A 57,671-nucleotide genomic window follows, 5' to 3' on the forward strand; every position below is an offset into this window, starting at 1 on the left:
ATATCGAAGGCCAGCTCCAGACGCGCAAATACACCGACAAGGATGGCGTCGAGAAATATTCGACCGAAATCGTGCTGCAGGGCTTCAACAGCGTGCTCACCATGATCGGTGGCCGTGGTGGCGCGGGCGAGGGGGCGGGCGGCGGCTACGGCGGCGGCGACGAATTCGGGCAGTCTGGCCCGATGGACCGTCCGCGCGGCGGCGCTGGCGGAAAGGCTGCGGTTCCTGCCCGCGACCTTGACGACGAAGTGCCGTTCTGAGGCGCCTCCCGGGGGTTGGAAACCGGCCTTTCCGGAGCCGCGCAAGAGCGGCTGTCAGGCCTGAAAAACAACAGCTTTTCATTGTGCCGGAGGGTCGCAACTCCTAAACTGGGGAGACTTCCGAATCGTTGCCTGGCCGGCTTCGGTTCGGAGCTTTTTCCCAGGGCCAGCTTGCAGGTTTTACGTGGCCGACAACAACGACGAGAAGGGCGCGCCCCCGCCCTCCAATCCTTCCGAGATCGCCCCCATTTCCATCGAAGAGGAGATGCGCAAGAGCTATCTCGATTACGCGATGAGCGTCATCGTCAGCCGCGCTCTACCTGACGTGCGCGATGGGTTGAAGCCGGTGCACCGGCGCATTCTCTACACCATGGATGAGAATGGCTTCTCGCCCGACAAGCCATACAAGAAGTCGGCCCGTGTGGTCGGTGACGTGATGGGCAAGTATCACCCCCACGGCAACATCGCGATTTACGATGCGCTTGTGCGCATGGCGCAGAGCTTTTCGCTGCGGCTCCCGCTCATCGACGGCCAGGGGAATTTCGGCTCGGTTGACGGCGACCCGCCGGCGGCGGACCGTTACACGGAGGCCCGCCTTGCGAAGGCCGCCGTTCCGCTGCTTGACGACCTGGACAAGGACACGGTGGATTTCCAGCTAAACTATTCGAATGAATTCCGCGAGCCCACCGTTCTTCCCGCCAAGTACCCCAATCTGCTGGTCAACGGTTCCGGCGGCATCGCCGTCGGCATGGCCACCAATATGGCCCCGCATAATCTGGGCGAGGCGATCGACGCCTGCATCGCGGTGATCGACAATCCGGGGATCGGCATCGACGAACTGATCGACATCATTCCCGGCCCCGATTTTCCGACGGGTGGCCTGATCCTCGGCCGGGCCGGCATCAAGTCCGCCGCTCACACCGGGCGCGGTTCCGTTGTGATGCGGGCCCGGGTCGAGGTGGAGGAAATCCGCAAGGAGCGCGAGGCGCTGATCGTCACCGAGATCCCCTATCAGGTGAACAAGGCGCTGATGATCGAGCGCATCGCGGAACTGGTGCGCGAGAAAAAGCTCGAGGGCATTTCCGACATCCGCGACGAGTCCGACCGCCAGGGCATGCGCGTCGTCATCGAGCTGAAGCGCGATGCGATGGCGGAGATCGTGCTGAACCAGCTCTATCGCTTCACGCCGCTGCAATCGACCTTCGGCATCAACAACGTCTGCCTGACCGGCGGCCGGCCCGAGCAGCTGAACCTCAAGGATCTGCTGGAGGCCTTCGTGGCCTTCCGCGAGGAAGTGGTCACCCGCCGCACCAAGTTCCTGCTCAACAAGGCGCGCGACCGCGCGCATGTTCTGGTGGGCCTCGCCATCGCGGTCGCGAACATTGACGAGGTGATCCACCTCATCCGCACCTCGAAAGACGCGGCGGAGGCCCGCGAGGCCCTGATGGCGCGCGACTGGCCGGCCAGGGACATGGCGCCCCTCGTCGCGCTCATTGCCGATCCGCGCCATGCGCTCACGGCGGAGGGCGCCTATCGTCTTTCGGAGGAGCAGGCCCGCGCCATACTCGACCTGCGCCTGCAGCGCCTCACCGCGCTTGGCCGCGACGAGATCGGGGAGGAGCTGCACACGCTCGCGGAGGAGATCAGGGACTATCTCGAGATCCTGCGCTCGCGCGCCCGCGTGCTCGGCATCATCAAGGACGAGCTCGCCGGAATTCGAAGCGGGTTCGCCACGCCGCGCCGCACCGAGATTGTGGAGAACGAAGGCGAGGTCGAGGACGAGGACCTGATCCAGCGCGAGGACATGGTCGTCACCGTGAGCCACGCGGGCTATGTGAAGCGCGTGCCGCTCTCGACCTACCGTGCGCAGCGCCGCGGCGGCAAGGGCCGCGAGGCGGGCGGTACGCGCGAGGAGGATTTCGTGACGAAGCTGTTCGTCGCCTCGACCCACACGCCGATCCTGTTCTTCTCCTCCGCCGGCATGGTCTATCGCCTCAAGGTGTGGCGCCTGCCGCTGGGCACGCCGCAATCGCGCGGCAAGGCGCTGATCAACCTGCTGCCGCTGGAGCGGGACGAGCGCATCACCACGATCCTGCCCATGCCGGAAACGGCGGCGGAGGCCGATGGCCAGTTCCTGATGTTCGCCACGCGCTCCGGCACGGTCAGGCGGAACGAGATCTCGGATTTCGAGCAGATCAACCGCGCTGGCAAGATCGCCATGAAGCTGGACGAAGGCGACATGATCGCCGGCGTCGGGATATGCACCGAGAACGACGACGTGCTGCTCACGACGGCGCAGGGCCAGTGCATCCGCTTCCCCGTCGGCGAGGTCCGCGTGTTCAAGGGCCGCGACTCCACGGGCGTGCGCGGCATCCGGCTCGAGGGCGACGATCGCCTGATCTCCATGTCGATCCTCAGGCACGCCGATGCCTCACCCGATGAGCGCGCGGCCTTCATCAAGATGTCCCGCGCCGTGGCCGGTGAGGAGCCGGAGACCACTGGCGGCGACGAGGAGGCCTCCTCCGAGACCACGCTCAGCCAGGAGCGCTTTGCCGGGATGAGCGCGGCAGAGCAGGTGATCCTGACGGTTTCCGCCAATGGCTATGGCAAGCGCACCTCGTCCTTCGAATACCGCATCACCGGCCGCGGCGGCAAAGGCATCGTGGCCATGGCGGTGAACGGGCGCAACGGCCCCCTGGTGGCGAGCTTCCCCGTGGAGGAGACCAGCCAGATCATGCTGGTGACGGACGGCGGACAGCTGATCCGCACCCCCGTCAACGGCATCCGCAAGGCGGGGCGTTCGACCCAGGGCGTCATCATCATCAATGCGGCGGATGACGAGCGCGTGGTCTCCGTCGAGCACATCACCGAGGAGGAAGGCGGGGAGGCGGAGGGCTGAGCCTTTCCCACCTTCGTCCTCTCCCCGCGGCGCGGGAGAGGAGGGGGCCCCGGCGCAGCCGGGGTAGGTGAGGGGAAGCAAGTCGCGGGGTCTTGCGCCTAATCCTGGCTTCCCCTCATCTCCCCGTTGCGTCCCGCAACGGGTCCCTTCTTCTCCCGCTGGAGAAGCGGGAGAAGACATATTAGGATTGCCGGGATGGAGACTCCACCATGACCCTCGAATCCTACCTCGCCTTCACAGCCGCCGCGGCGGCGCTGGCCTTCGTGCCGGGACCCACCGTCACGGTCATCATCGCCAACAGCCTGCGCCATGGCCACCGGGCCGGGCTCATGAACGTTGCGGGCACGCAGGCGGGCTTCGTCATCTGGCTGGCGATCGCCGCGCTGGGACTGGGGGCTGCCATCAAGGTGATGGGCGTGTGGTTCGACCTGCTGCGCTGGGCGGGCGCGCTCTATCTCGTCTGGCTGGCGGTCAGGCTGTTCCGCTCCAGCGGCGATCTTGCGGTGGCGGTGGACCGGGCGCGGCCCGGGGGCAGTTTCTTTCTGCAGGGTTTTATCGTCATCATGTCCAACCCCAAGATGCTGGTGCTGTTCGGCGCGCTGATCCCGCCCTTCATCACGCCCGGCGCAAATGCCATGCAGCAGATCCTGATCCTCGGCGGCACTTTCATGGCGATCGCCGGCTGCGGCGACGTGGTCTATGCCATGATGGCGGGCAAGGCCGGCAGCTTCCTGTCGCGCTCGCGCATAAGGGCGCTGGAAATCGTCAGCGGCTGCTTCCTGATGGGCGGCGGCATCTGGATGGCGCTGAGAGGACGCTGACATGACGCGCACCGGTTTCTACCCAGGCTCCTTCGACCCCGTCACCTATGGCCACCTCGATATCATCGCCCGGGCGGCGCGGATCGTCGACAAGCTGGTGCTGGGCGTGGGCGTGCACCACGGCAAGCAGGCGCTGATCCCGGCCGCCACCCGGATCGCGCTGCTCGAACAGGTGACCAGGCCCATTGCCGGGCACACCGGCCTCAGGATCGCGGTCACCACCTTCGATGGGCTGGCGGTCGATGCGGCGCGCAAGTCCCATGCGGGCGTCATCATCCGCGGCCTCAGGGACGCAACCGACTTCGACTATGAGGTTCAGATGGGCCAGATGAACGCGGCCATGGCGCCTGACATCGAGACCGTCTTCCTCGCCGCCTCGCCCGCCACCCGCATGATCGCCTCCTCGCTGGTCAAGCAGATCGCCCGGATGGGAGGGGACATCGCGCCGTTCATCCCGAAGGAGGCGCGGGAGGCGATGGCCGGGGCGCTCAAGCCTGCGCATTGACATTTGGTTTCTGTCCCCTCAGGAACGGCATCGACAACAAATGGAGAGACCATGATCCGGAAACTGGCACTGGCCGCAATTGCCGCGGGCCTCATCGCGACTCCGGCGCTCGCCGCGGAGAAGCTTAAGGTGGAGACCAGCAAGGGCTGCTCCTTCGAGATCGCGCTCCGGCCTGACCTGGCGCCCAGGCATGTGGCGCAGATCACCCAGCTGGCGAAGGAGGGCTTTTACAACGGCATCGTCTTCCATCGCGTGATCGAGGGTTTCATGGCCCAGACGGGCGACCCCACGGGCACCGGCATGGGCGGCTCCAAGCTTCCGGACATCAAGGCCGAATTCACCCAGGAGCCGTTCAAGCGCGGCACCGTGGGCATGGCCCGCTCGAGCGACCCCGATTCCGGCAACAGCCAGTTCTTCATCATGTTTGCTCCCGGCGACTTCCTGAACGGCCAGTACACCGTCTGGGGCCAGGTCGACGGGAAGGGCATGGAATGCGTCGACAAGATCGAGCGCGGCGAGCCGCCGCCGAACCCTGACAAGATGGTCAAGGTCACGGTGGAGTAAGATCATGGCCGAACCCGAAAACACCCTCTATCTCGACGTGGCCAATGCCAGGGGCGAGCCCAGGGGACGCGTCACCATCGAGCTGCGCCCGGATCTCGCCCCCAACCACGTCGCCCGCATCAAGGAACTGGCGCGCGAGGGCGCATATGATGGCGTGGTCTTCCACCGCGTCATTGATGGCTTTATGGCCCAGGGCGGCGACGTGCAGTACGGCAACACCAATTCCCCGGGCTTCAGCCCCGGCAGCGCGGGCACGGGCGGCTCCAGGAAGCCGGACCTGAAGCAGGAATTCTCCAAGGAACCGCATGTCCGCGGCGTCTGTTCCATGGCGCGCTCGCAGAACCCGGATTCGGCCAACAGCCAGTTCTTCATCTGCTTCGATGACGCCACCTTCCTCGACCGCCAGTACACGGTGTGGGGCAAGGTGACGGACGGCATGGACATCGTCGACGGCATCAAGCGCGGCGAACCCGTGCGCGAGCCGGACAAGATCGCCCGGATGCAGGTCGCGGCCGACGCGAATTGACGGACACGAAGCCGTCACCCCGGCGAAAGCCGGGGCCCCGCTTTCCGCACGTGTGGTCCCCAAAGCGGGGTCCCGGCTTTCGCCGGGATGACGGGTTGAGGGGGTGGTGCCTGGAGGACCACGCCGATGCGCGTTGCCGACTTCGACTTCGATTTGCCGCCGGAACGCATCGCGCTCCGGCCCGCGTCCCCGCGCGACTCATCCAAGCTGCTGGTGGTCCGTCAGGATGTGCTGGAGGACCATGTCTTCCGCGAGCTCCCCGATCTCCTCCGCGCCGGGGACGTGCTGGTCTTCAACAACACGCGCGTGATCCCCGCAGCCCTGTCGGGTCACCGCATGGGACGGTCGGGCACCACGCCCAAGATCGAGGCGCTGCTCCACATGCGGCTTGACGGAAGCCGCTGGAAGGCCTTCGTGAAGCCCGCCAGGAAGCTGGTGACGGGCGATCGCGTGCGCTTTTGCGATGAAAAAACATCATTACGTGTCAATAGCTTGGATGCAACTGTTGAGGAGAAAGGCGAAGCGGGTGAGGTGACCCTTGCCTTCGACCTTCATGGGCCGGCCCTCGATGAAGCCATAGCCGCCGTGGGTGAGATGCCGCTGCCGCCCTATATCTCCGGCAAGCGCGGCACGGACCAGCAGGACAAAGCGGACTATCAGACGATCTATGCCGAGAAGCAGGGTGCGGTGGCCGCGCCGACCGCCGGCCTGCACTTTACGCCGCAGGTGATGGAACGGCTGCAAGCGGCTGGCATATCACAGGAATTTGTGACCCTCCATGTCGGCGCCGGAACCTTCCTGCCGGTGAAGGCGGAGGATACCAGGGACCACAGGATGCACGCCGAGTGGGGTGAGGTGACGGCCGCTGCCTGTGTGCGCCTCAAGGCGGCACGCGCCGCCGACGGCCGGATCGTGGCGGTTGGCACCACCTCTCTCCGCCTTCTCGAAAGTTCGGGCCTTGAACCGTTCTCCGGCACAACGGAAATCTTCATCACGCCGGGCTACAGGTTCCGGGCCACGGACCTGCTGGTCACCAATTTCCATTTGCCCAAATCGACGCTGTTCATGCTGGTCTCGGCCTTTGCCGGGCTGGAGCGGATGCGCCAGGCCTATGCCCATGCCATCGCGAATGACTATCGGTTCTATTCCTATGGCGATTCCAGCCTGCTATTCCCCGCGCCATGACACCTGAATTCGGCTTCACGCTCCATGGCGCCGACGGCACTGCGCGCCTCGGCACTGTCCACACGCTGCATGGTGACATCCGCACCCCCGCCTTCATGCCGGTTGGCACCGTCGGCACGGTGAAGGGCCTCTATCTCGACCAGGTGGAGGGCACGGGGGCGGACATCATCCTCGGCAACACCTACCATTTGATGCTGCGCCCGGGGGCGGAGGAGGTGGCGAAGCTGGGGGGCCTGCACCACTTCATCGGCTGGAAGCGCCCGATCCTCACGGATTCCGGCGGGTTCCAGATCATGTCGCTTTCAAAGATCCGCAAGATCACCGAGCAGGCCGCCATGTTCCAGTCCCACATCGACGGGCGGAAATACGAGCTCTCGCCCGAGCGGGCCATGGAGATCCAGCGCCTGCTGGGCTCCGACATCCAGATGCAGCTCGACCAGTGCATCGAATACCCGCACACCGAACAGGAGGCCGAAAAGGCCATGCAACTGTCGCTGCGCTGGGCCGAACGCTCGCGCCGCGCCTTCGGACGCCAGCCGGGCCGCGGCAATTTCGGCATCGTGCAGGGCGGCATCGACGCCAGGCTCCGCAAGGAGAGTGCCGAAGGGCTGAAGTCCATCGGCTTCGAGGGCTATGCCATCGGTGGCCTGGCGGTGGGCGAGGGGCATGAGCTGATGCTGCGGGCGATCGAGCACACCATTCCGCACCTGCCTGAGGACCGGCCGCGCTACCTCATGGGGGTGGGGACGCCCGGGGACATTCTGGAATCGGCCGCCCGCGGCATCGACATGTTCGACTGCGTGCTGCCCACCCGCTCGGGCCGGCACGGCCAGGCTTTCACCCGCTTCGGCAAGATCAATCTGCGGAATGCGAGGCATGCGGATGATCCGCGGCCGCTGGACCCGGAACATCCGTGCCCGGCCCTGTCGCGGTATTCCAGGGCCTATCTGCATCACCTGATCCGCGCGGGGGAGCTTCTCGGCATGATGCTCTTGTCCTGGGCCAACATCGCCTATTATCAGTCGCTCATGCAGGGCATCCGGGCGGCGATTTCCGAAAACCGCTTCGAAGACTTCCGGCTTGCGACCAAGGAACAGTGGAAACGCGGCGATAACGCGTCATAATCGCCCGAAAACCTGGGAGGACAAAATGAAGCTTTCGGACGAGGTGATCATTCCCGTGCCGCGCCAGAAGGTGTGGGAAGCGCTCAATGACCCTGAGGTGCTGCGCCAGGCGATCCCCGGCTGCGAGGAGATCGTCAGGAAATCCGACACCGAGATGGAGGCCAGGGTGACGGTGAAGCTCGGTCCGGTGAAGGCGAGCTTCAAGGGGGCCGTCACCCTGTCCGATCTCGACCCGCCCAATGGCTACCGCATTCAGGGCGAGGGCAAGTCCATGATGGGCGGCGCCATCGGCGGCGCCAATGTCCGCCTTGAGGAAGCGCCCGAGGGCACCAGGCTGATCTATGACGTCGATGCCCAGGTGACCGGCAAGATCGCCAGCCTCGCCCAGCGTTTCATCGAGCCGACCGCGAGGCAGCTTTCCGCCCAGTTTTTCGAGAATTTCGCCAGGCTCGCGCTCAACGAGCCGGCTTGATCACTTCCCCGCGCCGCCCGTGTGTTCGCCCTCGCGCGTCAGGTAATAGGCGGCGAGGATGGGCAGGAAGGTGACCGCGATGACGATGAGCGCCACCACATTGGTGACCGGGCGCTGGCGCGGGCGGATCAGCTCGTTCAGCATCCAGATCGGCAGCGTGGCCTGCTGGCCCGCCGTGAAGGTGGTGACGATCACCTCGTCGAAGGAGAGCGCGAAGGCCAGCATGCCGCCCGCCAGCAGGGCGGAGCCGATCTGCGGGAGGATCACATAACGGAACGTCTGCGCGCCGCTGGCGCCCAGATCCATAGAGGCCTCGATCATGCCGGGCGACAGGCGGCGGAAGCGGGCGAGCGCATTGTTGTAGACCACCACGATGCAGAAGGTGGCGTGGCCCAGAACGATGGTCCAGGTCGAGAACGGGACCGACATGATGTCAAAGGCGGAGCGCAGCGCAATGCCCGTGATGATGCCGGGCAGGGCGATCGGCAGGATGAACAGCAGCGACAGCGAATCCTTGCCGAAGAACCGTGCCCGCCACAGGGCGGCGGCGGCGAGCGTTCCCAGCACCAGCGCGATCAGCGTGGCCAGCAAAGCCACCTGAAGCGACAGCCACAGCGGCCCCCAGATGTCCGGCCGGTCGAACCAGGCGGCCCCGAACCAGCGCAGTGTGAGGCCCGGCGGCGGAAACTGGAAGCTCTTCTCCTCCGTGGTGAAAGCGTAGAGAACGATCAGCGCCAGCGGAATGTGCAGGAACAGCAGGCCGCCGATGGCGGCGGCCTTGAGCGGGAGCGTGGCGCCGGCCTCAGAGCGCATCGAAGGCCCCCAGCCGCCGGGCGATGATGAGGTAGACGCCCATGATGACGACGGGAACGACGGTGAAGGCGGCGGCCAGCGGAATATCGCCCGCCGTGCCCTGCAGCGCATAGACCGTGGTGCCGATGAAGGGCCGCGAATTGCCGACGATCTGCGGAATGATGTAGTCGCCCAGCGTCAGCGAGAAGGTGAAGATCGAACCCGCGACGACGCCCGGAAGGCTGAGCGGCAGGATCACCGTCCGGAAGGTCTGGCTGGGCGAGGCGCCGAGGTCTGCCGCGGCTTCGACGAAGTCCTTCGGCACACGCTCGAGCGCTGCCTGGGTGGGCAGGATCATATAGGGAAGCCAGATATAGACGAAGACGATGAAGGTGCCGATGTAGCTGAAGGACAGCGACGGCCCGCCGATAACGGGAAGACTCAATAGTCCGTCGATCACCCAGCCCAGATGCAGCTTCTCCGCCACCCAGCTGATGATCCCCTCCTTGGCCAGGATCAGCTTCCAGGCATAGACCTTCACCAGATAGCTGGACCACAGCGGCATCATGACCGCGAGATAAAACAGCGCCTTCCAGCCGCCCCGCGCATAGCGCGCCGCATAATAGGCGATGGGGAAGGCGATAAGGGCGCTGGCCACGGTGACGAGTGCCGCCATCACCGCCGTCCGCAGGATGATGGTCAGGTTTGTCGCGGTGAACAGGTGCCCGTAGGTGGTGAGGGTAAACTCGTGGACGACGGTTCCCGAAAATTCATCGAGCGAATAGAAGCTCTGCAGCAGCAGGGCAAGGAGCGAGCCGATGTATACAATGCCGATCCACAACAGCGGCGGCAGCAACAAAGCCAGCGTGAGCAGGCCCGGATTGCGGTGGAAGAAATCCGAAAGACCGCCGCGCGGGACCGGTGTCGCCGGAGACGCTGTCATGCATGCTCCACGGCGACCGGGTTTGGCGCATTCAGGGCAAGCGTCACCGCATCACCGCCCCGCAACCGGGTGGTTCTGGCAGGACAGTTTGCCTCGTTCAACATGTGAAGAAAACGCCAATACTGTTGGTCTTGCGAAGGACGGGACGTGGCCTCAAGGCGGTTCGAAAGAACCGGGCGGTCGATTTTGCCCATAAGGGTTTCCCTCCCCGCGAGGGGGAGGGGTGCCTGTGCAAGCTTACTGACTCATGACTTGGCGGAAGGCCTTGTCCCACTGCGAATAGGGCACGCAGCCGCCTTCCACGCCGCATTTCGCGGTGGGGGTGCGCCAGAACCAGATCTTGTCGAAGTTTTCGAAGCCGTTGGTGGCGCAGCCCGCATCCGTCAGCAGCTCGTTGCCTTTGCAGGCCGCGGGAACGGACGGCACGGAGCCGAACCAGGCGGCAAGGTCGCCCTGCAGTTTGGGCTGCAGCGAGTGGTTCAGCCACATATAGGCGCAGTTCGGATGCGGCGCATTCGCGTGCATCATGGTGGTGTCGGCCCAGCCGGTGGCGCCTTCCTCCGGAATGGTTGACGCAACGGGCTGCTTGTCGGCCTTGAGCAGGTTCACCTGGAAGGGCCAGGAGCCGGAGGCGACCACACCCTCGTTCTTGAAGTCGTCGATCTGCACCATGGCGTCATGCCAGTAACGGCCGACCAGCTGGCGCTGGTTCTTGAGCAGCGCGATGACGGCATCGAACTGCGCCTGGTTGAGCTCATAGGGGTTCTTGATGCCGAGCTCGGGCCTGGTCTTCATCAGGAAGAGCGCGCCATCGGCCACATAGATCGGGCCGTCAAAGGCCTGGACGCGGCCCTTGTTGGACTTGCCGTCGGGCAGCGTCTGCTCTTCGAACACCACGGACCAGCTCTTCGGCGTGTCCTTGAACACCCTGGTGTTATAGGCCAGCACGTTGGGACCCCACTGATAGGGAACGCCATAATGCACGCCATCCACCGTGTGCCAGGGCGCCTCCTTCAGGCGCTTGTCCAGCGTGTCCCAGTCCTTGATCAGCGCGATGTTGATCGGCTGAACCTTCCTGCCCGCCACCAGGCGCAGCGAGGCATCGCCCGATGCGGTGACGAGGTCGAAGCCTCCCTGGTTCATCAGGGTCACCATTTCGTCGGAGGTGGCCGCGGTCTTGACATTGACCTTGCAGCCCGTCTCCTTCTCGAAGCCGGTGACCCAGTCAAAATTCTTGTCGGTCTCGCCGCGCTCGATGTAGCCCGGCCATGCCACGATATCGACCTGGCCTTCTCCCGGGCCGATTTCCGTCCTGGCCTCCTGGGCCATGGCAATGCCGGCCGCGGCGGCGATGGCGGCCAGCGATGTGATCGCTGTCTTCGTGAACGTCATGATATCTGCTCCCTGTTGGGCCGTGTGTGGCGCGTCTTGGCGGCACCCCTCGGCCTGTGCCATGTATTGTGAACCGAAGTGGACCCAGAGTTCAACCCCGGCAAAGTTTTGGGCAAAACCATGCGCAGTGTCTGGATCGCCTCTCCGCTCGCCATTCTGGCGGATGCGCCCGGGGGAATTGTGCTGCGCGGCGGGCGGATTGCAGAGCTGCTGACACCGGGGCAAAGGCCGTCGCAGCCCGTTGAGGAAGTTTTCGATGCATCGCAGCACGTGGTGCTGCCGGGCCTCGTCAACACGCACCACCACTTCTACCAGACGCTGACGCGCGCCCACCCGGACGCCATCAACAAGAAGCTCTTCGACTGGCTGATGGCGCTTTACCCGGTGTGGGCGCGGCTGACGCCCGAAGCGATGCGGCTGGCCACCAGGCTGGCGCTGACAGAGCTGCTGATGTCGGGCGTCACCACCACATCGGACCATCACTATCTGTTTCCGGGCGGGCTTGACGATGCGATGGACATCCAGGTCGACGAGGCGCGCCGCCTCGGCATCCGCATGACGGTGACGCGCGGGTCGATGAACCTGTCGCTCAAGGACGGCGGCCTGCCGCCGGACTCCGTGGTGCAGGACGAAGACACCATCCTCGCCGACTGCGAGCGCGTCATCGGCGCATATCACGAGCGGGGCGAGGGCGCGACGATCCAGATCGCGCTCGCCCCGTGCTCGCCGTTCAGCGTCACCAAATCGCTGATGCGCGCCTGCGGCGCGCTGGCGGAGAAGCATGACTGCCGCCTCCATACCCATCTGGCGGAGACGCATGACGAGGACGCGTTCTGCAGAGCGATGTTCGGCATGAGTCCGCTCGACTATCTTGAGGATGTGGGCTGGCTGAATGACCGCACCTGGCTCGCCCATGGCATCCATTTTTCCGATGGCGACGTGACACGCCTCGGGCGGCATGGAGTGGGTGTGTGCCATTGTCCCACCTCGAACATGGTGCTCGCCTCGGGCCAGTGCCGCACCCGCGAGCTGGAGGCGGCCGGCGCGCCGGTTGGGCTCGGCGTCGACGGGTCCGCCTCGAACGACTCCTCCAACCTCATGGAGGGCGTGCGGCATGCGCTGATGATCAACCGCCTCACCTATGACGCCTCCGTTACCCATCTCGATGCGCTGCGCTGGGCGACGCAGGGCTCCGCCCGCTGTCTCGGGCGCGGCGATATCGGCGAGATCGCGGTGGGCAAGCAGGCTGACTTCGCGCTGTTCAAGCTCGACGAGTTGCGCTTCTCGGGTGCCGGAGATCCGCTGGCGGCCCTCGTGCTGTGCGGGGCGCACAGGGCTGACCGGGTGATGGTGGCGGGCCACTGGCGCGTTGTTGACGGGATGCCGGATGGCATCGACATCGCCCGGCTGCGGGCCGCTCACGGCGCCGCGGCGAAACGCTTCCTCTGAGGAGTTCGCGCCCGTGATGGACCTTGCCGCCGAGTACAACAACCGGGCACTCGTTCCCGATCACCCCGAGATCATCGCCCGCTGGCGCCGGGACGCGGCGGCCTACCGGGCTGCGCATGGTGGAGACCTCGACATTGCCTATGGCGCGCGGCCCCGCAACCGGGTGGACCTGTTTCCGGGCCATGGCGGGCAGGGGCAGGGGCCGCTCATCGTGTTCATCCATGGCGGTTACTGGCGGAGCTTCGACAAGTCGGCCTTCAGCCATGTGGCAGGACCGGCGAATGCGGCGGGCTTCGATGTGGCCGTGCCCGGCTACACGCTCTGCCCGGAGGTGACGGTGGCGGACATCATCGACGAGATGCGCCAGTGCTGCCTCCACCTCGGCCAGCGCTTCAACCGCCGGCTGGTGGTGACGGGGCATTCGGCCGGAGGCCATCTTGCCGCCGCCATGGCCGCGACCGAATGGCCGCTCTACGGCGCCAGAGCCGACCTCATTCAGGCCTGCCTGTCCATCAGCGGGCTGTTCGACCTCCGCCCGCTGTTGGCCACGCCTTATAATGACGATCTGCGGCTTTCCCCGGCCGGGGCGATGGCGGCCAGCCCGCTGTTCTGGCCGGCGCCCAGCCGCATTGCCTTCGAGAGCTGGGTGGGGGCGGAGGAGAGCTTCGAATTCCGCCGCCAGGCCCGGTCCTTGGCCGCCGCCTGGGAGGGGCTGGGGCTTTCCTGCCGTTATGAGGAAGTGGCGGGAGAGAACCATTTCAGCATCGGGGACCTGCTGGCGCGGCCCGGCCATCCGCTCACACGGCGTCTGCTGGAGCTTGCCGGGGCCTGACACCGCAGGGAAATCTTCCGGTTGGAGCGTGAACCGCAGCCTTTCCTCCGGCGATCTAAGTCCCCGGCGAAACCGAAGCCATCCGCCCTGCGTCACCGCTGACACGGAAGCGCCGGAATTTCGCCGCGAATACCCCCTCCACATTTGGGGCGAAGCGACTATATAATCGATCTCATGCCGAAGCCGCCCAACCGCAAAGACGACAATCAGACAGGGGTGATCACCCGAACCGAGGCGAAGACCAAGAAACCTTCGCTCTACAAGGTGCTGCTGCTGAATGACGACTACACGCCGATGGAATTCGTCGTGCATGTGCTGGAGCGGTTCTTCGGCAAGGGACGCGAGGAGGCCACCCGCATCATGCTGCATGTCCACCAGAAGGGCGTCGGCGTCTGCGGGGTTTACACATTCGAGGTGGCGGAGACCAAGGTGACCCAGGTCATGGATTTCGCCCGCAACCACCAGCATCCCCTGCAGTGCACGATGGAAAAGGAATAGGCCAATGCCGACATTCTCCCGCAGTCTCGAAAAGGCGCTGCACCGCGCCCTTGCACTGGCCAACGAACGCCGCCACGAATATGCGACGCTGGAACACTTGCTGCTCTCGCTCACCGAAGACAAGGACGCCGCCGCGGTCATGAAGGCCTGCAACGTCGATCTCGACGTGCTGCGCCGCAGCCTGACCAACTACATCGACAATGAGCTGGGCCAGATGATCGCGGCCGAGCGCGAGGACTCCAAGCCCACCGCGGGCTTCCAGCGCGTCATCCAGCGCGCGGTGATCCATGTTCAGTCATCGGGCCGCGAGGAAGTGACCGGCGCCAACGTGCTCGTGGCGATCTTCGCGGAGCGCGAGAGCCATGCCGCCTTCTTCCTGCAGGAGCAGGACATGACGCGCTATGACGCGGTCAACTATATATCCCACGGCATTGCCAAGCGTTCGGGCCTGTCGGAGACGCGGCCGGTGCGCGGCGTCGACCAGGACCAGCAGAGCGCCAGCCACAATGACGGCGAGGAGGGCGGCTCCAAGAAGAAGGGCGAGGGTGACGCGCTCGACGCCTATTGCATCAATCTCAACAAGAAGGCGGGCGAAGGCAAGATCGACCCGCTGATCGGCCGGGAGGCCGAGGTCCGCCGCACCATCCAGATCCTGTGCCGCCGCCAGAAGAACAACCCGCTCTTCGTGGGTGATCCCGGCGTGGGAAAGACGGCGATCGCCGAGGGTCTCGCCTGCAAGATCATCAACGGCGACGTGCCGGAAGTGTTGCTCAACTGCACCGTTTACCAGCTCGACATGGGCGCGCTGCTGGCCGGCACGCGGTATCGCGGCGACTTCGAGGAACGCCTGAAGGCGGTGGTGAAGGAAATCGAATCCCGCCCGGGTGCGATCATGTTCATCGACGAGATCCATACGGTGATCGGCGCCGGCGCGACATCGGGCGGCTCCATGGACGCCTCGAACCTGCTCAAGCCGGCGCTGGCGAATGGCGCGCTGCGCTGCATCGGGTCCACCACCTACAAGGAATACCGCCAGCACTTCGAGAAGGACCGCGCCCTGGTGCGCCGCTTCCAGAAGATCGACGTGAACGAGCCCTCGATCCCGGATGCGATCGAAATCCTCAAGGGCCTCAAGCCCTATTACGAGGAGTTCCACAAGGTCCGTTACACCGATGACGCCATCGAAACGGCGGTGCAGCTCTCGGCCCGCTATATGGCCGACCGCAAGCTGCCGGACAAGGCGATCGACGTGATCGACGAAACGGGCGCCTCGCAGATGCTGGTCGCCGAGGACAAGCGGCTTACGGTGATCGGCGTGCCGGAGATCGAGGCCACCATCGCCACCATGGCCCGTATTCCGGCCAAGACCGTGACGAAGGACGACGCCACGGTGCTGAAGAACCTCGACGCCGAGTTGAAGCGCATGGTGTTCGGCCAGGACAAGGCGATCGAGGCGCTGGCCGCCTCGATCAAGCTGGCGCGCGCCGGCCTGCGCGAGCCCGAAAAGCCCATCGGCTGCTATCTGTTCTCCGGCCCCACGGGCGTGGGCAAGACGGAAGTCGCCAAGCGGCTCGCCGAAGTGATGGGCGTCAACATGCTGCGCTTCGACATGTCGGAATATATGGAGCGTCACTCCGTCTCGCGTCTCATCGGCGCTCCACCCGGCTATGTGGGGTTCGACCAGGGCGGCTTGCTGACAGACGGCATCGACCAGCATCCCTATTCGGTGCTGCTGCTTGACGAGATCGAGAAGGCGCATCCGGACCTGTACAACATCCTGCTGCAGGTGATGGACCACGGCAAGCTGACGGACCACAACGGCAAGTCCGTCGATTTCCGCAACGTGATCCTGATCATGACCACGAATGCCGGCGCCCAGGACATGGCGCGCGAGGCCATCGGCTTCGGCAACAGCGTCCGCCAGGGTGACGACATGGAGGCCATCCAGCGCCTGTTCACGCCGGAGTTCCGCAACCGCCTGGATGCGGTCATTCCCTTCGGCCACCTCCCGCCGGAGGTGGTGCGCAAAGTGGTGGAGAAGTTCGTGCTTCAGCTTGAGGCGCAGCTGGCGGAGCGTCAGGTCAACATCGAGCTCTCGGCGGAAGCGGCGGACTGGCTCGCGAAGAAGGGCTATGACCAGCAGATGGGCGCGCGGCCCCTGTCGCGGGTCATTCAGGAGCACGTGAAGAAGCCACTGGCTGAAGAGGTGCTGTTCGGCAAGTTGTCGAAAGGCGGCACGGTGCGCATTCTGCTGAAGGGTGACCAGCTCCACTTCGACTATCTGGGACGCGACGAGGAAAAAGCGCTGCCCGGACGGCCGGAGCGAAAGGCCCTGCCGCGTGCCTCTACGGAAACTGACGATGAAGGTGACGACAAGGCCGGGAAGAAGGCGGCAAAGCGCAAGCCAAAGGCCAAATCCGAGTGACATGCCACGGCGAAACGACGGCGAAATGAGGGAAAACCGGCGTACTGCACAATTGCAGTCGCCGGTTTTCTTGTTATGGTGCGATTCAGAACAATAAGGGGTCCAGCGGGCCCCACGGGGAGGCAAGGCGTGGAAAACGCTGCAGCGGATGCCGATGGCCACCGCCCGGTTGCGGTGAAGGTGACGGACCTTCACAAGAAATTCGGCGAGCTTGAGGTGTTGAAGGGCGTGTCGCTGACGGCGCGCGAGGGCTCGGTCGTGTCGATGATCGGCGCTTCCGGTTCAGGAAAATCCACCTTCCTCCGCTGCATCAACTTCCTCGAGATGCCGACCCAGGGCGAAATCGAAGTCACAGGCGAGAGGGTTTCTCTCGCGCGGCACAAGGATGGCGACTTGCACCCGTCCGACCGCAGGCAGCTCGAACGCATCCGCACGCGGCTGGGCATGGTGTTCCAGAGTTTCAATCTCTGGCAGCACATGACGGTGCTGCAGAACGTGATCGAGGCGCCGGTGCATGTGCTGGGCGTGCCGAAAGCCGAGGCGGTCGAGCGCGCCGGGAAGCTGCTCCACAAGGTCGGCCTGTTCGAGAAGCGCGATCAGTATCCCGCGTTTCTTTCGGGCGGCCAGCAGCAGCGCGCCGCCATCGCGCGCGCGCTCTGCATGGAGCCCAAGGTCATGCTCTTCGACGAGCCCACGTCGGCGCTCGATCCGGAACTGGTGGGCGAAGTGCTGAAGGTCATCCGCGACCTCGCCGATGAAGGCCGCACCATGATCCTCGTGACCCACGAAATGAAATTTGCCCGCAGCGTCTCCAGCCACGTCATCTACCTCTACAAGGGTGTGATCGAGGAGGAGGGGCCGCCATCGCAGGTGTTCGGTTCGCCGCTGAGCGACCGGTGCCGCCAGTTCGTTTCCGGAATTCATTGAAATGTCCGGAGAGGAAAATAAATCCATAAAACAGGGAGGATGAAAATGAACTTCAGGAGACTACTGATCGCAGCCGCGGCCGCGTTGACGATCGGGGCAACGTCCGCCAGAGCGGACCTCGTTTTCGCAACCGACACCTCGGCCTACCCGCCCTTCACCTCAAAGAACGCCGCCGGCGAATGGGTGGGCTGGGAATATGAGTTCATGAACGCCCTCTGCGCCGAAATGAACGAGAAATGCACGATGACCGCGATCGCGTGGGATGGCATCATTCCCGCGCTGCTCGAAAAGAAGATGGACGGCATCCTCGGCTCGATGTCGATCACCAACAAGCGCAAGGAGGTGATCGATTTCTCCGACATGTACTATAATTCCGCCGCGGTCATCATCGGCGCCAGGAACGGCGACATGGACTTCTCGCCCGAGCATCTGTCCGGCAAGACGATCGGCGTTCAGGGCGCGACGATCCACCAGAATTACGTCGACAAGTACTATGTGCCGAAGGGCGCGGTTTCCAAGGCTTATCAGAAGCAGGATGAGGCGAACGCCGATCTTGCCGCGGGCCGTGTCGACTATCTGATGGCGGATGGCGTGGCTTTGCGCGATTATTTGATGTCGGACGAGGGCAAGGCCTGCTGCGAGCTGAAGGGCGCCGTGCCGGACGACAAGGAAGTGTTGGGCTACGGCGTCGGTGTCGGCCTCAGAAAGGAAGACACGGCCCTGCGCGACAAGATCAACGCGGCGATCAAGTCCCTCGCAGCCAGGGGTTACTTTGAGGAGCTCACGAAGAAATATGGTCTTGATGGCCTCATGAAGCTTCCTCCCAGGGGTTGATGACCCGCAACGGCCGCCCTCCGTGGCGGCCGTTGCCGATCCGGTGGGCGCAATGTTCCCTGAAATCCTGAGCTTTGGCGAGAAGGGCTTTGGAGATGAACTTCTCCGCGGCACGCAATACACGCTTCTGATCTCAGCCTTCGCCTATCTCCTGGGCGTTGCCCTGGGGCTGCTCGGCGCGTCGGCCAAGCTCTACGGCGGCCCCATGTCGCGGGGGATCGGCGGGATATACACCTCCATCGTCCGGTCGGTGCCGGAGCTGGTGCTTATTCTTATCCTTTACTTCGCCGGCACGCGCGGGCTCAACACGCTGCTCGGGTTTATTGGCGTGGGCCCGGTTGAGGTCAACGCGACGCTGGCCGCCATCGTGGTGCTCGGGGTGGTGCAGGGCGCTTACCACACGGAGGTTTTCCGCGCCGCCATCCTCGCCGTTCCTCCCGGGCAGATCGAGGCCGGCCGCGCCTTTGGCATGGGCCGGCTGCTTATCTTCCGGCGCATCATCGGACCGGCAATGCTGCCGAACGCAATTCCCGGCCTTTCGAACCTCTGGCTGATCGTGATCAAGGATACGGCGCTCGTCGCGGTGGTCGGGAATGTCGAGCTCCTGTCGATCACCGCATCCGCCGCGGCGTTCACCAAGAAATATATGCTGTTCTATCTTGCCACGGCGCTGATCTATCTGACCATCACACTGGTCTCGAGCTACCTCATCGGGCTTGTGGAGCGCCGCTATCGGCGCGGCCAGGCGGGATTGGCCTGAGGTGCGCGGATGAACTGGAGCTGGTTTCCGGAGTATTTTCCCCTCCTGCTTCAGGGCATCTGGCTGACGATCCAGCTTCTCGTGCTCTCGATGGTCTTTGGCCTGATCATCGCGGTGCCGGTTGGCCTGGTGCAGGTCACGGGCCCCCGCTGGCTTGGGGCCATCGCGCGAGGTTACTGCACGCTGATGCGCGGCACGCCGCTGCTGGTGCAGCTCTGGTTGCTCTACTTCGGCCTCGGGTCGGTGTTTGCCTCATATCCCGAAATCCGGCAGAGCGTGTTCTGGCCTGTCCTGCGGGAGGGTTATTTCTACGCGGTGCTGGCCTTCTCCCTGAATGAAGGGGGCTATGCCGGCGAGATCATGCGCGGTGCGTTCCTGTCCGTTCCAAAGGGCGAACTGGAATCGGCGAGGGCCTTTGGCATGTCGCCCTGGCGGGTGTTGCGGAGGATCTGGCTGCCGCGCGCCTTCCGGAACGTACTTCCAACCCTTGCCGGCGAAACGGTGTTGATGCTCAAGGCTACTCCGCTTGCGGCGACCGTCACCGTTCTCGACATCTTCGGCGTCATTCTGCGCGTGCGGCAGAACACTTACCTCACCTACGAGCCTTTGCTGCTGGCAGCGGCGCTTTACATGGTCATCACGCTTGTCATCACACAGATGTTTGCCCGCATCGAGAGCAGGGTTCCCAGCCGCCGATGATTGAGGACGTTCTCATCAGGCATCTGCCCGGTCTCACGGCCATCCGGCATGACCTTCATGCCCACCCCGAAATGCTGTTCCAGGAGGAACGCACCGCGAGGATCGTGGCCGATGAGTGCCGCCGGCTCGGGTTCGACGTCACCACGGGGATCGCCAGGACGGGCGTGGTGGCATCGCTGACCAACGGCGCCTCAGGGCGCGTCATCGGCATCCGCGCCGACATGGACGCGCTGCCGATCCAGGAGCAGACCAATCTGCCATACGCCTCGAAATATCCGGGCAAGATGCATGCCTGCGGCCATGACGGCCACACCACCATGCTGCTGGGCCTTGCGCGCTATCTGTCGGAGCACCGTCATTTCGACGGCACCGTGCGTCTGATCTTCCAGCCTTCGGAGGAGGACGAGGGCGGAGCCTTCCGGATGATCGAGGACGGTCTCTTCACCCGCTTTCCCTGTGACCGTATCTTCGCACTCCACAACCTGCCGGGCGAGCCGGAGGGGCAGATCATGGTGCGGCCCGGCCCCATCACCGCCTGCTGCGATGTCTTCACCATCGTGGTGCGGGGCGTAGGCGGCCACGGCGCTCTTCCGCACAAGTCGGTGGACCCCGTGGTCGCGGCCTCCAGCATCGTTCTGGCGCTGCAGACGGTGGTCTCCCGCAATCTCGATCCGCATGATCCCGCGGTCATCACCGTTGGCGCAATCAATGGCGGGTCGATGGCGACGGTCATTCCGGAAGAGGTGCGGCTGCTCGTCGGCGTGCGGACGGTGACGAGGCCGGTGCGCGATCTCATCCTGACACGCATCGGGGATGTCGCCGCGGCCCAGGCGAAGTCCTTCGGCTGCACGGCCGATGTCCAGATCGGGCTGGACAGCTGGAGCTACCCCGCGGGCTTCAACACCGCCGATGAGGCCGCACTGGTGCGCGCGGTGGCCCTCGACATGGGGCAGGATCCGGCACACATCGACATGCGCGGCCCCTTCATGTTCTCGGAGGATTTCTCCGCCATGCAGGAGGTGGCGCCGTCCTGCTATTTCGGCCTGGGGGCAGGGCCGGGGCCGATGCTGCATGACCCCGGCTATGATTTCAATGACGCGCTGCTGGTGAAGGGCTCCGCCTTCTGGGCGAGGCTTGTCGAGAAGGCGCTGCCTCAGGCATAAGGTCCTTCGAGGCCAAGCCTGCGCATCAGCGTTGCATAGCGGTTGAAGCTCTTCACCAGGGCCGCGCCATGGCGTGAAATCAGCGCCTGGCGGGTTTCCTCCGTCGAAGCTGCCGCGAGCGCCGCCCAGATCGCCGCCATTGTTTCTGCCTCGGCCCGGGCTGCGGCGGCATCTCCCGCCTCCACCGCCTGGGCAATGGACTGGCCATTGCACTTGCCGACCCCCGCCACGGTTCTGGAACCGGCGAGCGTATAGCCGTCCGGCAGATCGCCCTTGAGGTTCACCACGTGCCTGAAGCGGATGGCGCCGATGATCTGGTCGACCGCCTGCCTGGCGCCTTCGACGCGCGACACATGCTCGGTGTCGGCCGCCGCATGCGGCAGCAGTTCGACACGGCCGGGATATTTCCGCGCCAGCGGCAGGTAGGGCGCCATCGGCCCGGTCCTGGCGCCGGTTTCCTCATCGACAAAGAGGTCGGCATCGATCGACGCATGGCGCACCTTGCCGGACGCCATCGCGGCATCGAGGGCGGTCGCATCCACGCACTCGCCGCGGTCATAGTTGAGGACGATGGCGCCATCGTTGAGCCGGGCCAGCACGGCCGCGCTCACCACACCGGCATTGGCGAACTTGCCGGTCGCGGCGTTCAGCGGGCCGAGGCCGGTGTGCACCGACAGGACATCGGCGCCTTGGGCGGCTTCTTCCGGCGTGGCGGCGAAAACGAAACCTTCGGACTCGATCCACTCCCTCTGGCGCGGGCGGGCGTGCACGGCCACGGCCATTCCGAAGGCCTGGGCGAGCTTCGCCATCTCGCGGCCGATGTTGCCGTAACCGACGATGCCGATGCGCTTGCCCTCGATCTTCTCGGTGGGGAACCTGGCGAGGTCGCGCCCGGTGTCGAACTGGCCTGCCGCGGTGAGCCTGTGCATCTCATCGACCGGCAGATCGGGCAGAACCTTCAGCAGGGCCTTGAAGCCCATCTGCGCGGTCGCACGGCTGTTGAAGGAGGGCGTGTTCATCAGCGGCGCTGAGCCACCCTCGCCGTTGCCGCCGCCCCAGGAGGCGGAGCCCATGTTGCCGGTGCCGGCGCCGATGCGCACGCCGCCCTCGTCGAACCGGGCCTCCTTCGGCAGGAAGGTGGCCGCGGCGATCACCGCGTCATACTGGCCCTTGGCGGTCAGCGGGCGGATCTCTTCCGGCTTCGACAGCTGCGGCTGGTGGAAGAAGTGCATGCCCGGGTCAAGCGTCATCCCCTCCGTATACGGAGCATCGTGGAAGGTGCAGCCCCGTGCCACGATATGGGCCTTCACCGCCGAATGGTCGGGCCTGCCGTCCGCCCCGAACTTGAGGCCCACGTGATCGCAGATCAGAACCTTGTAGGCACGCCCCGGATCGTCCCTGCGGCCGAGGCCCGCGTCCTGGGCCGGGGCGGGGAAGGTGACGCCGTGCTCCGCCAGCTCCTCCTCCATCACCACGATGCGGGCGCGGTGATAGGTATATTTGATGTTGTCCATCAGGGCGGGGATGTCCTCCACCGGGCGGATGCCGCCGATCCAGGCGCGGTAGTCGCCGGGCGTGCCCGGAAAGGCGTTGAGGTAGCGGGCCACATCGAGGCCCTGTTCGTGAACGCCGTTCGGATGGGTGATGCCGTCATAGGCGAGCAGCTGTTTCGAGCGTGCGATGATGCGGGCGTGGATGGCCGGATCGGTGACCTCGCCGTCCGCCACCTTGATGAGGGTGACGGCGGCGCCCCGGTGTTCCGCGCTGGTCACGCCCGGCTGGAAAAGGTTCGAATTGCTCATCCACTCATTGAGGGCGGTGCGGTTCAGTTCCGAGCGGCGGTTCATCTCCCTCACCGGCCCGATCATTTTCTCCACGCGCAACAGGCCGAAGGTCGTCTCGGCGAAAGCGAGCGTGGAAAAGGTGTTGATGACGCCGCCCACCATCCTGTTCTCCTGCGCGTCGTAGAACGGCCCAAGCTGCACCGTGCGCCCGCCCGAGAGCGGCAGTTTGGGGTCGGCGGGTGGAGCGAGCTTCAGCTGACGCGGAATGGCCCATGATGGCTTTTTCTGGTTCTCTTCAACGCGTGCGAGAGCGTGGGGCGTGAACGAGACGAGGAAGTAACCGGAGACGCCGCCGATCGCTTTCTGGAACGGCATGAACAGGCAGCACTTCGACATGACCTGCGCCACCAGCTCCTCGCCCCAGGGCATGGCGCCCAGCATGGAGGTGGCGTCGAGCACCGCATGGTGTTCGGCCGGGTTGCGGTCGATCCAGTCGAGCAGGTTCTCGATGTCGGCGCGGGAATAGGTCGTGGCGCCCGTCGTCTCATGGCCGACGCCGAAGAACACCTTGACGCCCATGCGCTCCAGCACGCCGGAGGAGGGAATCGCGCCCTCCGCCCTGGCGAAGTGGATGCGCGCCTCCCCGCCGTTGCGGGCAAAACGCATCATCTCGACGATCTGTGCCCCCCAGCTCTGGCGGAAGAAGCCTGACGCCCTGGCAAGATCGGACTCAGGGGCAGGCGTGTCGACATAGACATGCTGGGCCGGGTCATTCACCGTCAGGACGTGAAGCGCGCACACGGTGAAGCCCGAATGGCCTCCGCCCAGGCCCACCGCCAGCCGGTTCGTTTTGGGGAACTCGAAGTAGCGGTGAATCTCCCGCATCATTTCGAGCAGAACCTTGTCCGCCGGGTATCCGCGGTGCATCGACCGGCCGATTTCGGCCGCGGTGAAGGGGCCGATGTCGCGGCCTTTGTCATCAAGCTTGCGATAGGTCTGTTCCAGCCAGTGCTCGAAGGCGAAGCGCAGCATGCGGCTGTCAGCCCCGTCATGCGCCATGTCGGTGATTGGGCCGACCCCGAAGAAGGGGTTCTGCGTGCGGGGCGGGGGGCCGCCGGCCGTCGCCTTCAGTGAACTGTCCCGCGTCGTCCTCAGTTTATCCACGACCGACATGTGCCAATTTCCCTCGTTCTGGTCATGCTATAGCCTCAACACACCATGCGCCAGTGCGCCAGCTGATGGAGCAGGTCAACCATGATTTGCTTTACCCCGGTTTGCCGGGCTTTCGGCTGATGCCGCGGTCTCAGATGCTTTGAGATTCTCCAAGAACCGGGAGCGCCTGATGCAGGCTGATGTGGCGCGCCGCCTCATGGTGACGCGTTTGAAACGGCCGCAGGTCAAGGGACTTCTGTAGCCGGTCACCGTCGTCTGCGTTTCAGGCAAGAAGCCTCACAACCCGCGCCGGCATCCGCAACACGGCAGGGCCAGATTTCCCAATCCGGTGCATTGAAAAAACAAATACCAATAAGTTGAGCCAATGCGCGGACGTTTTTCAGCAGCCATCAAGATTTCACCGTTGTCGTTGCTGTTACAAGGCGTTCACAAGGCCGCGGTACTCCAGCCTATCGTTGTCGGAAAGAGGAGTGTCTCCTGATGGACCGCCGGACGTTCATGATTGCAAGCGCCACGATGGCTCTTCCAAATATTGCCCGCGCTCAATCGGCGCCGACCAGAATCGTATTCTGGCATTCAATGACTGCTGTGCTCGGGGAGGAAGTCAACCGTCTGTGCGACACTTTCAACAGCAGCCAGTCTGCAATTCAAGTTCAGCCGCTCTTCCGCGGTGGCTATGCGGAATCGATGACAGCCGCGATCGCCGCCTGGCGCGCCGGGCAGGCGCCGCATCTGGTTCAGGTGTTTGAAGTCGGTACGGGGTCGATGCTGGGGGCCGGACCGGCGGTGAGGCAGATCTGGGAATTGTCGCAGGAAACGGGGATCGACATCGATCCGGCGGTTTTCATCCCGGCCGTCCGGGGTTATTACAGCCTCACCGACGGGCGGCTTGCATCCATGCCCTTCAATTCCTCGACAGCCGTGATGTTCTACAACAAAGACAGCTTTGAGAAGGCTGGCCTCGATCCCGAAACTCCACCCGCGACGTGGAAACATGTCATCGCCGCTGCCCAGGCCATCAGGGCGTCATCGGCCGCGGCCATTCCCATGACGACGTCGTGGCCGGTCTGGATCCAGCTTGAACAATTCGGCGCGATTCACGATCTGCCTTACGCGACACAGGCAAACGGTTTCGATGGCCTTGATGCCGAACTTCTCATCAACACGGAGCACTATGTTGCGCAGGTTCAGCGTCTGCTCGACATGGCCAAGGATGGCACCTTCAGGTATGGCGGCCGTGACAATTCCGCTGATGCAATGTTTCCGTCAGGTCAGGCGGCCATGTCGTTCAATTCCTCCAGCGTGCGCAGCGACATTGCCCGCACCGCGAATTTCCGCTGGGGTACGGCCATGCTGCCTTATGATCCGGCGGTCATCGACCAGCCGATCAACTCCATCATCGGCGGTGCAAGCCTTTGGCCGATGACAACGCCCAATAGGACGCCAGAGGAGTACAAGGCCGTCGCCTCCTTCCTGCTGTTCCTGTCGCAGCCTGAGAACGTGGCCTCGTGGAGCAAGAATACTGGCTATGTTCCGGTCACCGTCGCTGGATACGAGCTGATGAGGCAGCAGGGCTTCTTCAAGGAGAATCCCGGGGCGGATGTTCCGATCGAGCAACTCACCCGTGGGACCATGACGAAGAATTCGATGGGCTTCCGGCTTGGCCGAATGGCGGAGCTTCGCAATATCATCTCCGAGGAACTGGAGCGGGCGCTCCAGGGCGCTCAGTCCGCGCAGGCCGCCATGGATGTATCGGTCCGGCGCGGCAATCGCGTTCTTCGGGACTTTCAGAGAACGCAGAGGTCTTGATCAACAACAAGAATTCGGAACCTGAAGATGGAACGCCGGACTATCTTTGACGGGTGGCTTCTGCCCGCGATGCTTGTGCTGCCGCAGCTCGTGCTGACATTTTTCTTTTTTCTGTGGCCGGCGGCGCGAGCCATCTGGTCCAGCCTTGAGCGTCAGGACGCCTTCGGGATCAACTCTGAGTTTGTAGGGTTTGAGAACTTCGTGGATCTGTTTGAAGATCCTCTCTATCTGGAGGCGGTTGTCCGGACCCTGATTTTCGTGTTTTTCGTGACGGTCATCGCGATGGCGGTCGCGCTGGTCCTCGCCATCTTCGCAGACCGGGAGATCCGCGGTCGGGACATCTACAGGACTCTGCTCATCTGGCCTTACGCCGTCGCCCCGGCGATCGCCGGCGTGTTGTGGGTGTTGTTGATGGATCCGAACGTCGGTCTTGTGGGCGTCGGGCTGAACAATATGGGTATCAATTGGGACTACAGGCTCAACGGTTTTCAGGCCATGCTTCTCGTCATCCTTGCGTCGGCGTGGAAGCAGGTAAGCTATAACTTCATTTTCTTTCTTGCGGCCCTGCAGTCCATTCCGAAATCGGTGACCGAGGCCGCCCGCATCGACGGGGCGTCGGAGTTGCACCGGTTCCGCACGATCACTCTGCCTTTGATTGCGCCCACGACGTTCTTCCTCATCGTCGTCAATGTGGTCTACGCCGCTTTCGACACCTTCGCGACGATTGCCGCCACGACCCAGGGCGGTCCCGGCCGCTCGACGGAGACGCTGGTTTTCAAGGTTTTCCGCGATGGCATCGTCAATGTCAACATTGGCTCATCCTCCGCGCAGTCTGTCGTGTTGATGGTTGGGGTCATTCTGATCACCGCCTTGCAATTCCGGTTCATGGAGAAGAAATCGTGATCAGAACGGGCAAGGTTGACTGGGTCGCTCATTCCATTCTCCTTCTGGGAGTGGCGCTGTTCGTTTTGCCGGTCTGGCTGGTGTTCGCCGGTTCCACTCAGGACAGCGCCGACATCGCGCGTGGCGATATGTCCATCGTTCCCAATCTGTCACAACTGGGAATTTATAGCTCCGTTCTCACCGAGGCGGCGCCCGGAGCGCAGCCGGTGTGGCGCATGATGATGGTGTCCTTCGGCATGGCGCTTGTCATCGCCTTCGGCAAGATATTCATTTCGATTATGTCCGCTTATGCGGTCACGTTTTTCCGGTTTCCATTCAAGATGCTGTGCTTCTGGACGATTTTCATCACGCTGATGCTTCCGGTGGAGGTGCGCATCGTCCCGACTTTCAAGGTTATGGCGGGGTTCAACCTGATCAACACGTTTACGGGACTCACTGTGCCCCTTATGGCCTCGGCGACGGCGACCCTGCTGTTCCGTCAGACGTTTCTCGCAATCCCAGATGAACTCGTTGAGGCCGCGCGCACCGACGGTGCCGGCCCGTTGCGCTTCCTCAAGGATATTCTGGTGCCGGTCTCCGCGGCCAATCTGGCGGCAATGTTCGTCATTCTCTTCGTGTACGGCTGGAACCAATATATGTGGCCCTTGCTGGTGGCAACCGACCCCAGGCTCGACACGATCGTGATCGGCATCGTGAAAATGATCGGTCACGAGGCGCTAACCGAATGGAACCGCGTGATGGCGACGGCAGTGCTTGCGATGCTGCCGCCCGTCGTGGTCGTGGTTCTCATGCAACGCTGGTTTGTCAAAGGACTTACGGAAGGTGACAAGTAATGGCCACCCTGCAGCTTGAAAATCTGAAGAAGAGCTTTGGAACGACGCACGTCCTGAAAGGTGTCGACCTTTCGCTGGCGTCGGGCGAGATGCTCGTTATCGTGGGCGCATCCGGCTGCGGCAAGTCGACCTTGCTGCGCCTGGTCGCCGGTCTCGAGACCCCGACCTCCGGCCAGATCATGGTTGACGGCCGCGACGTGGCGCAGCTCGATCCCGCCCAGCGCGACATCGCCATGGTGTTTCAGAATTATGCGCTTTATCCGCACATGACGGTTTTCGACAACATGGCCTATGGTCTCCGCATTCGGGGCTTGAGCCGGGAGGACATCGGGAAGCGGGTTCAGGATGCTGCCAACACGCTCGGACTCGGCGCGTTGCTGAAGCGCACGCCGCGCCAGTTGTCGGGCGGTCAGCGCCAGCGCGTGGCCATGGGACGGGCGATCGTTCGCGAACCGAAGGTCTTTCTGTTCGACGAACCGCTCTCCAACCTCGACGCTGCTCTCCGTGTACAGATGCGCGCGGAGATCCGGCGCCTGCAGCGGCGGATGCGGGTGACAAGCCTCTATGTCACTCACGACCAGGTCGAGGCCATGACTCTGGGCGACCGGCTGCTCGTGATGCATCTCGGCAAGCCCGTTCAGCTCGCGACGCCGATGGAAGTCTTCGAAAAGCCCGCCAACACTTATGTCGCGGGCTTCATCGGCGCTCCGTCGATGAACCTCATGCCGGCTAAGCTCGGTCATGGCGGCGCCTCCGCGGTTCTTGAAGACGGACACGTCATCACTTTCGCCGACGGCCGCCGCCCGGGACAGGACGGTCGGAAGCTCACCGTGGGCATCCGTCCGGAACATCTGCGTCCGGAACCAGGTGGCATCGAGATTTTTATCGACCTCGTCGAACCGCTCGGCTCGGAAACGGTGGTCATCGGCCGCATGAAGAATGGCGAGCTCGTTTCGGTGAAGATTCCCAGCGCGGGGTCCATCCCGGAGACCATGAGCGTGGTGATCGCGCCTGAGCATCTTCATGTGTTTGATGGCGAAACCGGCCTGCGGGTCGAGGCGGTGTGACCCGCCATGGAGCATTTCCCCCGCTTCGCACCGCTGGCGGCACGCTATGACGGTTTTATCGTCGATCTCTGGGGTGTGATCCATGATGGTGTAGCGCCCTATCCGGGCGCAAGGGACTTGCTTCAGAAATTGCAGGAGATGGAGCGCCGTGTCGTGCTGCTGTCCAATGCGCCCCGCCGGGTGGCCTCTGTGCGGGACGACCTTCTCGCCATGGGCGTGTCAGACGACCTGTACGATGGTCTGATGACCAGCGGCGAGGCGGTTTTCGAAGCACTTTCGCACCGCAGCGATCCCTGGGTGGCGGAGCTGGGAAGGAAGGTCTATTTCCTCGGCCCGGAACGCGACTGGGGGATCCTGAACGGGCTGGAACTTCACCAGGTCGAGCGGCCTGCCGCGGCGGACTTTGTGATTATCACCGCTCCCGACGATTTGCAGGGGCCAAGCACGATCAACGATCACCTGCCTGCCCTGGAGCAATGTCTCGCCGCCGGGCTGCCAATGATTTGCGCCAATCCTGACTTCGAAATCGTGCGTGACGGTCAGCGCATCATCTGTGCGGGCGCGCTCGCCAGACATTACGAAACACTTGGCGGCGAGGTCAGATGGTACGGGAAACCCGACGCTGCTATCTATCCCTCCGTCCTGGAAATCCTGGAGGTTTCTGCATCGCGTGTATTGGCGGTGGGCGATGGCTTGCGCACCGACATTGCGGGCGCACGGGCCGCCAATCTGGCGAGTTGCTGGGTCCTGGGCGGCATTCATGCGGAGGAACTTGAAGAACGCGAGACCAGTGCGGAAGCACTTGCCAATGCCGTAGGTCACTATCCGTCCACGTCTGTGCCGGAGTTCAAGTGGTGAAGCCGCTCCGATGAACACGCGAGGAACCGCAAATGACGTCAGCCTTTGAAATACAGGGCCACCGCGGCGCCCGCGGCCTGTTTCCTGAGAATACGCTCGAAGGCTTCCGCGCGACTTTGGCGCTTGGCGTAACCAGCCTGGAGCTTGATGTCGGCGTGACGGCCGATGACGTCGTTGTTGTCGTCCACGATCCGAGGCTCAATGCGGATTTGACCCGCGGTCCGGATGGCGCCTGGCTGCCTGAAACAGGCCCGGCGATACGTTCGCTGACCTATGCCGAACTGATCCGGTACGATGTGGGCCGGGCGCGCGGGGGTAGTGTGGTTGCCTTGCATAATCCTGATCAGGCGGGCGTGGACAATGTCCGCATTCCGATGCTCGACGACGTCTTCAAGCTCGCGGCCGGAACTGGCGTGATTATCGACGTCGAAATCAAGACCGATCCGGCCTATCCGGAATTAACGGTCTCGCCCGAGGTGATGGCGGATGCGGTTCTGGCCGTTGCCCGCCGTAACAATGCGCTCGACACTCTGGCGGTGCGTTCGTTTGACTGGCGGAGTCTCGCGCATCTCCGTTCGGTATGGCCCGGCGCCACGCTCGGCTGGCTCACAAGCGCCGGGACGGCCACGCCAGCCTGGCGCGGGACCCACACGCCCGCGTTGTCGAACCTGGTCGAATCCGTGCATGCTGCAACGGGCGGAACACCCGGTTGCTGGGCCCCCGACATGTCCGAGTTGACCCCGGACATCGTCGTTCGGGCCAAGGCTGCGGGGCTTAGGGTGGTGCCCTGGACGGTGAATGATCCGGCGGACATTGATCGTCTTGCCGGGTGGGGTGTTGATGGCGTCACAACAGACCGGCCTGATCTGGCGCGGGAGGTCTTGGCGAAGCGCGGCTGGAGACTTCCGCCGATTGTTCATGCATCCGGCGGTGCGACCGGCTGAACGGACGGTCTCGCGCCAGAGTTCAGGCCCGCGCGTGCAATGCTGACGCCTTCCTGCCCCACAGCGTCCACCGATCATCCCGCCGAGGCGGTCGCGGATCCGCGCGTCATCGATTTTGATGATATGCCCCATCAGCCTTCCTCCGTTCCTTTCCCGATGGTAATCCTCCAGCTCTCGCCGGGGTGAGGATCATAGGGAGACGGGAGAGGGACCCCCGGCTACTTCGTCTTGTCCCGTTTCAGCTTCCACAATTCCCAGAAGGCCCAACCGAGCACGACGCCGACAACGAGTATTCCTTCCGCGAGTGCGAGGCTGCTGCCACTCATTGGCCCTGCTTCTCCAGCCGGGTGAAAAGTTCGGTGAGCCATTGCGCGCGTTCGTCCAGCGTGCGCGGGGGGTGGATGGGCTGGCCGGCGGTGGCCACCGCGTCGATGAGGAACTGCGCGGAGGCGATGGCGGGGGCATCGGAGCGCGGCGCGGATGTCAGCGAGGCGGTGACGGCCCGCGCAAGAAGCGCGAGCTTGCGCGGTGTGGCGACAGTGGCGCGGCGGGTGACACTGTCATGGCCGTTCATTTCCACGGCGCGGCCGATTTCGGCATAGAGCAGGCGGGCGGCATGGATCGACGGGCGGCAGCCCGGCGGCAGCATGGCGATGCCGGAGAGGCTTCGGGCATAGAGACGGTCCGCCTCGGCCAGCAGGCGCTTCAGCACCCTGGACAGCGGCATGGAGGCGCGGGGCGCTGCGAGAAAGCTTTCCGCGTCGAGGCTTTCCTCATAAAGCCAGTCGAGCGGCAGATAGAGGCGGGCGTTGCGCGCATCCTCGCCCACGTCGCGGGCGATGTTGGTGAGTTGCATGGCGACACCGAGATCGCAGGCGCGCGCGATGGCCGACGCGTCCCGCACCTGCATGACCAGCGACATCATGGCGCCCACCGTGCCCGCAACGCGCACGGCATAGGCGTGAAGCTCGTCCAGCGTCCGATAGCGCCGCCCGCCCGCATCCCAGGCGAAACCCTCGATCAGGGCTTCCGGAATCTCGCGCGGGATGGCGAAGCGCAGCGCCACATCGGCAAAGGCGCGGTCGGCGGGCTGGTTGTCGGGGGCGCCGCGATAGATGCGGTCGAGGCGGGCCAGGAGCGTGTCGACGGCGGCGCGCGGGTCCGCCGCGCGGTCGACGAGGTCGTCGGCCACGCGGCAGAAGCCATAGAGCGAACGCGAGGCATCGCAGACGCGCTGGGGCAGGAGGAGCGAGGCGGTGTAGAAGGTCTTCGACCCGTCGCGGATCATCTGCCGGCACTGGGCGAGATCGGCGGGCGAGACGAGCGAACGGTCAGGCGAAGGCGGAAGCATCGGGCGCCACCGTGTCGAGGATTCTGGCCGAGGAAATGACGCCGGGAACGCCGGCGCCGGGGTGCGTTCCCGCGCCGACGAGGAAGAGGTTTTCGATGTCTTCCGCCTTGTTGTTGGGGCGGAACCACGCGGATTGCAGCAGGACGGGCTCCAGCCCGAAGGCGGCGCCCTTGGCGGAAGAGAGGCGGGATTCGAAGTCGATGGGCGTGATCAGCTTCTCGGTGACGATATGGCCGCGGAAGCCGGGGAGCAGCGTGCGGTCGAGGTAACCGGCGATGGCGGCCTTGTAGGTCTGGGCGCGGGCGGTCCAGTCGATTCCCGAGTCCTGGTGCGGCACGGGGGAGAGGACATAGAAGCTGTCGCAGCCTGGCGGCGCGAGCGATGGGTCGGTGGCGGAGGGACGGTGGAGGTAAAGGCTGAAGTCCTCGGCCAGAATCTTCTTCGTGAAGATGTCGTCGAGCAGTTCGCGGTAGCGCGGGCCCATCATGATGGTGTGGTGCTTTACGTCCGTATACTGACGGTTTGTGCCGAAGTACCAGACGAAGAGGCTCATGGAATAGCGGGCGCGGGCGAGCCTGGCGTCCGACCAGCGCTTGCGCGGCGCGTTGCGCAGGAGCCTGGTGTAGGTATGGGCTGTCTCGGCATTGGAGACGACGATGGAGGCTTTGATGACGCGGCCATCGGCGAGGCGCAGGCCCGTGGCGCGGGCGCCCTCGCAGGTGATCTCGTCTACCGCGGTGTTGAGCAGGATGGCGCCGCCCTGGCGCTCGACGAGCTTTGCCATGGCCTGGACCAGGGCGCCCGTGCCGCCCATGGCGAAATGCACGCCATATTGGCGTTCGAGATAGGCGATCATGCTGTAGATGGCGGTGACCTTGAACGGGTTGCCGCCGATGAACAGCGGGTGGAAGCTCAAGGCCATGCGGATCTTGGGGTTCTTGACGCGGGCCGCCACATGCTGGTGCACCGTGCGCCAGGCGCCGAGGCGGAGCAGATCGGGCGCGATCTTCACCATATCGAGCGCGGAGCCGAAGGGCACGTGGCCCAGCTGCTCGAAGCCGATGCGGTAGATCGCCTCGCTTTCCGCCATGAAGCGGTCGTATCCTGCGACATCCGAGGGCGCGATGCGGCGGACTTCCCCGCGCATGCGGTCTGGGTCGGCGCAGCAGCTGATCGCCGTTCCGTCATCGAAGCGGATGTCGTAAAAGGGGTCGAGGGCCTTGAGCGTCACGTCGTCGGAGAATTTGGCCCCGGCCAGCGCCCACAGCTCATCAAGGATGAAGGGGGCGGTGATGATGGTGGGGCCGGCATCGAAGGTGAAACCGTCCTGACGGAACACAGAGGCGCGACCGCCCGGCTGCTCCAGCTTTTCAAACACCGTAACGCGATAGCCGCGGGCACCCAGCCGTATGGCGGCCGCAAGACCGCCCAGGCCGCTGCCAATGACGGCGGCATGGGGGCGCCGGTCGGCCGGCGGGGGTAGGTGGTCGATGTCTGTAAACATCAATTGACAGTAGAAACTGTCAGACAAGATTTGGCAAGGGGGCAGATGGATGGTGTGCGCGGCGTCTTCTCCCGCTTCTTGAGCGGGAGAAGAAGGGACCCGTTGCGCCAGCAACGGGGGAGATGAGGGGCCGCATGTACCGAATAAGGTTCGGAGATTGCTTCCCCTCACCGCCCCCAACTGCGTTGGGGCCCCTTCCTCTCCCGCATGGCGGGAGAGGACAGGAGCGGCTACCGCAGGGTGAAGGAGGCGGGGTCCGCGATGATGGCCGCCGCTCCGGCCGGGTCCTCCTCATGGGCCAGGTGGCCGAGGCCCCTGATTTCCACCAGGCTTGCACGGGGGGCGAGTTTCGCCGCCTCGGCGGCGCGGGCGGGCGCGATGGTGCGGTCGCCCGTGGCGTATGCGAGCTTGATGGGGACGGGCAGGTTCTTCAGGTCCTGCGGCGCCCAGTGCAGGTCCCAGGCGGCCATCATGCCCAGCGTTCCCGCGATGTGGCCTTCGTTGGAAAAGAGCTTCTGGTAAAGGGAGATTCCCTCGGCATCGATCTTCGACCCGGTGTCGCGCAGCAGGCGTTCGACCGCCTTGCGGTCGGCCATCTTCGCGAACATCTTCCGGACGATGGCGGCGCTGGCGAAGGTCTTGGCCAGCGGCGAGAAGAACTGGCCGGCGACACCCGTGACGGGGAAGAAAGCGCCGTTGAAGCTGATGATGTCATCGGGCGCAAACAGGCGCTCCACCGCCATGCGCACGAGCACGGCGGCGCCGGCCGAATGGCCCGCGGCGCGGACGGGCTCGACCTTCAGTGTACGGAGCAGAGAGGCCACCGCGGCGGCCATGCCGGGCAGCGACAGGCTGGTTTTGGACGGCGGCTGGGTGAAGGCGTGGCCCGGAAGGTCCATGGCGACGACGGTGTAGTGGGCCGCGAGCTTCGGCATCACGCCGCGCCAGGAGTGGGTGGCGGCACCCGTGCCGTGGAGGAGAAGGAGGGCGGGACCCTCGCCCATCACCTGCACATGCCACGGCATGCCTGCCGCGTCGACGAAGCGGCTCGCCGCATTGTTGGGCCAGCCGGCACCGTCAGTCTTCCAGTCCAGGTAGTAGCCCATGTCAGGTCTTCATCGCGGCGTTGACGGAGGCCGAGATCCTCGCGGCATCGGCATGGGGCAGCGGAAGATAGTCCGCCCCCATGGCCTCGGCCAGTTTGCGGGCGGGGCCCGGCCGCGTGCCGGACAAGTCGATCATCAGCGCGCGCACCCCCGCAAGGCGGAGCGCCCTTGCCGCAGCCTCGGCATCGCGCATGGCCAGGTCGCGGCCGGCGGTTCCATCCCGCGCGATGTTGGCCTTGCCGTCGGTGAGGAAGACGACGAGGGGAACGCCGCCGGAGCGGCTCACCTGGCTCGCCACCAGCAGCGACTGCTCGATCCCAGCCGCCAGCGGCGTGCCGCCGCCGCCGGGAAGATCGGCGAGGGATTTCCGGGCGCGCTGGAGAGAGCGGGTCGGCGGCAGGAGGAGTTCCGCCTGCGTGCCGCGGAAGGCGATCAGCGCCGCGCGGTCGCGGCGCACGTAGCAATCGGCCAGCAGCAGTTCGACCGCGCCCTTGGCTTCCGCCATGCGGTGGAGCGCTGCCGAGCCCGAGGCATCGACGGCGAAGATTGCGGTCGTCTCGCGCTTCTCCTTGAAGCGGCGGATGCGGAAGTCGGATGTCTCGACCAGGACGCCCGTTCGAATGGCGCTGGCACGGCGGCGGATGGGTTGCCACGGGGCGGCGGCGCGCAGCGTGTCGATGAGGGCGAGGCGCGCGCCGTTCTTCGGTTCGCCCGGGCGCGTGCCGACGGGGCGGCCGCGTTTCGATCCGGCTTTCTGCGAAACAGCGCCGGCACCGGCCTTGCTGCCCGGCTGGCGCAGGTTTTTTTCCAGGGCCGCGAGCAGGCCCGGCGGCAGCGCGGCCTTGACCGCATCGAGCAGGCGGTCTGCCAGGTCCCGCGGCGTGGGCGCGCTGTCGTCCTCGCCCGGTTCGGGCGCGTCCTGCGGGGCAGGCTGGTCGGTCTCCTCTTCGGCAGGGGCCGGGAAGGTGACGGCGCGGGGCGCCAGGATGAGGCGGGCCGCAAGGCCTGCGTCATCGTCATCGACCTCGCGGCGGCCATCGAGCGCGGCGATGGCGCGGGCGGCGCGCAGCGCCATGATGGCGGGGCGGATGGAGGCGAGGCCCAGGGCGAGCGCCGTCTGGCACAGGCCTTCGGTGATGCGGTCCGGAATGCTGACATGGGCCAGCAGCGCGCGCGCCGAGGCGATTCCGATGTCGAGCGGTTCATACGTCTTCACTTCGAGGAGGAAGGCGACGCGCTCCACGAGGACCGGGGGCGCGCGCTCGTCGTCGATGCCCTCGTCATGGGCGATGACGGTGAAGGCCGCCCCGCCGTCCATGGCGGCGGCGATGAGGGCGGCCTTGTCAGGCGAGAGGCGCTCGGCGGAGGTGAGAAGCAGCACGCCATCGCCGCCGACGAGCAGGCCCGTGTCGAACACGGGCATGCCGGACTTCAGCGTGGCGGCGATGTCGAGCGAGCCGGTGAGGCGGTCCACGCCGATATGCGGGGGAACGCGGTGGAGCTTGCGCTGCGCGAGCTGGCGGAGATGCGCGAGAAAAGCGTCGGCCTGGCCCCTGATCACGGCGCCCTTCAGGCCCTCGGGGTCGAGGGCGAGGAGCGCGCAGGCCAGCGCCGCCTCGCTCACGCGCCGAACACTTCGGTGACCGCGCGGGTGATGCGCGCGGTGGAGCCGGTCTCGTCCAGCGGGTTCCGGCGCAGGCGATGGCGCAAGGAGGGTGCCGCCATGCGCTTCAGGTGATCGCCGGTGACGCGCCTCGCCCCTTCAAAGGCGGCGAGAGCGCGGGCGGCGCGCATCAGCGTGAGCTGGCCGCGCAAGCCGTCCGTCTTGAGGTGGATGCAGAGCGTGGCGGCGCGTTCGAGCTCGCTGTCGGGCACCTCGACGCCGTTCAGCGCCTTCCGCGCCTTGACGATGCGGCGGCGCGTCTGGTCTTCCTGCCGGGCCCACTGCGCGGTGAAGCCTTCCGGGTCGCGCTCGAAGGCATCGCGGCGCTTGACGATCTCGACCCAGGCCGCAACCTCGGTGGGTGTCCTGACCTCAACGGAAAGGCCGAAGCGGTCGAGGAGCTGCGGGCGGAGTTCGCCTTCTTCCGGATTGCCGCTGCCCACCAGCACGATGCGGGCGGGGTGGCGCACCGAGAGGCCCTCGCGCTCCACCACGTTCTCGCCCGAGGCGGCGACATCGAGCAGCAGATCCACAATGTGGTCCTCGAGCAGATTGACCTCGTCGATATAGAGATAACCGCGGTTGGCCTGGGCGAGCAGGCCCGGCTCGAAGCTCTTCTCGCCATGCGACAGCGCGCGCTCGAGGTTGAGCGAGCCCAGCACGCGATCCTCGGTGGCGCCGAGCGGCAGGTCAACCACCGGTATGGGCATCTTCCGCGGCTTGTGGGTGTCCGCCTTGCGGCAGGCATCGCATTGGGCCGAAGGGCTGTCCGGGTCGCAGTGATAGGCGCAAGGATTGGCGCGGATCTCCGGCAGCAGGGCGGCTAACGCGCGCACGGCAGTCGATTTGCCAGTGCCACGGTCGCCGAAGGCGAGGAGGCCACCGATCAGCGGGTCGACGGCGGTGAGCAGCAGGGCCTGCAGCAACTCGTCCTGGCCCGAAATGGCGGAAAAGGGATAGCGAAGCGACATAGGGCAATGTGTAACACACGATTTACACTTGGCAAATGCGGCGTGCTTGCGTGGTTTGGGCGGCTCCGCCACTCTCGGGCCATGATTGACCGACTCGCCGCTGCCTATGCCCTGATCGATGCCGCCAACGCCCAGGACCCGGCCGGCCAGGCCGCGCTTTATGGCCAGCGGATGACCGAGACGCTGGATGCCTTCCGGCCCGATGCGCCGGTACCATTGAAGATCGCCGCGCGGGCCCAGCACATCGAGCGCTGGACAGTGCCGAGAACCTCATACCCCGAAGGGCGCGTCGCCTATCTCACCTGGCGCAAGGACCTGCAGAAGATGCATGCAAGGCGGGCGGGCGGGATCATGGCGCAGTGCGGCTATTCCGAAGACGAGATCGCCCGCACCGGCGCGCTGCTGCGTAAGGAGCGGCTGAAGCAGGATGCCGATGCCCAGACGCTGGAGGACGTGATCTGCCTTGTCTTCCTTCGCCACGAGGCGGAGCCCTTCATTGCGAAGCACGCGGACGAGAAGGTGCGGGGCATTCTGGCGAAGACGGCGAAGAAGATGTCAGCGGTGGGATTGGCGGCGGCGGGGTCAGTCCCGATGGGTGACCGGCTGCGCAGGCTTCTCGGCGAGGCGCTGACCGAAGTCCGAATGTAGCTTCCTCCCGCAACCCGAGCGGATCAGGCGCGGGCGGCGACGATCCAGCCGCGGCTGTCCGTCCGGTTCCGCACGGATGTCGTGAATCCGCATTGCCCGAGCTTCTCGTGCAGCATGCGCTCGCTCGCCCCGCTGACCAGATCGCAGTGATAGAGCACGAGCAGCTTCTCGAATCGCGACAAGGTGGGGACATCCGCAGACATCAGGATCGGGAATTCCGCGCCCTCGCAATTGAGCTTGGCGAAGTCCACGCGTGGGATGTTGCGCTCGAACAGATAGCGCGCGAGGGTGGCGCACGCCACGCTCTCCGCCGATCCGCTGAAATCGAAGGTCGTGGAGTCGCCCCAGCTTTCGCCCTCGGTCGCGAGATAGAGGCGGCAGTAGCCGTTTCTGTCGCCCAAGGCGAGGTGGTCGGCAACCACATTGTCGGCGCCGTTCAGGAAGAGGTTCGTCTTGAGCAATGCGAAGGTCTCGCGCCGCGCCTCGATGGCGCAGACCCGCGCCACGCGGCGGGACAGGAGCAGGGAGAAGTCGCCGAGATGCGCGCCCACGTCGAGAACCGTGTCGGTGCTCTTCGGCTGATACTCGGGAACGCCGCTGAGGAAGATGTCGTTCTCGAAACTGTGCGAGAGCACGGCTTCATCGGATGATGCCGTCCGGTGTGCAACCGTGAAGCCCATGTGGCGGCGGAGCTTCAGTGTCTCGGCCTTCCCGGCGCTGAAGCCGGCCATTTCGGCGAAATTCCGCGCCTGCTCCAGCAAACTCCGATCGTCAGACTCTGCCACGTGGCCGTTCTCTCCTGGTCTGTCCGCGCCGATATGTCGGCCGGGGGTCGGTTCACTCGTGCTCGCCATCGTGCCGGCGACCGGAAAAGCGCGCAAAGACCTGGGGCTTCGCCGCGGCCGTCGACAGCACGGCAACGGTGATGGCCGCAGCACCGATCAGAAGGGCGTGGCCCACGATGCTGGCCGCGAGAAAGGCGTAGCTTCCGATGGCCAGCGAGAAACTGACCGCCCACATCAGGCCCAGGCCTTGCAGCACGTAGTGGCGCACGGCGATGTCGGGAATGTTACGGAGCGGGCTCACCTCATGGTCGAAAATGAAGTTCCACGCATGAACGACAGGATTTTTGTTTTTCATTCGACATGTATGGGCGCTCTTGCCCCGCCAGGCAAGCCGCGTCTGCCCGGGCGGGCAGGAGCATCGTGCGCAACACGAAGATGACGTCTGCGCGTCAGAGCACGGGCATTCGGGCGGGACCGCGGCGCAACTTGCTATAGCGGCGGGCGGTCAATTGACTCCATTAGGATTTCCCTCCCCACAAGGGGGAGGGAAAACGATCTCGATTCTATATGACCGCCCGCATCAGGCTGCCCGTCGCCGGGAACAGCGGGATGAGGCAGGCCTGCAGCGCGTGGTAGATGTCGGGCTTGACGATTGCGAAGACGCCAATGAAATTGGCAATCACATCGCTTCCAGATGCTGCTTACATCCGTCACAGCACAGTAGGACCGACGTGTGCACCATCAATCCATGCCCATAAAGTGTTGATGCTGCGCTTAAGGGGTGGCGGTAATCAAAACATCTAGAGCAGTACTATCACAACTATAGTTGACATTAGGTTCAACAACAAAGTAGAGGTTGTCCGCTGGAACGACGGACACTGCTGTATCGAAAACAGCTCCATGATTCCCGTTGGCAATAACTCCATTTCCAAGAACAGTTGTGTTCTTGTAGACAACCCACTTCACTCCATCGGCACAGTTTACACTGACAGTAGGGTCTATATCAGAAAAACGGGCTAGAACGCGAACTGCACTGGTCGTACTTCCCGCCCACTTTACGATTACTGGTTGAGTGGGACCGGGATGCAGTGACACCAGTCCCTTAGTGAAGCTGGCAGTGAAATACGTGGAAGACTGACCGGGAACAAAAACACCGGGAGTATTAGAACCTCCCCCACTCCCCCAGTAAAAAGTGTTGGGCACAGACGTAAAGGTGCCTAAGGACAAAGGTGCACTGACAGCGCCATAGTGGAACGACCAAGTTCCGACAGTATTGCCCGAATAGGAAGTGACATTGGGATACCCAGGGATCGACATTACGTCCCTTGATAAATCCCAGGACCTGGCGGGAGCAGCGAGCACGTTTACACTGCTCATCAAAACCAAAGTTGCAGCACTTAATGCCGTCAGGCGACGGAGCAACATTCTGGCCTCCTTGTAAATTAGATTTTCTTATAGCACATCGAAACATCCTCCGCAAGCTCGAAGTGTCGTAAGGGAAATCTGACATTCCCGATCCAAGGCCCATCGAGCTTATCTGCAAGGCCCTCAAGGGTCAGATCGCCGCCCGCTTCGATCTGCTGCAACATCCACTCCCGATGGGACCTCTGATGTTGAGAGGAACATGCCCGCCGATCTTGTCCAGCTTGACGCTGCCCGTCTTTCGATCAAGCGCCATCGATTAGATGACCCAGGGCGGGTTCAGACCCGGCCTTGCTGCCATCGCGTGCCGGCTCTCGCCTGTCTCCAAAAAACGCATTGCCCGCTCACGCGGCGCCATCGGATATGGCTTGGTCATCGAAACCGGTTTCCACCCAGTGGCCAGCCCGACTCAAAGTTCCAATAGGTCCGGAATCCCTTTCGATTCCGACAAGCATGATTCCGCTTTTGGCGCTGCTGATTGCATGCATCAGGCTGCCCGTCGCCGGGAAGAGCGGGATGAGGCATGCCTGGAGCGCGTGGTAGAGGTCTGGCTTTCCCGTGAAGAAGCGGTCGATGGGTTTCAGGTCGCCGTCCAGTTCGGGGAACCAGCCGCCATTGGCGGGGTCGATGAAATGCAGCGCGCAGAAATCCCAGACCTTGCGGTACCAGTGCTCATAAAAAGGATCGGGCTTGAGCGCGTCGAGGAAAGCGGCAGCACCGATCGCTTCGGTGGCGGGCCACCAGATTTTGTGGGCGATTGCGGGCTTATTGTCGAAGTCGAGCGTGTAGTGGAAGCCGCCCTTGCCTTCGTCCCAGCCGCGCGCCACGGCGCTGCGGAACAGTTTCCCGGCGGCATCGATCATCCACGCCTCCCGCCGCCCGTCGAGCACCCAGAGCTGCGCCATGAGACGTGACCATTCAAGCCAGTGGCCGGGCGTCACGCCGGCGGGGCGGAACATGTCCGAGCCCTTATAGGCCTTGTCGATCGTCCATTGCTTGTCGAAATGCTCGGCCACCACATGATCAAGCGAGACGGCGTGACGGCCGATGATGAGCTGGGCGATGCGCTTGGCCTTGTCGAGATGGGCAGCGTCGTGCGTGGCCTCGAAGGCGGCCATCAGAGCTTCGGTCAAATGCATGTTGGAATTCTGGCCGCGGTAATCGGAGATCTTCGCCCAATCGCGGGCATATTCCTCCGACACTGCGCCGTAATGGTCATCCCAGAAGCGCGCGTTGAGAATGCCGGTGACGTCGGTCAGCATCTCCTTGCCAAGCGGGTGGCCGATCATTGTGGCGTCAGCGGCGGCCAGCAGCACGAAGGCATGGCCGTAGGCCTGCTTCGAATCGTCCTTGTAGCCCTTCTCGTCAAGTGACCAGCAATAGCCGCCATGCGTGCGGTCGCGGTGGCCATTCCAGAGATAGCGCATGCCGTGATCGACGATCCGCTCCGCCCCCGGACGGCCAAGCTTCGCGGCGATGGCGAAACAGTGAACCATGCGGGCTGTTGAATGTATCTGGCGCAGCGTGCCGAAGGGCCGGCCCGCCGCATCGAGATCATGAAAGCCGCCGTGGGGGTTCACTGTGTGCTGGAACAAGTCGAAGAGCGCATTGGCCTTGGACTTGAGCCAGTCGCGGTGCCAGGGGCGGGTGATCCAGTTGGTGTCGGTCATCGGCAATCCTTCAACTTATTCGACGCGCACGCGCGCCGTGGCAGTCTTGCCCCTGGCGTCGATCACCGACAGGCGGGCAAAACCATGGGGCGGCTGGTCCCAGAAGGCATCGCGGCGGAACTCGCCCTGCGCGATGGGAATGCCGTCGGCAAGCCAGGTGAAGGGCGGCGTGCCGCCATAGACCTTGAGGCTCAAGGCCGGTGCGGTATCGCCCTCGAGGTCGATGCGCGCGCCGTCGGGCGGGAAGGCGATGGCGGGCGGCGCATCGCGGCTGGCGGCGGCGAGCTCCGGCAGGGCATTGGGGCGGAAGCGCTGGAGATTGGCGGGAAGCTCGTTGGTGCGGGCGATGACGGCGCCCGGAGGGGCGGGGCCGAGCGGCGCGCGGTTTGCGCCGATGCGCTGGAAGGCCTCGAACAGGATCGGGGCAGCGGCGATGCGGCCGACGACGCCGGGCGCCGCCGCGCCATCGGGGCGGCCGACCCAGACGGCGATGGTGTTGGCGCCGTCATAGCCCACGGCCCAGGCATCGCGGTAGCCATAGGAGGTGCCGGTCTTGAAGGCGATCTGGCCGCCGAGGGCGTTCTGCGGGGTGGGAGCGCCCTTCAGCACGTCGCCGATCATCCAGGTGGCATTGGGCTCGAACAGCCGGCGCAGCGGCCTCGCGTTGCGCGTCTCCGACAGTTGCCAGCTGAGCTGCACGGGCTCGCCGCCGCGGGCCAGCGCCACGTAGAGCGCGGCCAGATCGGTGAGGCGCACGCCCGCGCCGCCCAGGCCCACGGCGAGGCCGGGGGCGGCGTTCTGCGGCAGCACAAGTTTGACGCCGGCATTGGCGAGACGCGCCGTGAGGCGGTCGGCGCCGATGGCGTTGAGGATCTGGAGGGCGGGCACGTTGAGCGACTGCTGCAGCGCTGTGCGCACGGTGACGGTGCCGTGGAACGTGTCGTCGAAATTCTCCGGCGCATAGGCGCCGTAGCGCACGGCGCGGTCGTCGATGAGGGTTTCGGGATGGACGAGGCCGTCCTCGAAGGCGAGGCCATAGATGAAGGGCTTCAAGGTCGAGCCCGGCGAGCGCAGCGCATTGGCGAGGTCCATCTGGCCCGCGCGCAGCGTGTCGAAATAGCCCGTGCCGCCGACATGGGCGCGCACTTCGCCCGTCTTGTTGTCGACCACGAGGATGGCGGTGGCGACACCGGAGCCGATGAGGAGCGCGCGGTCCCGCGCCAGCGTTTCGAGCGAGGCCTGCAGGTCGCGCGCGATGGTGGTTTGCGCAACGGCGCCGGGTGGCGCTGCCTTGGCGATGCGTTCGGCCACGTGTGCTGCCAGCATGGGGAAGGCGAGGCGGCCCTTCGGGGCTTCCTCCGCCTCGGCTGCCTGCGCCTGATCGGCATTGACGATGCCCGCGGCATCGAGCAGCGCGATGACCCGGTTGCGCGCGGCGACGGCCTGTTTCGGAAAGCGGTCGGGGCGGCGCGTCTCGGGCGCCTGCGGCAGCGCCACGAGCAGCGCGCTCTCGGCCGTCGAGAGCCGCCGCGGCTCCTTGCCGAAATAGGCCAGCGACGCGGCGCGCGTGCCCTCGATATTGCCGCCATAGGGAGCGAGGGCGAGGTAAAGGTCGAGGATCTGCCGCTTCGACAGGCGGCGCTCGATCTGCAGTGCACGGATCATTTCGGCGAGCTTGTCGGCGATGCTGCGCGCCGGGCGCGGCTCGAGCAGGCGCGCCACCTGCATGGTGAGGGTGGAGCCGCCGGAGACGACATGGCCATGCGTCGCGGCCTGCCATGCGGCGCGGAGCAGGGCGGCCGGATCGACGCCGCGATGCGTGTAGAAGCGCTTGTCCTCATAGGCGATGAGCATCGCCAGGAAGCGCGGGTCAATATCATCCGATGCGGCGGGCAGGCGCCAGTAGCCGTCCCCGGTGATGAAGGGGCGGAGCAGCTTGCCGTGCCTGTCGGTGACGAGCGTGGAATAGGCGATGTCCTTGCCGAGCGGCTCGGGCCCAAGGCGGCGGAGGGTTTCGCTGATGGTGAACCCGAAAACATTCACCGCAAGGATGGTGACGAGCAGCCCCGCATAGAGGCGCAGGGGCCATCTGCCGCGGTGCGTCTTCATGTCAGGGTGCCGTCACCGTCACGCTGCCGGTGGCCGTGCGGGCGTTGAGTTCGGGGCGGTACATATCCTCGACCGTGGCGCCCGGATGCACATAGGCGCCGGGCGAGATGGCGCGCACCATGTAGGCGAGCTTGGCGGTGGAACTGGTGAAGCTCGCCACGAAGCGGTCATCGCGGAACTCGGTGTAGGAAGCGTTGGTCGTGTCCGAGAGCCAGGCGAAGCTCGCCGTCGAGCCGGAGGAGACCAGCGTGGGGTTCTCGATCTCGAAGCCGGCGGGCAGCTTGTCGACGAGCAGGTAGTTGCCGTTCTCCGCGTCGCCCTGCTGCTTCATCACGCTGAGCACAGCAACAAGGCGGGTGTTCTGCTTCACCGTCGCGGGGTCCACCGGCTGGCCATCGGGCGTGAAGTAGTTGCGCTCGATCAACAGGCCGTTGCTGGCCGCAGGCTCCGGCACGAGGGGCGAGCCGGAGATGGCGACCACCGCCTTCACGGGGCCGGGGCCCATGTTCTTCACCGTCACGTCCTTCGCCAGCGCCGCGGGACTGTAGACGCGGTTGAAGCTGCCTTCGTGCTGCGCGCCATCGACGTCGAGGCGGATCGACTTCGCCTGTTCGGTCACGGAGCGGGCGGCGAGCACCATCCAGGCCATGTCCTGGGTGGAGGCATAGCTGGAGCGCGCACGCTCCACCTCGATCGCGCTCATGGCGGTCCTGATAACGTCCGGCTTGGCCCTGGAGTCGGTGCCGAGTGCGAGGATCGCCGAGGCATCGCGCAGCACCGAGCCATAGTCGGAGCGGTAGGCGCCACGGTCGGAGGAATCCACTTCGTCACCCAGCGCCTCGGCGGCCGAGGCGAAGGCGGCATCCGAGCGTTGCTTGTCGCCGAGGATCGAGAGTGCGGCGGCCACCTGCGCCCGCGCGAGCGGCGAGCCGAACTGGCCGATCTTGGTGTCAGCGAGATATTTGAGATCGCCCACGGGCGCGCGGCCGGCCCGCGCCAGGACGTAAAGCGCATAGGCCATATCCTCGCCGCCGCCGTCGGCGATGTCGGGTGCATTGCCCACCGCGTTGCGGAGGTAGTCGAGGCCGGCCACCAGCACGTCCTCCGGCGCGGCATAGCCCTTCTCGCGGGCACGCAGCAGGAAGTCCATTACATAGGCGGTGAGCCAGAGGCTTGAGTCGTCGCCATAGGCCGACCACAGGCCGAAGGCGCCCGAGGCTGACTGGCGGTTGACGAGGCGCGCCACGGCCTTCTGCATGCGCTCCGGGATTTCGGCGTCGAGCTCTCTTGGGTCCACCCCCAAGTCGCTCAGATAGAGCAGCGGCAGGGCGCGGCTGACCGTCTGTTCGGAGCAGCCATAGGGATATTTGTCGAGGTCGCGGACGAGGCCCGCGGCATCAAGCTGCGGCAGCGGGCTGATGGAGAGGGCCACAGCACCCGTGCCGGGCAACACGCCGCTGAGCAGGTCCTTGCCGATGGTGAGCGAGCCGCCTTCGGCCTTCAGCGGCATGGTGGTGCGGTGCGTGACCATGGGGTTCGCCGGCTCGACACCGAGGGCGAAATCCTGGTCGAGCAATATGTCGCCCGGGCCCTTCAGCGTCGCCACGATGCTGGCGGTGCCGAAGCTTGCGCCCTTCACCGGAACGATGACCGTGGCGCGCGAGCCCGCGGCGCCAAGCGTCAGCTTCTGGATCGCGGTGTTGGGCTCCGGCGCCACCGGGCCGTCGATCGAGACGCCGAACGTATAGTCACCTGCGGGGCCTTCGGCATTGACGATGTCGAAACGCAGTTGTGACGAGTCTCCCACCGCCAGAAAGCGCGGCAGCGTGCCGGAGACGACGACGGGATCACGCGCGATCACGTCCTTCGATGCATGGCCCACCTTGGTCTTCGACCAGGCCACCGCCATGACGCGGATGGCGCCGTTGAAGGCCGGTATGTCGAAATCGACCGAGGCCGTGCCGTCGTCGCCCACCTTCACGATGCCGGAATAAAGCGCCAGCGGCTTCTGCGCCGGGGGTGGCGCGTTGAAGGCCGCCCCGCCGTCACCGCCGGAGCGCAGCCTGCCGCGCTCGCCCTGCATGCCGTCGATCAGGCTGCCATAGATGTCGCGCAGCTGGGCGGAGAGCTGCTTCTGGTCAAGGTAGAACTTCTCCGGCGCCGGCGGGTCATAACGCGTGAGGTTGAGGATGCCGACGTCCACCGCCGCCACCGTGATATAGGCCTCTTCGCCCGCGGCGAGATTGCCGATCCTGACGGGCACGGTGAGCCTGGTGCGCGGCTTCATCAGCTCCGGCGTGTCGAGCGCCACATCGAGGGTGCGCGCCGCGCGGTCGATGCCGAACCAGGCAAGGCCCATGGCGCGGGACGGCATGCGCCTGGCCTTCATGTCCATCGGCTTGTAGAGGCTGGCCAGCACATAGGCGCCCGTGCCCCAGCCTTCGCCCACGGTGAAGGGCAGGCTGATGCCGCCTTCCGGAACGTCCACTTCCTGCGTGGCGAACAGCTTCTCGCCGACGATCTGCACCGTGGCCTTGCCGGCATAGCGGGCCTCGATCTTCACGTTGATGGTGCCGCCCGTCTTCACGTCCGTCGTGTCGAGGGCGACCTTGAGGGTGTCCGGCGTGTCGGCCTTGGCGGCGCCGCCCCAGTAATAGCCCGAGGCGAAGTCGATCGAGGCGGGTGTAATGCCCGGCGCTTCGATCTCAAGGCGGTATTGGCCCCAGGAGAGGGTCTGGGCGAAGTCCGTGGGCTTGCCGGCGATGAGGTCCATCGTGCCGTTGGCGATCTTCGAAGTGCGGGTGATGGATTCCCACTGCCACGGGCCATTGCTGTTGAACCATTGCCAGTCACGCACCAGGCGTTTCAGCGTCCAGGTGGCGCCCTTCACCGGCTGGAGCTTGCCAGTGGGGTCCAGCGCGATGAGCGAGAAGGATGCGGCCTGGCCCTCGGGTGCCGCACCATCCTCGAAATTCGGCTTGATGCCGAACAGTGGCTGGGAGGCCTCGATGGGCAGGCTTGCCGTGCGCTCCACGGCGCGGCCGCCGGGCTCGCGCATGCGCACCGAGACGTCGGCCTTCAGCGGCTGGGCGGTGACGGGCAGGTCGGGCAGCGTGATGTCGATGCCGGCATGGCCGTTGATGTCGGTCTGGGGCAGGTCAGCGGCGGTGACCTGGATCGGGTCCGGCCGCTCGTCCATCAGGCCGAAGCGGTACTCCTTCCAGTCGGGGAAGGGTGTTGCATCCGCGCTGATGCTGACGCTGGCCTCCAGGTCGAGTCCGGCTCCGGGCGCGCCGAAGAGATAGCGGCCGTCGACCGTCATCCGCAGCGTGTCCCTGACCCTGGGCGTCTTCGACACGAGGTCGAATGCGATGCGGTCCGGGATATAGTCCTCGACGAGGAAGGAGGTCTCGCCCACCGCGTCTCCCGCGGGATCGGTAAAGGCCTTGATGCGCCAGGTGCCGCCTTGCGCGCCCTGCGCGATCTCGAAGTCTCTGCTGAAACCGCCCGCGCCCTTGTCGTCGAGCCTGTCGGTGAGGAAGGCGACGCCGTCCGGGCGCTCGACCACGAAGGTCAAGGGCAGGCTGGCGATGGCTTGGGCCTTGTCATCCCTCAGCAGCACGGTCGCGTGCACCGTCTCGCCGCGGCGGTAGACGCCGCGCTCGGCATAGACGAAGGCATCGACCGCGGCTGACGGCGCGCGGCCGGTGACGCCGCGGTCCGTCAGGTCGAAGGCCGGCTGCTGCAGATCGAGGAAGGTATAGTCATTGTCCGCCGACTGGGCGACGACGAGGGCCGGGGCCTGACCGCCTTCGCCCTTCATCAGACCCGGATCGAACAGCACATTGCCTGACGCATCGGAGGAGGCCTCGCCAAGCACCTCGTTGTTGCGGGCGATGAGGCGGACCTTCGCGTTGGCGATGGGGTTGGCGGTGGCGATGGAGCGGAGGCTCACATGCAGCCCGTCCTTGCCCGTCAGGGTGGCAAGGCCAAGATCGGAGACGACGAACCACTGGGTGGCGACGTTGTCGTAGTCATCGGGGTTCAGGGCGGCGGGCGAGGCCGTCATCACATAAAGACCGGGCACGAGCTTGCCCATGGCCTCGTCCACCGGAATGGCCGTGGTGATGTCCTGGTTCTGGGGGCTGGGCGTTTCGAGGCTGCCTTCCCACACCAGCGTGCCCTTGTCGCTGCCGATGGAAGAGGCGGAATAGCCGGTGATCTGGCCGCGGAAGTCATAGCCCAACACGCTGCCGATCATGTTGCGGTCACCGATGCGATAGAGCTGGAGCTTCGCTTGCCCGCTGTTGACCGAGATCAGCGGAATGCCGTTCTGGCCGGTGCGCGGCAGCACATAGGCATTGCCGGTGAAGCGCACCGAGGGCTGGCGGTCACGGACGTAGAAATCGAAGGTTACGTCCCTGGCCAGCGTGTCGTCGACGGCGGCGGGCAGGCCCTGGCGCACGGTGATGGAATAGCGCTCACCGTGTTTCAGGCCTTCGACGCACAGCCTTGTTCCTTCCGCGGTGACGGCGGCGACGGGGCCTGGCTCCTGCGTGAAGTAGGAGGTGAAGTCAGTCACCGTGCGCGACACGGGTTCCGACATTTCGAAGCAGGCGCGCGGCGGCACGGTGTCGAGATCGACCTTGTAGTCGGCGACGCGGAAGCCGCGGTCGATGCGCATCTGCTCGAAGGCGGCGCGGATCTCCGGGTCTTCCCGCAGCTTGAGGCTTTCCTTATAGGCGGTGAGTGCGGGGCGCCACATTTCGCGCCTGGCGAAGCCCTGGGCGGCGAGGTTGAGGGCCTGCGCATCCTGCTGCGGGGAAGAGAGCAGCGTATAGGCCTTGAGCGCCGCGCCGATGAGCCTGGAGGGCAGTGTGTAGCCGTCGGACTCATTCACCGGCGTGGCGACCGAGAGTTCCTGCGCGAGGTCGAGCCACAGCGCGCCATCGACCGGCTGTTTCGAGAGCAGCTGTTCGAGGGCGGCGGCAGCGAGGCGGGCGTTGTTGACGGCGCGCGCGGCAGCGAGGTCCGCCTCGATTTCGGGCTTGGTTCGCGTCCGGTCCTTGGCGATTTTGGCCAGGTCCAGGTCGTAGTCGCTGAGGTACCAGCTGAACTGATCGACCGGGAAGGGCTTGGCGGCCTCGGATGGTGAGGCGGCGAGGACGAGCGCGAGCAGGCTGGCGGCGAGGAGGGCGAGGTTGCTCCACCAAATCCACACACCTTGCCCGGGCCTGACCCGGGCATCCTTCGCGGAGGCCACCGAAAAGGATCTCCAGGTCAAGCCCGTCGACGGGGAAAATCCGGGAACCGGATGAGCGGTGAGATCGCCATGCGCCGTCATCGGGGTCCTCCGCAAGCATCGTGTGAAGCGTGGAGGAAGTGTCCGTCCGCCGCCGCCCTGTTGTCAATCAGGCGGGTGACAGTTTCATGAGATTTGAGGCGGAATTACAGTGGCCGGCCTCACGGTTTCGGCTGATCGTCGTCCTGCAGGATGCGCCAGGCGGCGCCTTCGAGATCGTCGTACTGGCCGGATTTCAAGGACCAGATGAAAGCGGCAAGGCCGACACCGCCCATGAAGAGCGCGATGGGGATGAGATAGATCAGAACATTCATGCGGCATCCCTCAGGGGCTTGCGGCCCGGCGCGGTGTCTGCGCCGGGTCTGGTAGAGCCCGGTTCGGCTGTCCTGCCCAGACCCACGCGGAGCGCGTTGGCGATGACGATGATGGACGAGGTGGACATTGCAACCGCCGCGACCAGCGGCGAGACGAGGCCCGCCATGGCCAGCGGCACGGCCAAAACATTGTAGCCCACCGCGAGGATGAAGTTCTCCTTGGCGATGCGCTGGGTGCGGCGGCCGACCTTGACGGCATTGGCGACGGCGGCGGCCGACTCGCCCATCCACACGGTTTCAGCCGCGGTGCGGCCGATGTCGGAGGCGGTCGACGGCGCCATGGAGGTGTAGCCGGCAGCCAGCGCCGGCGCGTCATTGATGCCGTCGCCCACCATCAGCACTTTCTTGCCGGCCTTGCCGAGGGCATCGACATAGGCGAGCTTGGCCTGGGGGCTGGCGCGGGAGACGGCGGTTGCAATGCCCACGGCCTCAGCCACGCGCCGCACCGCGGCCTCCCGGTCGCCCGAGAGGAGGTGTACGGCGAGGCCCATGTCTTGCAGCGCCGCGACCGTTTTTGCGGCATCGGGGCGCAGGCGGTCCTCGAACTGGAACAGCACGGGCGCATTGCCGCCGCGGCGGAAGGCAAATTCAAGCAGGCCCACGTCCTCGCCCGTCTCCTCCATGCCGCACCAGGCGCGGCTGCCGAGCTTGAGGGATTGTCCCATGTCGTGGCCGGAAAGGCCAAGGCCGGGGTGCTCGGCGATGCCGGAGACGGTGACGGGATGGAGCCCGCGATTGGCCGCCTCGCGGACGAGGGCGCGCGAGAGGGGGTGCTTCGAGTTCTGGGCGAGACCGGCGGCCAGGGCGAGCGTATCGGTCGAGACCATGAGCGGCGAGACCAGAGCGGGCTCTCCCCTGGTGAGCGTGCCGGTCTTGTCGAAGATGACGGTGTCGACGCCGGCGAGCTTTTCCAGCGCCGCGCCATCCTTGATCATCACGCCGGAGCGGAACAGCCGGCCGCTGGCCACCACCTGCACGGCGGGAACCGCGAGGCCCAGCGCGCAGGGGCAGGTGATGATGAGCACCGCGATGGCCGCCATGATCGAGTCATGCCAGCCATGGCCCAGCAGCAGCCAGCCGATGAGCGTGGCGGCGGCCAGCGTGTGCACGGCGGGGGAATAAAAGCGCGCCAGCCTGTCGGCGATGCGGATGTAGCGCGACTGGCCCTGCTCGGCGGAGGACATGAGGCGCACGAGTTCGCTGAGGAATGTGTCGTTGCCGGCTGCCGTGATCTCCACGGTGATGGGCGCGGTGACGTTCATTTCGCCCGCGTGGACCTTCGCGCCGGGCTTCACCGTCTCGGGGGCGGACTCGCCCGTCAGCAGGGAACGGTCCAAGTCGGAGTCGCCTTCGCGGATGAGGCCGTCGGCGGGAAGCCTGTCACCCGCCGCCACCGCCACCAGCATGCCGGCCTTAAGCTCGCGGGCGGGCACATAGCGGCGGGCGCCGTCCGGCTCGATGACGGAGGCGCCCTCGGCGGAGAGCGAGATGAGCTGGGCAATGGCCGAGCGGGCGCGGGCGCGCATCAGGTGGTCGAGGTAGCGTCCGGCGAGCAGGAAGAAGAGCAGCGTGACGGCGGCGTCGAAATAGGCATGCTCGGCGCCGTTGACGGTCTCGAACAGGCTCATGAAGGAGGCGAGAAGCACGCCAAGCGATATCGGCACGTCCATGTTGACGCGGCCGAGGCTCAGCGCGTTGACCGCCGAATAGAAGAAGGGCCGGCCGGCATAGGCGACGGCGGGGAGCGCGATCATCGCCGAGAGCCAGTGGAAGAGATCGCGCGTCGCACCTTCCGCCCCCGACCAGACCGAGACCGAGAGCAGCATGACATTGCCCGCGGCAAAGCCCGCGACGGCAAGGGCGCGCAGCAGCCGCGCATTCTCCTTGTCGTCCTTCGTCAGGCCCGTCTCGCGCGGGTCGAAGGGGCGGGCCATGTAGCCCAGCATGCCCAGCCTGTCGATCAAAGCCTGCGGCCCGATCGCGCCTTCCTCATAGACCACGGCGACCCGGCGGCCGGTGAGGTTGACGCGCGCCGACCTGACGCCGGCAAGCGCGCCGAGGCCGGTTTCGATATGCGGCATCGAGTCCGGCCGGTTGGCCTGCGGCACAAGGAACTCGATGCGCTTCAAGCCGGGGCCGGCGGAGGAAATCCAGCGCGCCGCATCCTCGCCCTCCAGCTTGAAGGGCTGAAAATATTCGCCGTCGAGGGTGCAGCAGGGAAGCGTCATTCGGCCTTCACCACGAAGCGGAAGATTTTGCGATAGTCGGCCACGCCCTCGCCCTTGCCATCGACCTCGACCTCCCACAGGCCGGGCTTGAGGCGGGCAGGCGCGGCGTAGAGGCCTGAGCCGAGCCAGGCGAATGTCAGCACCTGGTCTTCCTTGTCGGTGACGGTGCGCTGCAGCCTTCCGGTGAGGTTGAGGGTGTCGATCTTGGCGCCCCTGGCGTCCGTGAAGCTCACCATCACACTGTCCTGGTCATGGGTGAAATCGACCTTCCAGCCCAGCGCCTCCTGGGCCCTGGCCCTCGCGAGGTCGCTGTTGAAGGTCTGGCTGGCCACATAGCCATTCTCGACCACGAGGCCCGACCAGGTGGATTCCGCCAGATAGGCCATCAGGAAATTGACGCCGAAGATGACGCCGAAGAAGGCGATGATCATCGCCAGCACGTGGTGGCCCTTCAGTTCGCGTTCGACGCTTGCCATGGACATGATCTCACTCCTCGCGTTCGGGGCCGTGGAAGATGGCGTCATAGGTTCTGGATTCGGGCGGAGCATCGCCCTTGGGTTTCAGCTCCTCGATCTTGAACGCGAAGGTGCTGTGTTCCTTCGCGATGACCGCCGGGTCGCTGGTCCAGACATAGATCTTGACCGCCTTGAGCCTGTCGGCATCGACGGGGATATCGAAGCTCGTTCCCCTGGCGCCGGCGCCGCCCACCATTTCCATCGTGGCGCCGGGCAGATCGTGAACCGACAGACGGAACGTGCGGGCTTCCTGGCGCTTGTTGAGGATCTTGACGGTATAGCCGTTGCGGATCGCGCCGTCCGACAGGGTGACGAAGAGCGGGTTGCGGTCCGGCACCACATTCACGTCGAGCTGGGTGCGGTGGATCAGCGTGAACAACATGGCGAGGCCGACGCCCGCCCAGGCCGTGAAATAGATGATGGTGCGCGGGCGGATGAGGTGGCGCCAGTTCCAGTGCCTGTTCTTGCCGGCCACGTTGGCGGCATAGAGGCCGGCGGTCGTATAGTTGATGAGGCCGCGCGGCTTGCCGATCTTGTCCATCACCGCATCGCAGGCATCGATGCAGAGCGCGCAGTTGATGCACTCAAGCTGGTTGCCGTCACGGATGTCGATGCCCATGGGGCAGACGGCCACACAGGCGTTGCAGTCAACGCAGTCGCCGGCCTTCAGGCCCTGGGCTTCCGCCTTCTTGAGGCCGGAGTGCCGCGGCTCGCCGCGCCAGGCATTGTAGGTGACGATGAGGGACTCCTCATCGAGCATGGCTCCCTGGATGCGCGGCCAGGGGCACATGTAGGTGCAGACCTGCTCGCGCATGAAGCCGGCGAAGGTGAAGGTGGTGGCCGTCAGTATGGCGATGGTGAAATAGGCCACCGAGGGCGCCTGACCGGTGATCAGTTCGTGGAAGAGGGTGGGGGCGTCGGCAAAATAAAACACCCAGAAGCCGCCCGTGGCGATGGCGATCAGCAGCCAGATGAGCATCTTGATCGCGCGCTTCGAGAGTTTGGAGGCGGACCAGGGTGCTGCATCGAGCCTGATGCGGGCGTTGCGGTCGCCCTCGATCTTGCTCTCGACCCAGATGAAGAGATCCGTCCACACCGTTTGCGGGCAGGCATAGCCGCACCAGGCGCGACCAAAAAGGGAGGTGACGAGGAACAGCCCGACGCCCGCCATGATGAGGAGGCCCGCAACATAATAGAATTCCTGCGGCCAGATCTCGATGAAGAAGAAATAGAAGCGGCGGTTCGCCATGTCGATGAGGATGGCCTGGTCCGGCGCATCGCCGGGCCTCGTCCAGCGCAGCCAGGGCGCCACGTAGTAGATGCCGAGCAGGATGAGCACCATCGCCCATTTGAAGCGGCGGAAGCGGCCATGGGCCGCCCTGGGGTGGATCGCCTCGCGCGAGGCATAAAGAGAGCGGTTCTCCGCCTTGTTGACCGGAACGGCGCTTTCCCTGCCGACCTCCGGCGGAGCATCGAGCGTATTGATAATCTGAACCATCGTTCCCCTCGGAAGCCGGGCTTTCCATTAGGACATACTAACAGAACCGAAATCCGCCATCCGTATCGCGACCGGAAGCCGCGTGCCGTGATGTCACGGCGCGCGGCCCCGCGGGAGTTTCCGTTACTGGGTTACCGGCGCTTCGCCGCCGCCCAGCGAGTGCACGTAGATCGCGAGTTCCTTGATGGTCGCGTCATCGAGGCGTTTGGTCCAGCCGGGCATGACGCCCATGCTGGGCTTCACGATCTGGGCCTTGATGTTGTCGATGCCGCCGCCATAGAGCCACAGCCTGTCGGTGAGGTTGGGGGCGCCGAACTCGCGGTTGCCCTTGCCGTCCTCGCCGTGGCAGGCCGCGCAGTTCTCCGCGAAAATCTGCTTGCCGGCTTCGGCCTTGCCCGCATCCGCCGTTTCGCCCGAGAGCGCCAGGACATGGTTGGCGACCTGGTCGATCTGCTCTGGCGTCAGAATGCCGTCGATGCCGAAGCTGGGCATTTGCGAGTCACGGGTGTTGGGATCGTCCGTGTAGCGGATGCCGTGCCGCAGCGTCGTGTAGATGGCCTCGGGCGAGCCGCCCCACAGCCAGTCGTCGTCGTTGAGGTTCGGGTAGCCCTTGCCGCCCGCGGCACCCGCGCCATGGCACTGCACGCAGTTGACCTTGAAGGCCGCGGCGCCGCCCGCCTGCGCATAGGCGAGGAGCTTGGGGTCCTTCATGATGTCGGGAAGGCTCATGGCGGCGATCCTGTCGACCGTGTCCTTCTGGGCGGCCGCGGCGGCCTGCATCTGCTGGGCGAACTGGCCGCGCGACGACCAGCCGAGAATGCCCTGCGTGGCGCCGCCCGGCAGCGGCCAGGCAGGATAGAGGATGGTATAGCCGATGGCCCAGATCACGCAGCCGTAGAAGGTGTAGAGCCACCACCTGGGCAGCGGCGTGTTGAGTTCCCTGATGCCGTCCCAGCTGTGGCCGGTTGTCGCGGTTCCCGAAACGTCGTCTTTTTCAGTCTGTATTGCCATTTCTCAGTCCTCGGAACCGTTCTCCAGGGGGATTTTCGCCAGCCGCTCGTACTCGGACTTCGAACCGGGCCGGAAGACGAAGGCGATCACGCCAGCGAAGAACAGGAACATCAGGAGGAGGCCCCAGCTGTCCGCCAATTGACGCAGGAAGGAGTAGTGTTCCATGGCCATTACCTCGACATGTCAGCCTTGAAGGTGGAGAAGTCGACGAGCGTGCCAAGCACCTGGAGATAGGCGATCACCGCGTCCATCTCCGTCACCTTGCCGTCACCGTCGAAGTTGCGGGCCACCGCCCTGGGGTAGCGCTGCATCAGGCCGTCGGTGTTCTCGCCGGTTGCCTGGGCCACGAGATCGGCCTCGGCGTTGTCGATGTCCTCCTGGCTGTACATGGCCCCGTTGCCGTTGTTCACGGTCAGGTTCATGGCCGAGAGATTGGCGCCGAAGCCCTTGGGCTCGATGGTCTTCGAGGCGAGGAAGGGGAAGCCCGGCATGATCGACTCGGGCACGACGTTGCGCGGATTGACCAGGTGCTGCCTGTGCCATTCGTCCGAGTACTTGCCGCCGACACGCGCCAGGTCAGGCCCCGTGCGCTTCGATCCCCACTGGAAGGGGTGGTCGAACTGCGACTCGGCGGCGAGCGAGTAGTGCCCATAGCGTTCGACCTCGTCCCGGAAGGGGCGGATCATCTGGCTGTGGCACACATAGCAGCCTTCGCGGATATAGACGTTGCGGCCCGCCAGTTCGAGCGGCGAGTAGGGGCGCATCCCCTCCACCTTCTCGATGGTGTTCTGCAGAAAGAACAGCGGAACGATCTGGACGAAACCGCCGACGGTCACCACCAGCAAGCTGAAGATCAGCAGCAGCGTGGCGTTCTTTTCGAGCGCTTCATGCTTCATGGCACCGGTGTCCTTTCCTTATGCCGCCGCCGAGACCATGCCGACGGGCTGGCTCACGGGCTGGGCGCCCCTGATGGTGCGATAGAGGTTGTAGACCATGATCAGGCTGCCCGCGAGGAACAGCGCGCCGCCGAAGGCGCGGATCACGTAGTAGGGGTGCATGGCCGCGACCGTTTCCACGAAGGAATAGGCGAGAAAGCCGTTGGCATCGTACTCGCGCCAAATCAGGCCCTGCATGATGCCCGCAACCCACATGGCCGCGGCGTAGACCACGATGCCCAGCGTGGCGAGCCACACATGCCAGCTGACGAGGGGCAACGAGTAGACTTCCTTCTGGCCATAGAGGCGCGGGATGAGGTGGTATACGCAGGCCATCGAGATCATGCCCACCCAGCCCAGCGCGCCGGAGTGAACGTGGCCGATGGTCCAGTCGGTGTAGTGCGACAGCGAGTTCACCGACTTGATCGACATCATCGGGCCTTCGAAGGTCGACATGCCGTAGAAGGCGACCGAGATCACCATCATGCGCAGCACGGGGTCGGTGCGGAGCTTGTCCCAGGCGCCCGACAGCGTCATCAGGCCGTTGATCATGCCGCCCCAGGAGGGCATCCACAGCATGATGGAGAACACCATGCCAAGGGTCTGCGCCCAGTCGGGCAGCGCGGTGTAGTGCAGGTGGTGCGGACCCGCCCAGATGTAGAGGAAGATCAGCGACCAGAAGTGCACGATCGACAGCCGGTAGGAATAGACCGGCCGGTTGGCGCGCTTGGGGATGAAATAATACATCATGCCGAGAAAGCCGGCGGTGAGGAAGAAGCCCACCGCGTTGTGGCCGTACCACCACTGCGTCAGCGCGTCCTGGACGCCGGAGAACAGCGAATAGCTCTTCGAGCCGAAGACCGACACCGGGATCGACAGGTTGTTGACGATGTGCAGCATGGCGATCGTCACGATGAAGGCAAGGTAGAACCAGTTGGCCACATAGATGTGGCTTTCCTTGCGCTGCAGCAGGGTGCCGAAGAACACCAGGAAATAGGCGACCCAGACCACCGTGAGCCAGAGGTCTACGTACCACTCGGGTTCGGCGTATTCGCGGCCCTCGGTGACGCCGAGCAGATAGCCCGTCGCGGCCAGCACGATGAACAGCTGGTAGCCCCAGAACACGAACCAGGCGAGGTTGCCCAGCGCCAGCCTCGTGCGGTTGGTCCGCTGCACCACGTAAAAGGAGGTGCAGAGCAGCGCGTTGCCGCCGAAGGCGAAGACCACGGCCGAGGTGTGGAGCGGGCGGAGCCTGCCGAAGTTGAACCATTCGAGATCGGGGTTCCAGGCCGGGTATGCCAGCTGCAGCGCGATGACGAGGCCGACGAGGAAGCCCACCACGCCCCAGAACACCGTGGCGATGGCGCCGTAACGCACCACCTCGTCCATGTAGCCGGAGGTGTCCGGCGCCGGCTTGCCGAAGCTTCTGGCCTTGAAGATCAGGGCCAGGATGGCGGCCAGCGCGAAGATGAACATGTGGATCGCGAAGGGCGTATCCGCCGCCTTGGCGCCCATGGTGATGGCGAACAGGGCGAGAAGGCCCCACAGGGCCATCATCGCCATGGCGCCGCCCCCGGAGGGCTGCCCCTTGTGTGTCATCGTACCAGCCCCCATCGGAGACCCCCTTTTTGAAGATAATCCACCAGCACGAATGCGTTTTGGGGGCGGCGGGTGCATTGACCTGGATCAATCGGCGCCGACCGCTTCCACGTCTCCGTAGAGATCTGCTCCTGACGTCTGAGCCGACGAAGCCAGTTCGCGGAACACCCTGATACGCCAGCCCAGGACGACGATCATGTGACGATGATCGGTCAGCTGGCCATTCTGGACGACCTATCAGGGCGCGCTGTTTGCGGGGGGGGGTCGCCCCGGCCCGGCCCGGCATCCAGGCGATCCGGGCGGAGGCGGGGGTTTAGGGCGCGCCAGTGCGAAGCACCTCATCCCGCGAAAGCCGGGATGACGGCAAGAAGGGATGACAGTCATTCCTTTATTAGGAAAATAGCCCTTGACAGCGCGCGCTCGGTGTGCTAGGAAAAGGCATGATCAAGACTTGGGTGAAGAATTGGGCGGCGGTTCTGTCCGCTTTGCTGTTTTTGGTGCGCCTAGTGCTCCGTTGCCGCCTCCCTGTCGATCCGCGG

At 65.0% G+C, this 57,671-nt stretch carries 48 protein-coding genes and 1 pseudogene (1 of these 49 running past the window's edge); 25 read left to right on the top strand and 24 right to left on the bottom strand.

Features of this window, described 5'->3' with window-relative positions:
* The 9 genes and pseudogenes from IOC69_RS07905 to IOC69_RS07945 form a co-directional block, all read left to right on the top strand.
* Positions 1-260: pseudogene (locus IOC69_RS07905) on the top strand (single-stranded DNA-binding protein); the annotation flags it as partial.
* 184 nt (positions 261-444) lie between these two features.
* Positions 445-3,159 (top strand): DNA gyrase subunit A, encoded by a 2,715-nt coding sequence (gene gyrA, locus IOC69_RS07910; RefSeq protein ID WP_290543002.1) that lies wholly within the window; start codon positions 445-447, stop codon positions 3,157-3,159.
* 209 nt (positions 3,160-3,368) lie between these two features.
* A complete protein-coding gene (locus IOC69_RS07915; RefSeq protein WP_290543003.1) occupies positions 3,369-3,980 on the top strand; it encodes a LysE family translocator in 612 nt (203 codons plus the stop codon).
* A 1-nt stretch (position 3,981) separates the two neighbouring features.
* Positions 3,982-4,485 (top strand): pantetheine-phosphate adenylyltransferase, encoded by a 504-nt coding sequence (gene coaD / locus IOC69_RS07920; RefSeq protein WP_290543004.1) that lies wholly within the window; start codon positions 3,982-3,984, stop codon positions 4,483-4,485.
* Between the two features lie 51 nt (positions 4,486-4,536).
* Positions 4,537-5,049, top strand: coding sequence for a peptidylprolyl isomerase (locus tag IOC69_RS07925; RefSeq protein ID WP_290543005.1), 513 nt, complete (start codon positions 4,537-4,539; stop codon positions 5,047-5,049).
* 4 nt (positions 5,050-5,053) lie between these two features.
* Positions 5,054-5,575 (top strand): peptidylprolyl isomerase, encoded by a 522-nt coding sequence (locus IOC69_RS07930; RefSeq protein WP_290543006.1) that lies wholly within the window; start codon positions 5,054-5,056, stop codon positions 5,573-5,575.
* 126 nt (positions 5,576-5,701) lie between these two features.
* Positions 5,702-6,760: a tRNA preQ1(34) S-adenosylmethionine ribosyltransferase-isomerase QueA gene (queA, locus tag IOC69_RS07935; protein WP_290543007.1), complete on the top strand. Its 1,059-nt coding sequence runs from the start codon at positions 5,702-5,704 to the stop codon at positions 6,758-6,760.
* Positions 6,757-7,884, top strand: coding sequence for a tRNA guanosine(34) transglycosylase Tgt (gene tgt / locus IOC69_RS07940; RefSeq protein WP_290543008.1), 1,128 nt, complete (start codon positions 6,757-6,759; stop codon positions 7,882-7,884). The genes queA and tgt overlap by 4 nt, the downstream gene beginning before the upstream one ends.
* Positions 7,885-7,909: 25 nt before the next feature.
* Positions 7,910-8,356, top strand: coding sequence for a CoxG family protein (locus IOC69_RS07945; protein ID WP_290543009.1), 447 nt, complete (start codon positions 7,910-7,912; stop codon positions 8,354-8,356).
* Here IOC69_RS07945 and IOC69_RS07950 read toward each other — a convergent pair whose 3' ends face one another.
* The 3 genes from IOC69_RS07950 to IOC69_RS07960 all read right to left on the bottom strand — a co-directional run bounded on the left by IOC69_RS07950 (position 8,357) and on the right by IOC69_RS07960 (position 11,483).
* Positions 8,357-9,169 (bottom strand): ABC transporter permease, encoded by an 813-nt coding sequence (locus IOC69_RS07950; protein ID WP_290543010.1) that lies wholly within the window; start codon positions 9,167-9,169, stop codon positions 8,357-8,359. It abuts the gene before it with no gap.
* Positions 9,159-10,091 carry an ABC transporter permease gene (locus IOC69_RS07955; protein WP_290543011.1) on the bottom strand — a complete coding sequence of 311 codons (933 nt, stop codon included), beginning with the start codon at positions 10,089-10,091 and terminating at the stop codon, positions 9,159-9,161. The genes IOC69_RS07950 and IOC69_RS07955 overlap by 11 nt, the downstream gene beginning before the upstream one ends.
* 237 nt (positions 10,092-10,328) lie before the next feature.
* Complete coding sequence (locus IOC69_RS07960; RefSeq protein ID WP_290543012.1) at positions 10,329-11,483, bottom strand: ABC transporter substrate-binding protein; 1,155 nt, start codon at positions 11,481-11,483, stop codon at positions 10,329-10,331.
* Positions 11,484-11,603: 120 nt separating this feature from the next.
* On the opposite strand from IOC69_RS07960, the gene IOC69_RS07965 reads away from it, so the two are divergent.
* The 9 genes from IOC69_RS07965 to IOC69_RS08005 all read left to right on the top strand — a co-directional run bounded on the left by IOC69_RS07965 (position 11,604) and on the right by IOC69_RS08005 (position 21,070).
* On the top strand, positions 11,604-12,932 hold the full coding sequence (locus IOC69_RS07965) for an 8-oxoguanine deaminase (protein ID WP_290543013.1): 1,329 nt from the start codon (positions 11,604-11,606) through the stop codon (positions 12,930-12,932).
* Between the two features lie 16 nt (positions 12,933-12,948).
* A complete protein-coding gene (locus IOC69_RS07970) occupies positions 12,949-13,764 on the top strand; it encodes an alpha/beta hydrolase (RefSeq protein ID WP_290543060.1) in 816 nt (271 codons plus the stop codon).
* 174 nt (positions 13,765-13,938) lie between these two features.
* Positions 13,939-14,262, top strand: coding sequence for an ATP-dependent Clp protease adapter ClpS (gene clpS / locus IOC69_RS07975; RefSeq protein WP_290543014.1), 324 nt, complete (start codon positions 13,939-13,941; stop codon positions 14,260-14,262).
* Between the two features lie 4 nt (positions 14,263-14,266).
* On the top strand, positions 14,267-16,687 hold the full coding sequence (gene clpA, locus IOC69_RS07980) for an ATP-dependent Clp protease ATP-binding subunit ClpA (RefSeq protein WP_290543015.1): 2,421 nt from the start codon (positions 14,267-14,269) through the stop codon (positions 16,685-16,687).
* A gap of 129 nt (positions 16,688-16,816) precedes the next feature.
* Complete coding sequence (locus IOC69_RS07985) at positions 16,817-17,614, top strand: ABC transporter ATP-binding protein (RefSeq protein ID WP_290543016.1); 798 nt, start codon at positions 16,817-16,819, stop codon at positions 17,612-17,614.
* A 39-nt stretch (positions 17,615-17,653) separates the two neighbouring features.
* On the top strand, positions 17,654-18,448 hold the full coding sequence (locus IOC69_RS07990) for a transporter substrate-binding domain-containing protein (RefSeq protein ID WP_290543017.1): 795 nt from the start codon (positions 17,654-17,656) through the stop codon (positions 18,446-18,448).
* 52 nt (positions 18,449-18,500) lie between these two features.
* Positions 18,501-19,208: an ABC transporter permease subunit gene (locus tag IOC69_RS07995; protein ID WP_290543018.1), complete on the top strand. Its 708-nt coding sequence runs from the start codon at positions 18,501-18,503 to the stop codon at positions 19,206-19,208.
* A gap of 9 nt (positions 19,209-19,217) precedes the next feature.
* Positions 19,218-19,907 (top strand): ABC transporter permease, encoded by a 690-nt coding sequence (locus tag IOC69_RS08000; protein ID WP_290543019.1) that lies wholly within the window; start codon positions 19,218-19,220, stop codon positions 19,905-19,907.
* Positions 19,904-21,070, top strand: coding sequence for a M20 aminoacylase family protein (locus IOC69_RS08005; protein ID WP_290543020.1), 1,167 nt, complete (start codon positions 19,904-19,906; stop codon positions 21,068-21,070). Before IOC69_RS08000 ends, IOC69_RS08005 begins: the two co-directional genes overlap by 4 nt.
* On the opposite strand, the gene IOC69_RS08010 is transcribed toward IOC69_RS08005, so the two are convergent.
* Positions 21,061-24,027, bottom strand: coding sequence for an NAD(P)-dependent oxidoreductase (locus IOC69_RS08010; protein WP_290543021.1), 2,967 nt, complete (start codon positions 24,025-24,027; stop codon positions 21,061-21,063). The genes IOC69_RS08005 and IOC69_RS08010 overlap by 10 nt on opposite strands.
* Before the next feature lie 480 nt (positions 24,028-24,507).
* Here IOC69_RS08010 and ugpB point away from each other — a divergent pair, with 480 nt between their 5' ends.
* The 6 genes from ugpB to IOC69_RS08040 are packed head-to-tail and all read left to right on the top strand — an operon-like array spanning position 24,508 to position 30,441.
* Positions 24,508-25,836, top strand: coding sequence for a sn-glycerol-3-phosphate ABC transporter substrate-binding protein UgpB (gene ugpB, locus IOC69_RS08015; protein ID WP_290543022.1), 1,329 nt, complete (start codon positions 24,508-24,510; stop codon positions 25,834-25,836).
* A gap of 27 nt (positions 25,837-25,863) precedes the next feature.
* Entirely contained in the window at positions 25,864-26,739 is an 876-nt protein-coding gene (gene ugpA, locus IOC69_RS08020) for a sn-glycerol-3-phosphate ABC transporter permease UgpA (protein ID WP_290543023.1), read from the top strand.
* Complete coding sequence (ugpE, locus tag IOC69_RS08025; protein WP_290543061.1) at positions 26,733-27,572, top strand: sn-glycerol-3-phosphate ABC transporter permease UgpE; 840 nt, start codon at positions 26,733-26,735, stop codon at positions 27,570-27,572. Before ugpA ends, ugpE begins: the two co-directional genes overlap by 7 nt.
* A complete protein-coding gene (gene ugpC / locus IOC69_RS08030) occupies positions 27,572-28,639 on the top strand; it encodes a sn-glycerol-3-phosphate ABC transporter ATP-binding protein UgpC (protein WP_290543024.1) in 1,068 nt (355 codons plus the stop codon). Before ugpE ends, ugpC begins: the two co-directional genes overlap by 1 nt.
* A 6-nt stretch (positions 28,640-28,645) precedes the next feature.
* A complete protein-coding gene (locus IOC69_RS08035; RefSeq protein WP_290543025.1) occupies positions 28,646-29,497 on the top strand; it encodes a TIGR01459 family HAD-type hydrolase in 852 nt (283 codons plus the stop codon).
* A 32-nt stretch (positions 29,498-29,529) separates the two neighbouring features.
* Complete coding sequence (locus IOC69_RS08040) at positions 29,530-30,441, top strand: glycerophosphodiester phosphodiesterase family protein (RefSeq protein ID WP_290543026.1); 912 nt, start codon at positions 29,530-29,532, stop codon at positions 30,439-30,441.
* A gap of 322 nt (positions 30,442-30,763) precedes the next feature.
* Here IOC69_RS08040 and IOC69_RS08045 read toward each other — a convergent pair whose 3' ends face one another.
* From IOC69_RS08045 to bchI, 5 genes are all read right to left on the bottom strand, one after another.
* Entirely contained in the window at positions 30,764-31,792 is a 1,029-nt protein-coding gene (locus IOC69_RS08045) for a phytoene/squalene synthase family protein (RefSeq protein WP_290543027.1), read from the bottom strand.
* The gene (locus IOC69_RS08050) at positions 31,773-33,296 is read right to left on the bottom strand and encodes a phytoene desaturase (protein WP_290543062.1); all 1,524 of its coding nucleotides are present in this window, start codon (positions 33,294-33,296) and stop codon (positions 31,773-31,775) included. Before IOC69_RS08050 ends, IOC69_RS08045 begins: the two co-directional genes overlap by 20 nt.
* 230 nt (positions 33,297-33,526) lie before the next feature.
* Entirely contained in the window at positions 33,527-34,402 is an 876-nt protein-coding gene (gene bchO, locus IOC69_RS08055) for an alpha/beta fold hydrolase BchO (protein ID WP_290543028.1), read from the bottom strand.
* A 1-nt stretch (position 34,403) separates the two neighbouring features.
* Positions 34,404-36,026 carry a magnesium chelatase subunit D gene (locus IOC69_RS08060; RefSeq protein ID WP_290543029.1) on the bottom strand — a complete coding sequence of 541 codons (1,623 nt, stop codon included), beginning with the start codon at positions 36,024-36,026 and terminating at the stop codon, positions 34,404-34,406.
* Positions 36,023-37,036 (bottom strand): magnesium chelatase ATPase subunit I, encoded by a 1,014-nt coding sequence (bchI, locus tag IOC69_RS08065; protein WP_290543030.1) that lies wholly within the window; start codon positions 37,034-37,036, stop codon positions 36,023-36,025. Before bchI ends, IOC69_RS08060 begins: the two co-directional genes overlap by 4 nt.
* An 81-nt stretch (positions 37,037-37,117) precedes the next feature.
* Here bchI and IOC69_RS08070 point away from each other — a divergent pair, with 81 nt between their 5' ends.
* Positions 37,118-37,684 (top strand): DUF4202 domain-containing protein, encoded by a 567-nt coding sequence (locus tag IOC69_RS08070; protein ID WP_290543031.1) that lies wholly within the window; start codon positions 37,118-37,120, stop codon positions 37,682-37,684.
* A 23-nt stretch (positions 37,685-37,707) separates the two neighbouring features.
* On the opposite strand, the gene IOC69_RS08075 is transcribed toward IOC69_RS08070, so the two are convergent.
* From IOC69_RS08075 to IOC69_RS08145, 15 genes are all read right to left on the bottom strand, one after another.
* Entirely contained in the window at positions 37,708-38,469 is a 762-nt protein-coding gene (locus tag IOC69_RS08075; RefSeq protein ID WP_290543032.1) for an FkbM family methyltransferase, read from the bottom strand.
* 52 nt (positions 38,470-38,521) lie between these two features.
* Positions 38,522-38,824: a hypothetical protein gene (locus IOC69_RS08080; RefSeq protein ID WP_290543033.1), complete on the bottom strand. Its 303-nt coding sequence runs from the start codon at positions 38,822-38,824 to the stop codon at positions 38,522-38,524.
* A 419-nt stretch (positions 38,825-39,243) separates the two neighbouring features.
* A complete protein-coding gene (locus tag IOC69_RS08085) occupies positions 39,244-39,894 on the bottom strand; it encodes a hypothetical protein (RefSeq protein WP_290543034.1) in 651 nt (216 codons plus the stop codon).
* A gap of 341 nt (positions 39,895-40,235) precedes the next feature.
* Complete coding sequence (locus IOC69_RS08090) at positions 40,236-41,561, bottom strand: AGE family epimerase/isomerase (protein WP_290543035.1); 1,326 nt, start codon at positions 41,559-41,561, stop codon at positions 40,236-40,238.
* A gap of 15 nt (positions 41,562-41,576) precedes the next feature.
* Positions 41,577-43,670, bottom strand: coding sequence for a penicillin-binding protein 1C (gene pbpC / locus IOC69_RS08095; protein WP_290543036.1), 2,094 nt, complete (start codon positions 43,668-43,670; stop codon positions 41,577-41,579).
* A gap of 1 nt (position 43,671) precedes the next feature.
* Positions 43,672-48,933, bottom strand: coding sequence for an alpha-2-macroglobulin (locus tag IOC69_RS08100; RefSeq protein ID WP_290543037.1), 5,262 nt, complete (start codon positions 48,931-48,933; stop codon positions 43,672-43,674).
* Between the two features lie 200 nt (positions 48,934-49,133).
* Entirely contained in the window at positions 49,134-49,286 is a 153-nt protein-coding gene (ccoS, locus tag IOC69_RS08105; protein ID WP_290543038.1) for a cbb3-type cytochrome oxidase assembly protein CcoS, read from the bottom strand.
* Positions 49,283-51,574 carry a heavy metal translocating P-type ATPase gene (locus IOC69_RS08110; protein WP_290543039.1) on the bottom strand — a complete coding sequence of 764 codons (2,292 nt, stop codon included), beginning with the start codon at positions 51,572-51,574 and terminating at the stop codon, positions 49,283-49,285. The genes ccoS and IOC69_RS08110 overlap by 4 nt, the downstream gene beginning before the upstream one ends.
* Positions 51,571-52,056, bottom strand: coding sequence for a FixH family protein (locus tag IOC69_RS08115; RefSeq protein ID WP_290543040.1), 486 nt, complete (start codon positions 52,054-52,056; stop codon positions 51,571-51,573). Before IOC69_RS08115 ends, IOC69_RS08110 begins: the two co-directional genes overlap by 4 nt.
* Positions 52,057-52,060: 4 nt before the next feature.
* A complete protein-coding gene (ccoG, locus tag IOC69_RS08120) occupies positions 52,061-53,587 on the bottom strand; it encodes a cytochrome c oxidase accessory protein CcoG (RefSeq protein ID WP_290543041.1) in 1,527 nt (508 codons plus the stop codon).
* Between the two features lie 123 nt (positions 53,588-53,710).
* On the bottom strand, positions 53,711-54,598 hold the full coding sequence (ccoP, locus tag IOC69_RS08125) for a cytochrome-c oxidase, cbb3-type subunit III (RefSeq protein ID WP_290543042.1): 888 nt from the start codon (positions 54,596-54,598) through the stop codon (positions 53,711-53,713).
* A gap of 3 nt (positions 54,599-54,601) precedes the next feature.
* Positions 54,602-54,763: a cbb3-type cytochrome c oxidase subunit 3 gene (locus IOC69_RS08130; protein ID WP_290543043.1), complete on the bottom strand. Its 162-nt coding sequence runs from the start codon at positions 54,761-54,763 to the stop codon at positions 54,602-54,604.
* 5 nt (positions 54,764-54,768) lie between these two features.
* The gene (ccoO, locus tag IOC69_RS08135; protein ID WP_290543044.1) at positions 54,769-55,494 is read right to left on the bottom strand and encodes a cytochrome-c oxidase, cbb3-type subunit II; all 726 of its coding nucleotides are present in this window, start codon (positions 55,492-55,494) and stop codon (positions 54,769-54,771) included.
* Positions 55,495-55,512: 18 nt separating this feature from the next.
* Positions 55,513-57,090: a cytochrome-c oxidase, cbb3-type subunit I gene (gene ccoN / locus IOC69_RS08140; protein WP_290543063.1), complete on the bottom strand. Its 1,578-nt coding sequence runs from the start codon at positions 57,088-57,090 to the stop codon at positions 55,513-55,515.
* Positions 57,091-57,635: 545 nt separating this feature from the next.
* Positions 57,636-57,671, bottom strand: partial view of a LuxR C-terminal-related transcriptional regulator gene (locus IOC69_RS08145; protein WP_290543045.1) — the final stretch only. 186 nt of this gene lie beyond the right edge of the window; only the last 36 of its 222 coding nucleotides appear in the window; its start codon lies off the right edge, out of view — the gene reads right to left on this strand; its stop codon occupies positions 57,636-57,638.

The sequence above is a fragment of the Aestuariivirga sp. genome (genome assembly GCF_020252405.1).
GTDB lineage: Bacteria > Pseudomonadota > Alphaproteobacteria > Rhizobiales > Aestuariivirgaceae > Aestuariivirga.

Coding starts and splice junctions, on each gene's coding strand:
- IOC69_RS08000 (WP_290543019.1), top strand. CDS start 19,218: ATGAACTGGAGCTGGTTTCCGGAGTATTTTCCCCTCCTGCTTCAGGGC.
- IOC69_RS08090 (WP_290543035.1), bottom strand. CDS start 41,561: ATGACCGACACCAACTGGATCACCCGCCCCTGGCACCGCGACTGGCTC.
- IOC69_RS07930 (WP_290543006.1), top strand. CDS start 5,054: ATGGCCGAACCCGAAAACACCCTCTATCTCGACGTGGCCAATGCCAGG.
- IOC69_RS07945 (WP_290543009.1), top strand. CDS start 7,910: ATGAAGCTTTCGGACGAGGTGATCATTCCCGTGCCGCGCCAGAAGGTG.
- IOC69_RS07960 (WP_290543012.1), bottom strand. CDS start 11,483: ATGACGTTCACGAAGACAGCGATCACATCGCTGGCCGCCATCGCCGCC.
- bchO (WP_290543028.1), bottom strand. CDS start 34,402: ATGGGCTACTACCTGGACTGGAAGACTGACGGTGCCGGCTGGCCCAAC.
- IOC69_RS08040 (WP_290543026.1), top strand. CDS start 29,530: ATGACGTCAGCCTTTGAAATACAGGGCCACCGCGGCGCCCGCGGCCTG.
- coaD (WP_290543004.1), top strand. CDS start 3,982: ATGACGCGCACCGGTTTCTACCCAGGCTCCTTCGACCCCGTCACCTAT.
- IOC69_RS08070 (WP_290543031.1), top strand. CDS start 37,118: ATGATTGACCGACTCGCCGCTGCCTATGCCCTGATCGATGCCGCCAAC.
- IOC69_RS08035 (WP_290543025.1), top strand. CDS start 28,646: ATGGAGCATTTCCCCCGCTTCGCACCGCTGGCGGCACGCTATGACGGT.
- ugpA (WP_290543023.1), top strand. CDS start 25,864: ATGGAACGCCGGACTATCTTTGACGGGTGGCTTCTGCCCGCGATGCTT.
- queA (WP_290543007.1), top strand. CDS start 5,702: ATGCGCGTTGCCGACTTCGACTTCGATTTGCCGCCGGAACGCATCGCG.
- IOC69_RS08130 (WP_290543043.1), bottom strand. CDS start 54,763: ATGGAACACTACTCCTTCCTGCGTCAATTGGCGGACAGCTGGGGCCTC.
- ccoN (WP_290543063.1), bottom strand. CDS start 57,090: ATGATGGCCCTGTGGGGCCTTCTCGCCCTGTTCGCCATCACCATGGGC.
- IOC69_RS08050 (WP_290543062.1), bottom strand. CDS start 33,296: ATGTTTACAGACATCGACCACCTACCCCCGCCGGCCGACCGGCGCCCC.
- clpS (WP_290543014.1), top strand. CDS start 13,939: ATGCCGAAGCCGCCCAACCGCAAAGACGACAATCAGACAGGGGTGATC.
- IOC69_RS07990 (WP_290543017.1), top strand. CDS start 17,654: ATGAAAATGAACTTCAGGAGACTACTGATCGCAGCCGCGGCCGCGTTG.
- pbpC (WP_290543036.1), bottom strand. CDS start 43,670: ATGAAGACGCACCGCGGCAGATGGCCCCTGCGCCTCTATGCGGGGCTG.
- IOC69_RS08080 (WP_290543033.1), bottom strand. CDS start 38,824: ATGAAAAACAAAAATCCTGTCGTTCATGCGTGGAACTTCATTTTCGAC.
- bchI (WP_290543030.1), bottom strand. CDS start 37,036: ATGTCGCTTCGCTATCCCTTTTCCGCCATTTCGGGCCAGGACGAGTTG.
- tgt (WP_290543008.1), top strand. CDS start 6,757: ATGACACCTGAATTCGGCTTCACGCTCCATGGCGCCGACGGCACTGCG.
- IOC69_RS07955 (WP_290543011.1), bottom strand. CDS start 10,091: ATGACAGCGTCTCCGGCGACACCGGTCCCGCGCGGCGGTCTTTCGGAT.
- IOC69_RS08045 (WP_290543027.1), bottom strand. CDS start 31,792: ATGCTTCCGCCTTCGCCTGACCGTTCGCTCGTCTCGCCCGCCGATCTC.
- IOC69_RS08110 (WP_290543039.1), bottom strand. CDS start 51,574: ATGACGCTTCCCTGCTGCACCCTCGACGGCGAATATTTTCAGCCCTTC.
- IOC69_RS07970 (WP_290543060.1), top strand. CDS start 12,949: ATGGACCTTGCCGCCGAGTACAACAACCGGGCACTCGTTCCCGATCAC.
- IOC69_RS07995 (WP_290543018.1), top strand. CDS start 18,501: ATGTTCCCTGAAATCCTGAGCTTTGGCGAGAAGGGCTTTGGAGATGAA.
- IOC69_RS08115 (WP_290543040.1), bottom strand. CDS start 52,056: ATGTCCATGGCAAGCGTCGAACGCGAACTGAAGGGCCACCACGTGCTG.
- IOC69_RS07915 (WP_290543003.1), top strand. CDS start 3,369: ATGACCCTCGAATCCTACCTCGCCTTCACAGCCGCCGCGGCGGCGCTG.
- ccoS (WP_290543038.1), bottom strand. CDS start 49,286: ATGAATGTTCTGATCTATCTCATCCCCATCGCGCTCTTCATGGGCGGT.
- ccoP (WP_290543042.1), bottom strand. CDS start 54,598: ATGGCAATACAGACTGAAAAAGACGACGTTTCGGGAACCGCGACAACC.
- IOC69_RS07950 (WP_290543010.1), bottom strand. CDS start 9,169: ATGCGCTCTGAGGCCGGCGCCACGCTCCCGCTCAAGGCCGCCGCCATC.
- ugpB (WP_290543022.1), top strand. CDS start 24,508: ATGGACCGCCGGACGTTCATGATTGCAAGCGCCACGATGGCTCTTCCA.
- IOC69_RS07965 (WP_290543013.1), top strand. CDS start 11,604: ATGCGCAGTGTCTGGATCGCCTCTCCGCTCGCCATTCTGGCGGATGCG.
- IOC69_RS08085 (WP_290543034.1), bottom strand. CDS start 39,894: ATGTTGCTCCGTCGCCTGACGGCATTAAGTGCTGCAACTTTGGTTTTG.
- IOC69_RS08005 (WP_290543020.1), top strand. CDS start 19,904: ATGATTGAGGACGTTCTCATCAGGCATCTGCCCGGTCTCACGGCCATC.
- IOC69_RS07925 (WP_290543005.1), top strand. CDS start 4,537: ATGATCCGGAAACTGGCACTGGCCGCAATTGCCGCGGGCCTCATCGCG.
- IOC69_RS08010 (WP_290543021.1), bottom strand. CDS start 24,027: ATGTCGGTCGTGGATAAACTGAGGACGACGCGGGACAGTTCACTGAAG.
- ugpC (WP_290543024.1), top strand. CDS start 27,572: ATGGCCACCCTGCAGCTTGAAAATCTGAAGAAGAGCTTTGGAACGACG.
- ccoO (WP_290543044.1), bottom strand. CDS start 55,494: ATGAAGCATGAAGCGCTCGAAAAGAACGCCACGCTGCTGCTGATCTTC.
- ccoG (WP_290543041.1), bottom strand. CDS start 53,587: ATGGTTCAGATTATCAATACGCTCGATGCTCCGCCGGAGGTCGGCAGG.
- clpA (WP_290543015.1), top strand. CDS start 14,267: ATGCCGACATTCTCCCGCAGTCTCGAAAAGGCGCTGCACCGCGCCCTT.